Below are 50,515 nucleotides of genomic sequence, written 5' to 3' on the forward strand. Positions count from 1 at the left end.
CGCGCGAAATTCTTTAGAAAATGATTTCTTAATTTTGCTCGTCTCATGGAAGCGATAGAGAATGTCTTCGCCCATTTGAAGCATTGGTTCTCAAAGAGTTAAACACACCAAACCTTTCCTTAAAATATGAAATTGACTGACAGCAATCAAACTTTCAAAGCTTGTAGAGAGAACAAATTTTGTTTATGAAAGCAGCTAAGCCACGTTACAAAGTGATGTTATATTCTGTTCTAATGATTGTGGAATTTTGATCTTTGGTGAGAAAATCATCAGTTCTTGAGCTTGTCTCTTATTTTGTAGAGAATACCGTATATTAAATTCTATTTTAGGATATTGATTGTACAAGAATTTAATTTCTTCTACGTTGTCATAAGTAATTAACCAAAGCGCATTCACATGTTTAGAAATGATACTTTCTAAATCGCAATGATCTTTAGCTTTATAAAATGAAGTATACAGCTCTTTTCCTTTTTTAAAATAAGGAGGGTCCATATAAAAAAAGGTGTTTTCATCAGTTCCATAACGCAGCAAAAATTCCTGTGCATTTAAACGAGTTAAATATATCCTATCTTTTTGTACACTTATATTTCTAATCCGGCTAATTAAGTCCCTTTTGTTGAATCTACAGTTTATTTTGTAACTCCCAACTTGTTGTTTTCCTCCAATAGGACCAGCATTTTTAATGATTCCAGATCTGTTTGTGCGATTCAAAAAAAATGCAGCAAACCCAACGCTAAGCACGTCTGCGTTTTCAGGAGAAATTTCTTTTTGTTTATACCACTCTTCTAAGTTAATGGTCGTTGTATTGATTTTTTCTATTAATTCTTCTGTCTTGTGCAAAACACAATACCAAAAACTCCAAATAAACGGATCAATATCATTAATGTAGATATCTTTAACATCGTTATTTAAAAGAAAATTTAGAGCCAATCCGCCCCCACCAGCAAAAGGCTCACGATAAGAACATCCATTTAATCCATTTTTCTCAAAAATTTCTTTGATTCTTCCATAGAGTGCAGCCTTGCCACCAGGATACCTTAATGGAGAATAGTTATAAGCCATCTCTGTAAACCTTACAGTATTAAAACAAAGCCATGTTATCATATTTTGTTCATATTGGACAGCAATGGCTAAAGCATTTGACGAGCATTCTGCAATTTTTTGTCATACACTTCATTGATTAATTGCATTAACACTGGCTTTAATACTTGTATATCACTGAGAACCTCTAGATAACTCAAGGGTGCTGAACAGAAGGCATGTTTAGCTGTATTGGCTTGCATTCTAACCTTTGCTAGAGTGTCTAAAATAGCTTTCTCATTTTCATTTATATACTGTGTATCGTCAAATTCGGTTTTTAATAATCGACAATACTTTGAAAGCTTATCCTTTAAAAAATTATCAAAAGATTTGTTTTCTCGGCCTAAAAAGCCTGTCAGCCCTTCGAATAAACAACTAAACGCTATATACACAAGAGGTGTATCAGCGTCAGTACCTAATTTTTTTACTGAAGAATATATACTGATGGGTTTTATAATACCTAATTTCTGCAACTGATCTGCAATTTCTTCATCATAAATGCGGCGAAATAATTTTTGTTTTGGATAATTTCCATATTTATTCGCATCGCTTGTAGGTAGATTATCTTTTCTTTTAGAATACTCCGTTTCTTTTTTATCCTTGCCTTTTCTAGCAAGCTTTTTAGAATAACTAAATAAATTAGTTAGATTAGAAGAATCAAATGATTTAGTTAGACCAAATTTGCGAGATAAGATTTCAAAATATTTTTCTATATCTTTTCTATTATTGCAAGAACGAGAATCTATCTTTTTTTCAAGTATATCTTGTACAAATTGTTTCAAAAAATTATCAAGTGCAGAATTTTCTTCATATGAACATGAAAAGACGAGCTTGTCCTCCAACTGATTATAATAAATTCCAGTATACTCAAAAAAAGTCGTTTTGGAAATCAAACGTGTGACAGTCGTAATATCATAATCTAATGAAGGATCCTCCAACAGATGATTCAATAATAGGTATGCAAATCTATTCGGATTGTCTGGCGAATAACGTGACTTTTGTATAGCATTCCATGGCTTCACACCTTTTCCATTATTTTGACCTAAATGCTTTATCTCCATCCAGTGATTTGCTTCTTTTATGTCAGAAGCAATAGCACATTCTACAGAAGTTATGTGAATTTTACGGTCAGCACTATATTTAGCGATCTTTTTACCTAGATGCTCTGGAGCTAGACTTGGATTATCAAGAAGTTTGAGCGCAGCAAGCCGCCGATTACCTTCTTTAACAACGTACTTCTCTCCATCTTGTATTACCATAAGCTTTTCAAATGGAGACAACCCGTTTTCAGCAATATCTTCGGCTAATTCCAAAATCTTTTCTGTAATACAAAGAAAATTTATAGCATCCTTTTCACTTGTGAATCTGGGAATTCTAGGATTTTCTAGATCAAGTTTAAGTATTTTTAAAGAAAATTCTTTAGTGTTTATCATTACTCTTAACCAACAATACAAAATATCGAATCATAATATTAACATGGTAAACTGACAAATATTCTATATTAAAGTCTACTTTATATATGAATCACACTTTGGAATCTCTCTTTAATCTTCTCTAGCTAAAAGGCGAGTAATGTTTTAAACATCGTCCAACTTTTTCCTGTTATTTCAAAGTGAAGTAAACGTAAATGCTGCAAAAGAATCCAGTTCAGACACTTACATCATTTGAGAAAAATTTCTGAGAAAAGACTCTCTATTTTTAATTTTGTCAAGCCTTTCCTGATATAAAAGACGCCCATTGTTCCAAGAGAACATGTCGCTGTTCTAAAAAATCCGTTCGCATATAAGCTTTTGTCACTGAACTCCCAACTGAATGGGCAAGAACAGTTTCGGCAATTTCAAACGGTGTTGACGTTGTCTCTGCTATCCAATCCCGTAAGCTTGAACGAAAACCATGGGGACGATAAGTCAAACCACAAACTGTCATATACTTTGCCATGGTGGCATCAGAAATGGGGTTGCCTCTAAGACCAGAAAAGAGAAAACCATTCTTTTCAAAGGGGAGAGTTTTTTCAATAACTCTCAAAGCTTCATCACTTAGTGGCACGCGAAAGTCTGAAACTTTCCCTACAATACCTTTCATGTTCTCTTTTGGTATCGTCCATATATTTTTGTCAATTTGTTCAAGGCGCAAATAGCGCAATGGATATGACCGTGCTCCAGTCAAAATGAATAACTTCAGTGCTAAATTTGAAAGGATCTTATCATCCAATCTTTGATAAAATGCCGGAACCTCTTGCCATGGCATAGCAGGAATATTTGTTGATGTCGCACGTGGTTTTCCTAAAAGAGCGCGTGCCTTCATACAAGCCTGTAGATCAACATCTAAACCAAGAGCCGCTGCATATTTCAAACAAATATTGATACGGTTAAGTGCTTTTCGCGCTGTGTCTGCTTTTTCATGCCAAAGGGGTGAGAGAACATTGCGAATGATATTGGCTGTTAATTTTTCTATAGGTAAATTACCTATGTGTGGAATCACGTGCAACTCTAGTGGAGAAAACCAGCGGCCGTTTTTACCTTCATTTTTCAACTCTGCTTTTTTGCTTTCAAAAGCCGCTTTTGCAATTTCTTGAAAAATATTGCTTTGCTGTTTTAAAATAGTCTGTTCTCGAAAGACAATAGGATCATTACCTTCTTTAAGAATATCACTATAATATCTTGTAAGCTCACGCGCTTCTTTTAAAGAGAGTTTCGTAACAGGACCAAGTCCCATTTCACGGCGCTTATTGTGGTGCGTATAGCGGAAAAACCAAGAGCGTGTATTGTCTTTTCGAACATTCAACCATAGCCCTGCCCCGTCACAATATTTACCCTGCGAGGACGTCTTTACGAATGATGCTGATAACCGATGAATCGCCCTCACTTAACGTCCCCTCTCGTCCACCTTTTCAAGCATTGCTCGTCCACCTTTTAGACCACCTTTAATTTCTGATTTGAGATTTTTCCTTTAATACTTACTTTTTTTATTGAATCATAAAAAGCTATGACATCAATATGCTCTTGCGCACCTTGATACAACTTGATTCTTGCTGCTAAAGCCTGATTCGCTCTCTGGGGGCACCATATGATTTTTTAATTACGTGTAGCTTATTCATTTTCCGATCCTTTTTAAATTCAGGAGAAGATAGAGCTGGGCGTGAATTTAAAAAACGTGTTATTTTTATCAAATTTCTTTTTTAATGCTTTAAATTCAGCCAATTCCTACCAAGGAAAATATTAGAGTTTAAGTTTCTAATGAATATACTAACAACTCCATAACATTGGCAAAATTATCCAGTGAGCCGTTATTAAAAGAATCAGAAAGTTTTTTGTAAAGTTTCTTTACACAAATATTTTCTTCAATAAAGCCACCTAATGCATCAGCCTTAACTTTACCAAAGATATAACCAAAGTCTTTTAAAGCTTTAACACGGTAAAGAGTGTGATTATAAAATACATGTGTTTCATTTATTAAAACAAATTCTTTTCTTTTAAAAGATTATAGCCTTCTATCTAACAGCGTTTTTTACTGTAAAATTCAAGTTATCTATCTGCTCAACTAAAAGAACTTTTATTGTTTAGCTTTTGTGCTTTTTTCAAAGAGATGTGGGCTTTCAAGAATAAGCTTTTCTCGTGCTTTCTGTAACTGTTTAATGACTTCATCAATCTTTGATGGAGAACAAAAAGATTCTTGGCTATTCAACAAATGCAGCCTCTCCTTTCCCTCATATAAACATTGCATCTGAGATTGAAGTATTCTAACTTCTTGAAAAAAAAGACGTCCTGTTTCCTTAAAACCATTGTTAAGTGCAAAAAGTTGATCGGAAATGGATAGCAGAATTTGTTTTAAAAAACGCTCATTTTCTTGGCGTTTACGATATTCTAAAATAAGAGCATGGCTTATCTCATCTAACTGTTTTTTTGTAGAATCAATTTGACGCAATAAATTTGGTTTTTCCCCCATATCACCTTTTCTCACCTTCACAAGCATAGCATGAATATCTAACAACTTAATTGCGGAATGAGATAAATAATCAACAACTGTAGGCGTATTAACATAGCGTTTCCGTGCAATCATCACAAACTCACCTAATGACTGTTTTTTACATTCATCCCGCTATTTATTTTTCATTTTACAAAGCCATTCTAAAGAAAGTGCTAAAAAATATTACCTCCAATGCATTATTCGATGTCCCCTTCTCTCTTTTCACTATCAACGTGGAATCCGTGGAGAGAGAAAACGTACAGGTGTATAAAGGATAAGATGTGTTGTTTTCTCCAACACACTACTACCGTCAGCAAGAAGGGCTTGACTAGGTGACAATTCTGTACCTTGCATAATTGTGGAAGCCAAAGAACCTTCCCGAGAAAGAGCCATCAACGTTGGCGAAGATGCAAAGACATTGTGTGCTCCCCCATCCACATGAGAGAAATCAAGAACAGCTATTCCATTTTTACGCAACATTTCAATATCTGAGCCATCGCCCACACGATGATGTCCACCCGTAAGACGTCCTGAAACCGCGAGAGCTTTATCCGCTCTGGATACTAAAATAGCTGTTGGCTGCGGAAGTTTTTTTATATCATTAAGTTGGCGCTCAAATACATCAACATCAATGTCTGGTGCCGCCATTAATAAACTTGTAATACGACGAATAGGCTTATATTTTTTCTGTAAAGCTAAAGTTCTAAATGCTTCCATTATAACAAAATTGCCCATAGAATGCGCAATAACCGAAATCTGATCAGCATTGGTTTCACTAATAAGTGTTAAAAGCTCTATCAATCCGTCACGGGCAAAATTAGCACTGTCACGATCATAAATATAAAGAGGAACAGATCCGGCAGAAGGCCAAGAATAATGCACAGCGACAACATTTAAAGAATAATCGTGTGTAAACTGTGCTGTACGAAATGTACCATCTGCAAAATTATTATTATACCCATGGATAAAAAGAAAAATTTCTCTTTTTCCTTTTGGCTTTTTTTCTAAAGCAGCATTTAATTGCTGTTTAAACTGTTCTTTATTATCGTATTTTTGCAATGCTACTGCTGCAAAATACTTATCATGCGTAGGTTTATACGCATTTATTTCAACAACTCCCTTTATATGTTGCTGAGGAATTCCTACATCAACGCGATTGTAATGTACTTTATTTGATCGCTCTGCACCATAAGGTTGAGCGTAATTATTTTGCATCATACGACTTGTTGCAACATACACTGGAATGATGGCTTTTGGAGAAATCGGGTTCCCTTCAACTTCCCGTTCTACTGCAGTCATAGAAGGAGTTGCATGCACTCCATGCCAAAGCACAGCGCGTGAATCACTACATGCTGACAATAAAGAAATACAAATAAGAAGTGTTAAATATCTCAAAATCATTATACTTCTCACTGCAACTTCACCCCCACCCTATAAAAATATAACATTTCAAATGCACAGATAAAGTAATAAAAAATGAAACATTATTAGCAACACATCAACAAATAACATACAAAAAAGATTTTTCTATAATGCCCGTAAATCCCCTCTCTCTACATAACTTCATCTCATTACAGAGAGACTCACTGCTAACTGGTGCGGTCGAGAAGACTCGAACTTCCACGGGTTGCCCCACAGCGACCTCAACGCTGCGCGTCTACCAATTCCGCCACGACCGCACGTGGGAAGAAAAACATTTTGGTTTTTAGCCTTTAACAAATCATAAAGAAAGGTACAAGCCAATTTTCTCTTTCTCATAATTTATTTTTATCCGGACAATTTATAACTTAATAGAGATTACTAAAAATATGGACTTTACTACGATCTTTGAATCATCATCATAAAATGTGCTTGTGCAGCTTGATCTTTTTCATAATAACCATGAAAGTTTTTTGTAATTGTTGTAGAGCCCTGTTTTTGGATTCCTCTCATAGCCATACACATGTGCTCAGCCTCAATCAATACTGCTACACCATGAGGCTTCAGATACGTTTTTAACGCGTGAGCCACTTGCGCTGTCATAGCTTCTTGTGTTTGTAAACGACGAGAAAAAATATCTACAACACGTACAATTTTTGAAAGGCCAACAATTTTGTCATTAGGAAGATATGCTATATGTGCTTTCCCAATAATTGGGATCATATGATGCTCACAGTGTGAATAAAAAGGTATATTTTTTACGATTACGGCTTCATTGTATCCTGAAACCTCTTCAAAAACTGTACCTAAGATTTCTTTAACCGATTGACTATAACCACTAAAAAGCTCGCGATATGCCTTGGCTATACGTCTTGGAGTATCTAAAAGCCCTTCTCTATTTGGATTTTCCCCTATCCATAAGAGTAATGTACGAATCGCTTCTTCCACCTCTTCAATACTCGGACGCTTTTCTTCAGATAAAAAAGAATCCTTCGCGTCTTCTTTAACAACATTACGCATTCAAAAACTCCAAGCTTACTCTATACAAAGCATTTGCTCCATACCTATTTCATTTTGTATAATCTCTATATAAGCGAATTAAAAGTTTAAACAATCACGACTCTCAAAATTTCAGGTAATAGCGCATGATTGATAATATCTATAATGATAAAATACTTGAATATGCTGCACATATAGACAAAATTGGGCGTCTTAATAATCCTGATGCAACATCAAGAAAACATGCACACCTTTGTGGTTCGACAATCACTGTAGATTTAAAAGTGGAAAATGGTATTGTTACGGATTTTGCCCATGAAATACACGCATGTGTGCTAGGGCAAGCATCGGCTTCACTTTTAGCATCTCATATCATCGGACAAACAACACAAGATCTTAAAATATTGCGTGAAGTTATTTATCAAATGCTAACGCAAAATGGTCCTTCTCCTCAAGCTCCATTTGAGGATTTTTCTTGCTTACAGCCCATTAAAGACTATAAAATGCGCCATGCAGCAACACTACTACCCTTTGATGCAACGATAGACTGCATTCAAAAAATTGAAGAAAAATAAATGTTCAAATCACAATCTCGACAAAAAAAAATAACTCGAAATTACACAGGCACTTGGCAAAAAACACCTGGACGATTATTGGGTATTTTCTTAATACGTTTCTATCAAATAACACTTTCAAGTCTTATAGGCAATCAATGTCGCCATGCTCCGACTTGTTCAGAATATACATATGAAGCGATTGCACGCCATGGGCTTTGGGCTGGTGCATGGATGGGACTCTTTCGTATCATACGTTGTGGGCCCTTTGGAACAGATGGCTTTGATCCAGTACCTATTTCTCTTGGAAATTCTTGCTGTTTTTATAAACCTTGGCGTTACTGGAAAATTTCTGACAAACACAACAAATAATCCTTTTCTTTTTTCGTATGTATTGATAAAAAATTATTCTATAAGCTTTTTACTCGATTTTCACGAAACCATCCGCAATCGTTAGCGGAATTGGATTAAAAGGGTGTTTTTATGTCTTGCTCTGTTTCTCTTTCTTTTCCTGATGGTTCAAAACGTAATTACCCCCCCGAAATGACTGGTTTGGAATTAGCAGAATCCATTTCTAAATCACTCGCAAAAAAAGCAGTCGCCTATAGTCTTGATGGTATCACGCGAGACTTATCGGATCCATTGGAACAATCTGGTCAAGTAGAGATTATTACCCGAGAAGATTCACGTGCTCTTGAACTCATAAGACATGATTGCGCCCATGTCCTTGCTGAAGCAGTGCAAGAACTCTTTCCTGAAACGCAAGTAACAATAGGTCCTGTCATTGAAAATGGATTCTATTATGATTTTGCACGCCAACAACCTTTTACATTAGATGATCTCACCGTCATTGAAAAGAAAATGCGTGAAATTATCCAACGCAATAAGCCTTTTAGAAAAGAAATTTGGTCTCGTGAAAAAGCCAGAAAAATTTTTTCTGAGAAAAAGGAATTTTATAAAGTTGAACTTATTGATAGCATTCCTGAAAATCAAGATTTAAAAATTTATTATCAAGGAAAATGGTTTGATCTTTGCCGCGGACCGCACATGCAATCTACAGGGCAAATTGGGAATGCTTTCAAATTAATGAAAGTCGCAGGAGCTTATTGGCGTGGCGATGCCAATAATCCAATGCTCACAAGAATTTATGGAACAGCATTTGCAAATGAAAATGACTTAAAAGCCTACCTCCATATGCTAGAAGAAGCTGAAAAACGTGATCATCGCCGCTTGGGACGTGAAATGGACTTATTTCATTTTCAAGAAGAAGGGCCAGGAATGATTTTTTGGCACAAAAAAGGTTGGAAAATGTTCCAAAATTTGATCAACTATATGCGTAGACGCCTTGATGATCATCAATACGCTGAAGTTAATGCACCACAAGTTCTCGATAGGTCACTCTGGGAAATATCTGGCCATTGGGGCTGGTATAAGGAGAATATGTTCAAAGTAATTCCAGCAGCAGAAGATTCAGATCATGGGAATGTTTATGCCCTTAAACCAATGAATTGCCCTGGTCATGTGCAAATTTTTAAACATGGTTTAAAATCTTATCGTGATTTGCCTATTAGACTTGCTGAGTTTGGACTTGTTCATCGTTATGAGCCTTCGGGCTCTTTACATGGTCTTATGCGTGTGCGTGGTTTTACGCAAGATGATGCGCATATTTTTTGTACTGATGAACAATTAGCCGATGAATGTCTCAGTATTAATGATCTTATTTTATCAACTTATGCTGATTTTGGTTTTAAAGAAATCAGTCTTAAGCTTTCAACACGTCCAGAAAAACGAGTTGGGTCTGATGCATTATGGGATCATGCAGAAAGTATCATGGAATCTGTTCTTAAAACGATTGAAACAAAATTTGCAGGACAAATCAAAACAAGCATCCTTCCAGGTGAAGGAGCATTTTATGGTCCAAAATTTGAATATACATTAAAGGATGCTATCGGTCGTGAATGGCAATGTGGAACAACACAAATAGACTTTAATCTCCCTGAACGTTTTGGTGCATTCTATATTGATAAAGATTCAGAAAAACGTCAACCTGTTATGATCCACCGCGCTATTTTTGGATCAATGGAGCGTTTTCTTGGTATATTAATCGAAAATTTTGCTGGACATATGCCACTCTGGCTTGCTCCTGAACAAGTTGTTGTTGCAACAATTACGTCCGAAGCAAATGAATATGCCCAAAAAATAACGGCAAAACTTAGAGCTATTGGGCTTTCCGCAACAATAGATCTCCGCAATGAAAAAATTAACTATAAAATACGAGAACATTCGTTACAAAAAGTCCCCGTAATTTTGGTATGTGGTAAACGTGAAGCTGAAACAAACAGCGTAAATATGCGCCGCTTAGGAAGTACAAATAAAACCCTTTTATCTGTAGAAGATGTGATTAAGCAACTCTCAAATGAAGCAACACCTCCAGATTTGCAGCGTGTAATAAATGCATAACATCACAGAAGATGGTAATACGTTAATTTTTTACTATAAATCTTCAATTTTTGTACAAAACGAAATGATTTGATATTGTAGTGCATTTTTGTTTCATGCACAATTATCTATTACCAGAAAGAATCACGTGATCACTCTCTACAGAGTGGATTGGTGAAAAAGTTGAATGTAAGCTATAAGCTGTTTAAATGAAAAAATCATAGACAATTGAATATTAATAATAACATTAATCTTTTACCTTTGTAATGAAAAGATGGCGCTATTATCATGGATAGATCATTACGATAATTATAGCAACATCAAGCAAGAAGACGGAAAACAAGATCATATTTATTAATAAAAAATATGTAAAATTAGCTGAACAATGATATGTCTTGTTCGTAAAATAAGACCTTATAAAAAATACAACATATTGATTTATAATAATAATATATCGTTATTCATATTAAATAAGGTTTCGAATATCATAGGACTCTCTCATTTTAAATATGTTTATGTTGAATCTATCAAAATCATTCGCTTGCACGAAATAAGTGAAATGAGTGTGTGGATAAAAATTATTGAGAAAGGACTTTAAAATGCTCACAATAAACCGCCTCAAGTGCTAAAATTGTTGCAATCATTGAGGGCAAGCTAAACTATAATGATGATGCCGACTTGCTCTTTCATAAGTGTAAAAATAGCGGTACTCAACGGGTTTAGCATTATATGATTCACGAGGAATCATGATAAAATAAGCTTAAGGAGCCTTAAGAAACATCTCTTTAAAACAAGCATATAAATTGGTAAACCAATAGCATTCTATATCCTGCAATCTACACTGATGAGATATTGCCTTAACTTTTATAAAGTCAAATCAGAGAAAAATGGTAAAACTCAGCGTTTATTCTTTCCCCTCTTTATATTTTACCAAATTAAAAATTCTTATAAAAAACTCGTTAAATATACACATACGATACATTACTACTCGTTGAACGTATAAAACTCTGGGCACACCCATAAAACGTCTATATCTACGAAACACATTGCTACGCTAGACGCAAGATATTGATTTGTAAAACAATTTCAAAACACATGTTTTGCTAAAAAAGCAACACGTATAAAACAAAAAATATTATTGCTATCGTGCTCTATCAAGAACACGCTTACATTCAATGAGTTCAAATAGGATTTCTTGCAACAATGCTTTATCAGTTTTATCTTTGTAAAGATTCACAGAACCGACAGATGTTTCTCCCTCATTTCTCATGAAACTCAAAAGCCCAAAAGAAGATTTCTTAGGCTTATTGCTAGCATTTTCAGAAATTTGTCCTGCATGTTTCTTCTCTATGACCACATTCATAGCATCAAGATCACCATTACCCAATGCAATCACAAAAGCAACACCATTTTCTTTCAAAAGGCGTTGCACACCTTTTATCGTATAACCCTGATCATATAATAACTGCTTAATACCATTGAGCAAATCAACATCGACCGGACGATAATAGCGCCTTCCTCCCCCACGTTTCATTGGTTTAATCTGCCTAAAACGTGTTTCCCAGAATCTTAAGACATGCTGCGGAAGCTCCAACAACTCGGCTACTTCGCTAATTGTGCGAAAAGCATCAGAGCTTTTATCCATTTTGCAACACCTTATTTAAAACAAAATAAATTACTTTACAATGACTCATTCTGTCTCAATTTCTCAACAAGATTAGTCAAAAATAAGACCATCATTGACGACTTACTCAACTGTCTTTTTCTAAAAAACAAAGACCTTTATTTTATCATTTTTTTAACAAATACCAAACATATCATGGCATTCATTTATGAGATATCATTTTTTCTGTCTTGCACGATGCGAATCTAAAATTCTCTGTTTAAGGACATTAGCAGCCTTAAACGTCACAACACGTCGCGGCGGAATAGGCGCTTCAACACCCGTTTTTGGATTGCGTCCAACTCGTTCATTTTTACTGCGAACCTGAAAAGTTGCAAAAGAGGATAATTTAACCGCTTCACCTCTTACAAGTGAGTTGCAAATCTCATCCAAAACCAATTCGACTAAAGCTGCTGATTCAGTATGTGACAAGCCCACTCTTTTACAAACTACGCTCGCTAAATCTGCACGCGTTACTGTCTTACTTGTCATTATAACCACCTATTAAAATATTAAAAATTACAAAATGACTTATACGTTTTCTTGAAATATGGTCAAGTAGCCATAATTTACCAACGAATAAGAATTGCTCCCCATGTAAATCCACCTCCCATGGCCTCTAACATGATAAGATCTCCTTCTTTTATTTTTCCATCGCAAACAGCTGTTGTTAAAGCCAACGGAACTGATGCCGCAGACGTATTACCATGTTGATCAACGGTAATCACAACCTTATCTAGTGAAATTCCCAATTTTTTAGCAGATGCTTCAATAATGCGCTTATTAGCCTGATGAGGTACAAACCAATCTAGTTGTGAAGAATCCATACCTGCAGCTGCAAAACAATCATCAACCACATCCGTTATCATACCAACAGCATATTTAAAAACTTCTCGTCCTTCCATACGCAAATAGCCTGTCGTTTGTGTTGTTGAAGGTCCACCATCAACATATAGCTTATCTATATAAGCACCATTAGAGCGCAATTTCGCAGACAATATACCACGCTCAAAAGCAATACCCCCCTCAATTTCTTGTGCTTCCAAAATAGCAGCACCCGCACCATCACCAAACAAAACACATGTCGTACGATCTTCCCAATCTAAAATTCGAGAAAATGTATCGGATCCAATAACTAAAATTCTTTTAGCCGCTCCACACCGTAAATAAGAATCTCCTGTTGTTAAAGCAAAAATAAAACCAGAGCAAACAGCTTGAATATCAAAAGCAAATCCATGGCTCATTCCCAAAGCACACTGAATTTCAACAGCAGAAGCAGGAAAAGTACGATTCGGGGTGGACGTTGCTAAAATAATACAATCAATGTCTTTTATTGTTAAATCAGCATTTGTAAGTGCTGCTTGCGCAGCCTCAACTCCTAAAGAAACAGTTGTTTCATTTTCACTGGCAATATAACGTTGGCGTATTCCTGTACGCTGAACAATCCATGAATCTGACGTTTCAACAAACTTTGCAATCTCATCATTTGATAAACTTCTCTTCGGCAAAGCACTTCCTACACCACGTATAATTGACCGAATCATTCAGCTCTTACCTTTTCTTCAATTTTTTCATTTCTATTATAAGAGCTTATCATAAGGACTCTCCATTCACTGTCTCTTCACCTTCTTGATCAAAAAGTGTTTCTTTATTCTCATGAAACCGTCGCAAATCAGCTGTTATTTTTTTCAAAAGTCCATTATTAACCATCTCATAACCAACGCGGATAGCAGAAGCAAAACCGTTAGCATTAGCACTCCCATGGCTTTTGATCACAACACCATTCAACCCCAAAAGCACTCCTCCATTCACCCTCTCGGGATCCATTTTGTGTTTCAGCGTACGAAAAGCACCCCGCGATAAAAAATAACCAAGAGATGTTAAAAAAGAACTGCGCAGTGCAGAGTTTAAAATCTCTCCTATCTGTCGCGCGGTTCCTTCTGCGGTTTTTAAAGCAATATTACCAGAAAACCCCTCTGTTACAACAACATCGACTGTTCCTTTTCCAATGTCATTGCCCTCAACAAATCCTTTATATTCCAATCCTTCTAATTGCACTTCACGCAATATCATTCCTGCTTTTTTTATTTCATAAAGTCCTTTAACCTCTTCCACCCCCACATTTAAAAGCCCAACACTTGGTCTTTCAGTGTGATATAAAGCGCGAAACATACCCGCTCCCATAACCGCCAAATCAACCAACTGACTAGCAGAGGCACCAATTGTTGCTCCAATATCTAAAACGATACTCTCACTGCGAAGTGTTGGCCAGATACCCGCAATACCAGGACGTTCAGCCTCTGCTAGCATTTTCAAACAAAAATAAGACATGGCCATAAGTGCACCCGTATTACCAGCAGAAATGCAAGCATCAGCTTCACCATTTTTTACCGCTTCAATGGCGTACCACATTGATGATTTACCACGTCCATTACGAAGTGCTTGGCTTGGCTTTTCATCCATGCGTGTATAACTTTCTGTAGGGCAAAAGCGCGATACAGAATCCAAACAAGGGTATTTTTTTAAAACCGGACGAACGTCCTCCTCTATTCCATAAAACAGAAAATAAATATTTGATAAATATTTTTGTACAATTGCTGCTCCTGCAATAGCTGCTTCTGGACCGTAATCACCGCCCATGACATCCACAGAAATTCTAATCACGCTTGCATATCCCACATCTTTTCATTTACATCTTTAAACATATATTATGATTTTTTGGCTCCTGAACACTCACAAAGCAAATCTTGCAAAAATCGCTCCGCAGAAAATACCGTTTAGCATACAATAGATATTTTTTTTATGTTTTTACAATCACTTCCAATTTTTCAAAACAGAAAATGGCGAGAATTTTTGCTCTGCTTCTTCTAAATTTTCAACCATATCCATCTTTATCCCCTCTTTACGTGGATAATGATTAATAGACAACTCAAAAAACTCTTCCATGATTGCACCAATATCAATTTTATCATCATAAAACACTTCAGGAGTATCAAGCCCCTCCACATCTAAAAACAATTCCCCTGTATCCTCTGATGTTTTCGGCTTCATCAAATTTGAATCTTCAGGAACAAAAACAACCTCAATATTTTCACAAAGGATATTTTCTAATGGTTCTAATGTAACAACACATAACTGTAGTATGCGCGCTTGCAACAGACCTTTTATACGCACTCCGCGTTTTTTCCACGGGAAAATATGGAAATTTCCCTCACAAGATTTTACTTCAATTAAATCATGGTTCTGAGCTAAATGTGTACATTCTTTTTTGTTTGCACAAAAATGAACCCTTATACCTTTAGCAGGTAGAGAACGTACGGATATTGGATAAGCCAAAGCAAATGTCATTTGAGGAACATTTTGAACATTCATTGACAACTCCCAAACATAAAAACGCATAAAATACTGTGTTTTTATTTATCTCAAGTATTCATGCATTTTTTTCTTTTCTAAAGAAATTCTATATGGCATAATTTGCTTTATAACAGGGAAACTCAGTGTAAGCTACGGTAGATTAAGCTAAAAAGAAAAAACTTGAGGTTGCCTTCTTGTCCTACACCTCAGTATAAAAAGGAGATATCATTGTTTCAAATGCCTCACATAATAGCCTTAATCAAACGTAAATTATTGATTGGTCTATCAATAGCAAGCATAGGAATGCTTGCGGGATGTAGTCTTCTCGATTCTTCAGGTTCGAGCCAAATTTATAGAGAGGGCTATGTTCTTGATAAAAATGCTCTAAGTTCTATTGCTATTGGCTCAAGTCAAGAGCAAGTTCTTTTAACTTTAGGGACCCCTTCATTAAAAACAAAATATGATAATGAAGTTTTTTATTACATCTCACAGACACGCTATCGTGGGATGCAGTTTATGAAAACAAAGATTATTGATCGCAAAGTTTTAGCCATTTACTTCAATAAAAATAATCAGGTTGCAAAAGTTGCTAATTACGGATTACAAGACGGTCAAGTATTTGATTTTATTACACAAACAACGCCAACTGTAACAAAAGAACATCCTTTCTTAATTCAAATTATAAAAGGCCCTGCGAATTTGCCACCCCATAACTAAATCATATAGTCTACATACCGTCTCAATATTATTAGGTCTGATACTATCAGACCTAATAATAGGGGGGATTTTTAGCTCTTATAGGCGGACTTTTTTTGCCATACTGTCGAGAACTGCATTAACAAGTTTTGGCTCATCACCTTCAAAAAACGCCTTCGCTATGTCAACATATTCATTCATGACAACCGCAACAGGAACATCTTTACGGTTGATCAACTCCCATAAACCTGCTCGTAAAATTGCTCGCAATATAGAATCAAGACGTGAAAGAGACCACTCAGCAGAAAGCTGTTGATGAAGCAGAGGATCAAGCTGCTTTTGATCTTTTACAACACCCGTTATAATAGCCAAAAACCATTGAAAATCAGCTTCAAGATACTGGTCTCCATCGATATCTTTTCCCAAACGATAAGCTTCATACTCAGCTGCTGTTTCCATAACCCCCGAACCCACAATATCCATTTGATAGAGGGCTTGAACTGCAGCGAGTCTTGCTGCTCCACGTTTATTGGCTGAACGCGGAAAATGTCTGCTTTTTATATCAGCCATATTTAACGATTATCTCCAAATCTCTTTTTTAGAGCGATCATACATAAAGCAGCTTCAGCCGCAAAACCACCTTTATTTTTGTCATCTAGTTTTGCACGCACCCATGCTTGTTCTTCGTTTTCAACAGTCAAAATACCATTTCCAATAGCCAAATGCTGATGAACAGTTAAATCCATCAATGCACGACAAGAATCATTAGCAACAATTTCAAAGTGATATGTTTCGCCCCGAATAACACAACCAAGAGCAACATAACCATCATAAGATATGTTATTTTGTTCAGCAAAAGCTATTGCACTTGGTATTTCTAATGCTCCAGGAACCGTTACAACATCATAACTTGCTTCAGCTTTTTGCAAAGTATTCACTGCACCTCTCAAAAGCGCATCAGAAATCCCCTCATAAAAACGTGCTTCAACAATCAATACGTGAGGCTTTTTACGTATCTCTTTCTTCATAATGGAATTCCACAAAAACGAATCAAAAAAAATCAAGGTTATAAAGCATAAAATTCTGAAAACGATCAATAGAGTTTTGGCTTATTCATCTTCTCTTTTTAAAGCAAAAAGTTTCGCAGCATAACGAGCAAGTTGATCAATTTCCAAATTGACCCGATCTCCAATTCTAGCTTGTCCCCACGTTGTCATTTCGAGTGTATGGCGAATAATAAGAACATCAAAAACACAATCCTCAACACCATTAACAGTCAAAGATGTCCCATTAAGTGCAATAGATCCCTTATTGACAATGAAAGGCATAAATTGTCTTGCAACTTTTAAATAAAAACGAATTGCATCCCCTTCATTTTTTTGATCAATAATTTCAGCCAAACCATCAATATGACCAGAAACCAAATGTCCTCCCATTTCATCACCTAATCGAAGCGAACGTTCCAAATTAACAAAAGTTCCTTTTGTCCATTGTGCAAGATTACTCAAACGCAATGCTTCTTCCCATGCTTCTACAGCAAACCAACCAGCAGTCGCTTGTTGTACCCCCCGCTCTACAATTGTCAGACAAATCCCTGAACACGCAATCGATGCACCAATTTCCAAACTCTGTATGTCATAGCGTGTAGAAATATCTAAACGCACCCCTTGCTTTAAAGGTTGTACATCTTCAACACAACCGATGTCTGTTATAATCCCTGTGAACATAATGTCTTACGTCTCCATTTATAAAAACGGTCATTTCCAAACATTCTTGATTCAACCTTATGAAATTGCGAAAGATAATTTCCAAAATGAGGGGCTTCAACACGACCTTCGCCTAAAATAACGGGTGCATAAAAACATATCAAATGATCCACACAACCAGCATTTAAAAACGTTTCCCCTGTCTTTACGCCCCCTTCCAATAAAACACTATTAATCCCATGTTTATAAAGCATCTGTAAAAGAGCAAAGGGTTCTACACAACCATTGTTCATCTCTACCGAATAAACAGACACACCATATTGCTCCAATGCATTTTTTTTGCTTTTCTTTGAAAGATCCACATCACAAATAACCCATGTAGGAATTTTCATGGCTGTTTGGACAACTTTTGCATCAAGGGGGATAGATAAATCTGCATCCAAAATAATACGAATTGGTGAGCGCACCTCCATCCCTGGCAAGCGGCAATTGAGTTGTGGATCATCTGCTAATATAGTACCAATACCAACGAGGATAGCATTATTTTGAGCACGTAGAATATGCGTATGGGCATGAGAAAGTGTTCCACTAATTTTTACGCTGCCCTTTTCTCTTTTTCCAACACCATTATCAGCAGAAATTGCCATTTTAAAAGTGACCGCACAGCGTTGTATCTTCCTTATGCACCAATGTGTCCATAAAGATTCAAAAGCCTCTTCAGCTAAAATGCCCTCAACCACTTCAATACCCGCTGCTCGCAAAAGAGCAATACCATGACCATCAACACGCTTGTCACAATCAGTCAGCGCAACAACAACTCGAGAAACACCTGAATCAATGAGTGCATTCACACACGGCGAAGTTTTTCCATAATGCGCACAAGGTTCTAAAGTAACATAAGCAGTCGCTCCTTGAGCTAAAGAACCAGCCATATGTAAAGCTTGCACTTCCGCATGAGGACTCCCATGAATAGCTGTTACGCCATAGCCAACAATAAATGCCCCCGCACTATTATCGTTTCGCACAATTAACGTACCAACGGAAGGATTTTCACCTGTAAGACCGACATGACGTTCTGCTAAACGAATAGCTGCAGCCATAAACCGTTCATCTTGCACTTTTTTATTCATCAAAACGAGATTCTGTATCCGCGATACCCTTTGACAATTCATCTATAACATCGTGAAAATCGCTTGCATTACGAAAATCTCGATACACAGAAGCAAAACGAATATAAGCAATATCATCAATTCTTTTCAATGCTTCCATCACAAGATGTCCAATTTTTTCTGAAGCAATCTCTGGTTCTCCCAAACTTTCAAGCTGGCGCACAATGCCAGAAATTGCTCGTTCAATATGATCAGGATCAATATTGCGCTTACGTACAGCCACATCAACTGAACGCATTAACTTATCACGATCGAATGGTTCACATCGTCCACTTTTTTTAGCAACCAAGAGCTCACGCAACTGAACACGTTCAAAAGTTGTAAAACGACCACCACAAACGGAACACACACGGCGGCGGCGAATCACTGCCCCCTCTTCTGCTGGACGTGAATCTTTAACCTGTGTATCCTCATATTGGCAGTAAGGACAGCGCATCTTTTGTGTCCTTAACGAGTACTAAGATAAGAGTAAAGAGGAAATTGACTCGTTATATCTTTTACCTTTTTCTCAACAGCCATTTCAACGGCATAATTATCTTCATCACTTTTTGCGCTCCGAAGACCATCAAGAACTTCTGAAACCAGATGACCAACTTGAATAAACTCTTTTTCTAAAAAACCACGTGTTGTGGCAGCAGGTGATCCCAAGCGAATTCCCGATGTTATAGATGGCGTTTCAGGATCAAAAGGAATACCATTTTTATTGCAGGTAATATGAGCGCGCCCCAAAGCCAATTCAGCACGTTTACCTGTTAGATTTTTGGAACGTAAATCAACCAACAACAAATGATTATCTGTACCACCAGAAACAATATTAAAACCATTACTCTGTAATATTTTTGCTAAAGTTTTCGCATTAGCGACCACATTGGCACTGTAACTCTTGAAAGAGGGACGCAAAGCCTCCTCAAATGCAACAGCCTTTGCGGCAATTACATGCATTAAAGGACCACCTTGAAGACCAGGAAAAATTGCAGAATTAACTTTTCTGGATAAAGACTCATCATTTGTCAATATTAAACCACCACGAGGACCTCGAAGCGACTTATGTGTTGTTGTTGTTACAATATGCGCATGTGGAACGGGTGAAGGATGCACGCCACCAGCAACAAGACCGGCAATATGAGACATATCAACGAGTAGATGAGCACCAATCTCATCTGCAATTTCACGGAATCGTTTCCAATCCCATAGCCGTGGATAAGATGAGCCACCCGCTATAATAAGTTTGGGCTTACGTTCTTTTGCAAGCTGCTCAACCTCATCCATATCAATAATCTGATCTTCTTGACGCACACCATAGGAAACAACATCAAACCATTTTCCTGACATATTAACAGATGAACCATGCGTAAGGTGACCACCAGCATTTAAGTCTAATCCCATAAATGTGTCACCAGGCTGAAGTAAAGCTAAAAAGACAGCTTGATTCATTTGGCTACCAGAATTAGGCTGTACATTCGCAAAAGCAGCACCAAAAAGCTGTTTTGCCCTTTCAATGGCTAAATCTTCAACGACATCAACAAATTGACACCCGCCATAGTAGCGCTTTCTTGGATAACCTTCTGCATACTTATTAGTTAAAACAGACCCCTGCGCTTCAAGGACCGCCCTTGAAACAATATTCTCTGAAGCAATCAGCTCAATTTCATGTTGTTGACGCTCAAACTCCCCTCTAATTGCATCAAAGATTGCACCATCAACAGTTTGTAAATTATCATTAAAAAAGCGCTTTTCTGCGTCACTTGCTTGCTGAGTCATAAAACACGTTCCTAACATAAAAAAAATAAAGTCACTGAACGATAACACAGCAAACCATGCAAACCAAACATTTTAAACCACTTACACTCAAAAATAATGATGCAAATATTTATCTTACTCTTTGTTATAAAAACAGTGAAAAACTTCCCTCTCAAGAATGATGAAAAATGAGATTACATTTCTTTTTTTACACTCTTATTTGTTTACACCTTTTACAAAAGGTATCTATAATCTAAAGAAATTCAATAATTTAATGATTAAAAATAATTTATAATGTGAAAAGCTGAATATAATAGGCAAAGTTAATACAAGGCAAATAAGAATGCTAACCAAAGTTTTTATTGATGGTGAACATGGCACAACCGGACTACAAATACAAAAACGCTTAGAGAAACGTACAGATTTAGAACTACTCTCTCTTGCTCATAAAGATCGCCATAATGTTCATCTGCGACAAGACTATCTTAATCAAGCCGATATTGCTATTTTGTGTCTTCCAGATGATACTGCACGCGAAACAGTTCATTGGCTTAAAAAAAATAAAAACATTAGGATTATTGATAGCTCGACAGCCCACCGTGTTGCACCAGACTGGATTTACGGTTTTCCTGAAATGACAGCAGGACAAAGAAAGCGCATCCAAGCAGCACATTATGTAACCAATCCTGGGTGCTATCCTACCGGTGCCATTAGTTTGATTCGCCCACTCCGTGAAGCAGGACTGCTAGACGCCTATTATCCCATATCGATTAACGCAATCTCCGGCTATACTGGTGGTGGAAAACAGTTGATTTTACAAATGGAAAATCAATCTCAACAAAACATTCAGGACAATTATTTTATCTATGGTCTTAATCTTGAACACAAACATGTGCCAGAAATTAAAATTTATGGACAAATCAACAAAACCCCAATTTTTATACCAAGTGTTGGTCGTTTTCCCCAAGGAATGATTGTGAATCTTCCTCTGCATCGCCATTTATTCACAAAATCAGCAAACTGTTCTGATTTGCGCGAAATTCTCGCAAACCATTACGATGGACAAAATACCATTTTAGTTGCATCACAAGAAGAAACTGCTTCACTTCAAAGACTTAATCCAGAGTGTTTAGCCAATAAAGATAATATGAAACTGTTCGTATTTGGAAATGATCGTGAAGGTATTTTTAATCTCAGCGCCATATTCGATAATTTAGGAAAAGGCGCATCAGCTGCGGCTATCCAGAACCTCGACTTAATGCTTTCAAGCGACTAAAACTCCCTAAATACAAACTTTTATTCAACAACGCGATATGCCCCTTTCGTTGCTCGCCAGTGCGCAACCGCAAAACACAACACTGCTAGTGCCATACTTTGGTGAATGAGCCCTAAACTTATCGGAACCTCATGTAACAGCGTTAAAATACCCAAGAGTGCTTGAATAATAATCATAACACAGATAAGAAATGCACGACGAGAATGGGTTGAATGTGGAATGTTTTTTTGTACATAGAAAGCATGAATAACTGAGATAATAAATAAAAAATAAGCAAAAAACCGATGAATAAATTGAACCATTAAGGAATTTTCGAATAAATTGAGCCAAACAGGACGAAGCTGCAACAATCCATCAGGAATAATCTGCCCATCCATAAGAGGCCATGTATTATAGACTTTTCCAGCATGAAGCCCCGCAACCAAAGCTCCAAAATAAATCTCTATCAAGACGAGAACAACAAGCCAAGCCGCAAAATATTGCACCTTTTGATTTGCTGGCTTTTCTGAGTATTCTGCAAGTCCTCGAGATAAATAAGTAACAAAAACAATAACAAAACATGCCGTTATAAGATGAAATGCCAAACGATATTGGCTCACACTTGTTAAATTGCTTTGCCCAATCCCTGAAGCAACCATCCACCAACCAATAAAGCCTTGAAAGGCGATAAGAATAGGCACGATAATAAGCGGGAGTAAGATATTTTTTTCAACACGCTTAGTCGCCCAAAACCAAATGAGCCCCAATAAAGCAACAAGACCAACAAGACGCCCAAGAACACGATGCGCCCATTCCCACCAAAAAATGACCTTAAAAGCACTTAAGGTCATATCAGGATTAAGCAGCTTATATTGTGCTATCTGTTGATATTTTAAAAATTCCTCTTGCCATTGATCCACACCAATCGGTGGAATAACGCCGTGTATTGGCTTCCATTCCGTTATAGATAATCCTGATCCCGTCAAACGAGTAGCGCCACCTACTAAGACAATTGCTAAACAAAGCAATAAAATAGAGTAAAGCCACACCTGTATTTGTTTTCTATTTTTCTTTTGCACGGGCGTTAAAATGCTATTGTTTAATCTCTTTACTGCCATCTCTGATTGCCCCACGCTTCTCTCCAACTACAATGCATTTTAAAATTTAAACATCAAATCTTTGTGTATTTTAGTATGTACTATAACTTTAGCAAAAAACAAGCGTACTACTATAACATGTGATACATATTTCTTTTTTACGAAGTTTATGATGCAACAACGCGATAAACAGTCTTTGGAAAGCTGCTTACCATCCGCATCATCCATTCTTGTTCATTAAGAACAGTATTACAAATATAATAGTCTGTTAGCTCTGCAAATTGCTCAAATCCATATTTTGGTTCGCTTGCCATCTCTAGGATGATAAAGTCATATTCTTTTTTAAATTCTTGTAATATATGAGAAATGTCATTTGAAAAATCTTGTGCCGAAATAGCACTTGTTAACCCCTGAGGGAGAATATCAACCCCCGTATCATAATCACGATAAATAACATCATGCAACTGGGCATTGCCCGTTAAAATATCACTCAGTCCGCGATGTGGGCCAATGACTTTCTCTATTTGTTGACCAGAAATATCGACCAACAAAATTGTTTTTTTCTCTTTTGTGAGATGAAGTGAAAGCTTTGCCGCTGTCCGTGCAGCCTCTGGTCCAATGATTGAAATAATGGTTGAAGCACGCCATTTCAAAACATCAGATAATCCCTCTATCGTAATAAAAGCTTCAAGATTTTTCATTTCTTGAGAGACTAAAATACTCTCGTTCTTCTTAAGAGTATTTTCTTTTGATCTCAAATCCTCTTCTGAGAGTTGGTCTTTTTTGCTTTTAAAGCACGGATAAAATAACAATATTCCTAGCAAAAGAGTAAGGAAGCTGGCCAATGCACTCACAAGAATATTTTTTCCATAAAGAGCCATAAAAGAAATTGGTGCTAACGTTGTTGGCATAACCACGTGGATATTTGTATTTTGTAAGAGAAGAGGATCATCATTCAATCTCCGATATGAACCAATAATTTTTTCTCTTCGTTGAGCAGACTTGTTCATCGCTTTATTTTGTGCATCGACTGCTGCTTTTATTTTATTTTCAAACTCGTTAAATATTTCATTCAAAGATTGGGATTGATCTTTTACAAAAAAGTTCATTCTTTTTTTGAGTTGTTTTTCTAATTCCGTTGCAATAACCTCATCTGAATGAACTTGATAAACAATTTGTAAAATTTTATTTTTTAATTGATGAGAAACTGTCTCTAATTCTGCAGTCATTGCTTTAATTTGAGGATGTGTCCACCCCAATTGCGCCGCCATATGTGCTCTTTGCGTTTCCAAAAGATCGCGTTTAGATTCCAGAGCAACAATTGCTGAATTACCTGCAATAAATGATAAAGACAATAAAGACTGTCCCTTTTCACGCATCATGTTAATCATTGAATTCAAACTTGTTAAATGAATACGCTTTAAAGTTGCTTCCGTTAATTGCATAGAAAGATCATGAAGCTCTGTTTGTTTTACACCATGCTGAATAAAAGACTCAACAGATATACGAAATCCCTGCACGATATTAACGATTGCAGTATTATCATATTGTTTGTCTTCTAATTTATCATTTAACAAGAATTGTTTCTGTTTTATGATTGCTTGTGAAAATGCGGAAAACCAAGTTTCCAACCCACGTTGAGCTGCTTCAAGTGTCTCAGCTTCAAAAGTCAAATCGATAAAATCACCACGACGCGATAAACGGATATTTTCATGATTTTTTTTCTTATTAAAAGCACTTAAAGAAAATTGCGAATCATTGAAGAACATAGGCTGTGCAAACAAAAAGGCGATAACATTGTCTTGCTTTTTGATTGGTAACGGTTTTCCTACAGAATCAGATAATGAAAATATTAAAGTTGCTTGGTAACCACGGGGCTGGACAAAATAATACAACCAAATCAAAGATATACATAGCACTTGTAATAGCAAAACAATCAAAATGCTTCGCCATACGGTACGTACGAATAGTCTTTTATTACACTTAAGACTCATCTTTATTTTAACCAGCAAAATACTTCTTCATATTGTTTTATTAAGAGAAAGTAGTAACTATCCTCTTAACTTGCTGTCATATTATTTTCAGATAATAAAAACATAAAATTTAAGCACAAATGTTCAGCAATAGCTTTAAAGAACTTAATTCATATTTTTTTTGATGTTCTCTAATTGTTTTTTTGCTTCAGAAGTAATAACGGCTCTAATGGTAACAGACCCATCATCATGTCCTTCTTGCATTATTTCCGCAGAGTTTTCATAAAACCAATCGATAAGCGACATTTCATGAGGTTTTAAAAGATATTCAATGCTTTGCACCTCTCCAAAAATTCGCTTTTCAATGGCTCTTAATAATTGATCGAGTCCATCCCCCTTAAGCGCTGATACCATGAGAGCAGGATTTAATCGTGTTTTTGCGCTTGTTTGTAAAACATTCAATGCCTGCTCATCCAACATATCAATCTTATTCCAAACTTCTATGATATGCTCCATATCATCAATATCGATATCAAGACTTGAAAGCACTTCTAAAACATCTTGAGCATGTGCACGATGATCAAGATCTGACATATCTCTTACATGAAGAATGAGATCCGCTTCAACCACTTCTTCAAGGGTTGCTCTAAAAGCTGCAATCAAATTTGTTGGCAAGTTAGAAATAAACCCTACAGTATCAGACAAAAGAATAGTTTTTCCATGGGGAAGAACAACTTTGCGCAAAGTCGGATCAAGCGTTGCAAATAACATATTCTTTGCTAAAACATCTGCACCACTTAAACGGTTAAAGAGAGTTGATTTTCCTGTATTCGTATATCCTACCAGTGCCACAACAGGATAAGATGTTTTTTTCCTTTTTGCTCTATGAAGTGCACGTGTTTTAATAACCGTTTCCAATTCGCGTCGAATACGAATAATTTTCTCTTGTAAAAGACGCCTGTCTGCTTCAATTTGCGTTTCACCAGGTCCACCTAAGAAGCCACGCCCCCCCCGTTGCCTTTCCAAGTGCGTCCAACTACGCACAAGTCGCCCTTTTTGATAGGACAAATGCGCTAACTCTACTTGCAAAACTCCTTCTTTTGTTCGTGCACGATCCCCAAAAATTTCAAGAATCAAAGCCGTTCTATCGATAACTTTGCAATTCCATAATTTTTCTAAATTACGCTGCTGTACTGGTGTTAAAAAGTGATCTACAATCGCAAGCTCAATAGAATATTCATCTATGTAACAGGTTAACGCATCTACTTTACCTTTTCCAAAGAGAGTTGCAGAGCGAGGCGTTGCAATATTAATCGTTTCATAATTAACAACTTCTAACCTTATAGCACACGCTAAGCCTAATGACTCTTTAACACGAGAAGATATCGAACACTCTCTCAAAGAGCTTTCACTTCTATTTTCTTGAAAAATTGGTATCAAAACAAGTGCGCGCACCTGTCCTGTATTCTGCGAAAATATCCCTCCTAATCTCTCATTTTCATTTATCATAGCAATCTAAGTACTTTTAAAATGGGATAAGAGGTCTATCTTAAAATGACATGCTTACTCAGGACTTTCACCCTCAAACATCTGCACAGGCTGTCCAGGCATAATCGTAGAAATAGCATGCTTATAAACCAATTGCGCGTGTCCATCTCGGCGTAAAAGAACACAAAAATTATCAAATGAAGTTACAATACCTGTGAGTTTAACGCCATTGACAAGAAAAATTGTAAGGGAAATTTTTTGCTTACGCACCGTATTTAAAAACACATCTTGCAGGTGTTGTGATCGCTCTGCCATTATTCTTACACCTTCATCTCGATTGCATAAAATATTCGTGCATGCATATCGACTGAAAAATATCCAATTGTCAACGTAGAAGCTTCAAAATTTAGCAACAAACAACTGAAATTAGAGAAAAAACGGCTCTTTAAGGCAATAATAAAGCGCAACTTACGAAAAGCTATATTAAATTAAAAATTTTTCCACGTTTACTTTTTTATGAGCTTACAATTCAAAGGCATACTTTTATACATCCTAAGCTATTACAGACTATATGTGATGATGAAGCTGCTTCATTTAGAATCAATAAAAGTAAACGGACAACAATATTTATTAACGATCATCGGTATTAATAGAGAGGTATTCGCCACCCTACTGTATATATAACCGCCATTAAATTATCCTTATTTCAAAGACTAGCGGCTTATAAAGTTTTTTATAAACACAAGTTGTAAACAGTATTTTTGTTTTTGTTAGATTCAAATAATAAATTGTTTTTACTATATTTTATAACATTTTTAAACAGGGTATAAGAAACCGCGTTAACTTTATCTTGATAAGTTTTTAAAATTTTTTCCTAAGCATATTCCTTTCTAAATAATTAACAGCTAGTATGTAGAAATTATGTGGAAGAGGACGTATCCCTTTTCCGTCTGTAAGAGTACGAGGCGAGTATGGCACGCAGAACCAAATTGCAAACATTTGAAGTTGAAGTTGAAGAAGCCCTCACAAAAGCTATGAACTTTGATTTCAATGACACAGAATTTGAAACAATATCATCCAATAATTCTGAAAATATTGTTAATGTCGATGATCTGATTCAAAAAATTGCAATGGCAGAAGAAGAATTCTTTGCTGAAAACGGTACGTCAACTTTTGTTTCTAATATTCATGATGAAGCTGTTGTTGATAAATCCGTTGTTGAACAGCTTTTCGCTCCAAAACCTTCACCTGATATTTCAGGTGGAACTGTTCATAATACATTGTTGTCTACAAAACTTCTTCCTGCAAATGATGATATAACAACCCCTGTAAATTTTGGACTATTAAAGCAGCGTTCTTCCTCTCGAGTCTACTGGTATACAACAGCGCTTAGTGCTTTATGGGCAACGGGAGGAGCTTTTATTGCGCATAAGCTCGCACCTACCGGACTCAGCTCCTTATCCAATATCAGCACTTTTGTTACATCCCCAACAGGACTCGCTGTAGCAGCCGGAACAGCAATTCCTATCCTTATATCTTGGGGCGTTGCTCAATTAACAAAACGTTCAAACGACTTGCATAACATTGCTCTTCTTATGACAAATGCTGCACAACGCCTTAGTGAACCACAACATTTATCTGAAAAACAAGCTATTGCTATAGGGCAAACCATTCGTGAAGAAGTAGCGGCAATGAACGAAGGTATTGAACGTACCCTCGGACGTGCTGTTGAACTTGAAGCAATCATACAAGGTGAAGTTCACAACCTAGAACAAGCCTATGCTGAGAATGAATCACGTATTCACACATTAATCAAAGAATTGAGCAATGAACGCATCGCCATTTTGAATCACGCAGATCGCGTACAATCAACAATTAAAGGAACCCAAGAACAACTGAGTGATGAATTTGGTTTAGTTACCTCTAAAATTGTAACCAATGTTGAAAAGCTTGCACAAACTCTCTCTCAAACTTTACAAAAACAAGGTGAAGACCTTGTTGAAAAACTTTCCTATGCCGGTGATGGCGTAACAAATCAGCTTGTTGAAAAATTTAACGAAACAACAACACAAATTCAGCAGAAAAACACAGATTTTTTTCATGAATTAGGAAAAAACTTCGATGGTTTTGCAAAACGATTTGATCATAATGAAAAGCAAATAGAAAAAACCTTTAATGAAACAGCTGAAAAAGCGGAAGTACATGTTGCTAAAATTGCAACACATATACAGGCAGTAACAGATCAAACTTTGCACGCTGTCGATGAAAAGTTTAAAGCCTTGGATAAAGCTCTTATTGATCGTAATAATCAATCTCTACAGAATTTTGATGAGAAGATCTTAAAGCTCGACGACCAAGCACATAAACTCTCTTCTAAATTTGATAACGTAACCTCGCAAGCAATTGGAGCCTTTGAACAACGTTTAGCAACTGTTGATCTTTCTCTTAAAGAACATAGTGATTCGATCATTGATTCCTTTATAGAACGCAGTCAAGCTTTAGAAGATAATGCTGAAAAACTTGGTAACTTCTTGGAATCTCATGTCTTGAAAATAAATGAAAACCTCCAGGAAAAAACAGCAGACATTACCCATGCATTTACAAATGGACGTGAAGCTATTCTTTCTGCAATTGATAAAAGTAAAGAAAGTCTGAGAGAAGAAATTCAGTATGTCGACAATGCCATTGTTGATATCATACAAGAACGTTCACAAGATTTTAAAGTACAACTTTCTGATCAACGAGCTCTTATGGCAGACATGCTCGATAACGAGAAGAATAAAATTGCGGATACATTAAGAAATCAAATTGATGTCTTGTCCCAAAATACTTCTCATATTGAAAAAGTTTTGGCTGACAATATTCAAGTCGTTGATAAACAGGCTGAAAATCATATCACAAACATCATTCAATGCACTGAAAAACTACAAGATGTCATTGTACAAAGCTGCAATACAACCCAAGATGCTTTAGAAGCACAAGCGAGAAATATTGATATCCGTGCCGATGCTCTGCGTGACTCTTTAGCGATTAATAGTTTTTCTCTCAATGAAGTTCTTGCCGATCAAGCACGCACACTTGAGCAACGCATGGAAACAATCCATAACCTCATTGCAAAAAGTGATATACGTGTCGATGTTGCATTGAAACAACAAATAGATTTAGTTGAGAGTGCACTTGTTGCCAATAATAAGAACATTACTGAAACGGTTCAAGATCATATCAAAAACCTTGAAAGCCATGCCGAAATTTTAAAGAATACTCTCTCTCAATCGAGTGGTGTTTTCTTTGAAACCCTTGAAACACGTATGGAATCATTCGATACAGATCTAGAAGATCGTGCACACAAGATTTTTGAACGGACAACAACGCTAGAGGAAACATTATCTGAAAAATTTAGCCAAATCTGTGAAGCCATTGATATGCAAACATCTGTTATTGAGGAACGTTCTGACACGTTAAAAACGTCTCTCATGCTTAATAATGAGCAAAGTCAGATAATTCAACAAGCGCTGGAAAGCAGTGTTGACAATATGCGTGTAACCTTAGAAGACTCTGTTAATACAGTTACAGATAATCTGCATAACAAGATTATAAAAGCTTCTGATATTCTTTCTTCTACGAGTGAACAAATTCTTTCATCTGTTACAAATGTTACTGCACAAGCAGAAAATATTCTCTCAGAATCAGGCAATCGCATTGTATCAAATGTCAAAAAAACTGTTTATGATACCAGTGAAAAAGTTCTGTCCGTTCTGTCTGAACAAACAGCGCATACTGTCGAAGCTTTTGCAACAGCCAGTCATAATGCACAAGCATTATTGAATGAAACCATTCACACATCAACAACAGCAATAGAGCAAGTTCTTAATGAACGCTGTGATGTTCTTCATCACTCTATGCAAAATTTTAAAAATGATTTAGGGTATCAGCTCTCTGATGTAACGAGCCGTCTGGAAAATGCAGAAAATCAAACAGCAACACAAATTTCAAAACATGTTGGAAAAATAACAGAGCTGACAAATCACTTAAATCAAGCAGCGCAAAATACGACAGAATCAATAGATTCTTTAACACAGCATATCGGTGAACAACTCTCTCTCTCCACACAAGAAGCTGAACAAAGAATTTATGCACATAATGAATTTTTAGTGAATAGCTTAACCAAAGCTAACTCTGAAACAATTCAAACAATAACGGTTATGAAGGAAGAACTTGTTAATAATGTCTCATCCGTCTTAACACAGTTGAATCAATCAATTTACAATTTTCACGAAAATAGTAATGTTTTATTATCAGCTGTTCAAAATATTGATGGTCAGTTTAATGAGAGTGCGAATAATTTTTTCCGCAACACGGACCAAGTAGCAGAGCGTTTGTCAGCCTCAAATCAAGCGCTCAATAATAATGTTGAAATTCTGCAAGGACTTTCAAAGAATACCTTTGAACAAATTAATCATATAACGAGCAGTTTTGGTGAACATGCAAAAACACTTTCCCAAACTATTCATGTTCTTGAACAGTCTGAAAATTCACTTAGTGCAACACTTGAAGAAAAACATAATATGCTTTCTGTATTAAGCGATGCTCTTGTTTCAAAGTCTCATGAAATTAATCAATTGATTGGACATTATGAAAAAATCTTCAACTCAGCACTTGAACGCTCTGATAAAAATGCACGTAACTCCACAAATTCATTCCAACAATCACTTAATAGGCTTGTTAGTGAAGCATCGACGCGTTTTTCAGAAGCAGCAGAAGACATACGTCGCTCCGCTGATGAAGTTCGTTTAGAGCTTTCAAAGATTAATAATGATATCAATGAAAATGTTAAAAAACTTCCAGAAAAGACAAAAGAAACAACGCAAACAATTCGCACAGCTTTGAATGAACAGATTACAGCGTTACAAGATCTAGTCAGTGTTATACAAAATGATCAAAAGAGCGCAAAAAAACAGCTGATATCAGAATTTCCTGCATCATCAATGTTTAATCAAAGAAATGACAATTCCACTGAGTCCGTTAAAAAGATCGTACCACCTAAGCCTATTTTGCAACAAGATCAAAGCAAAAAAAGACCAAATAAATGGGTGTCAAATCTCTTAGAAAGAGCTTCACGTGAAGAAACGTTTTATGATGCTCCCCCTAGTGATGATGTTTTAACATCAGTGCAAACAAAACCATCTCCTGCAAACAGCTCTCTTAATTCATTAGCTTCTGGTATAGTGAAAGCTATTAATCACAATGCCATTGTTGAGCTATGGGATCATTATCAACGTGGACAAAAAAACATCGTAACAGAACGCCTTTATACCTTAAATGGACAAAAAATATTTGAAATGATTAAGAGAAAATATATGAGCGATTTTGAGTTTAAACGTTCAGTGAATCAATATGTTACAGATTTCGAAAAGCTCTTACGTGATATATCGCGTAGTTCTGGTTCTTCCAGCTCAGTTCGCAAATACCTGATATCAGATACCGGAAAAGTTTATACTATGCTTGCTCATGCAAGTGGTCGAATCCAATAAAAAATAAGAAAAGTGGAAAAAGATATTTTTTCCACTTTTTTCCTCTCCAGTTGTTTTAATGGCTCATCGTAGAGTACTTTGCTTTCAACTACGGCTTTGTACTTCAAAGGCTGGAATAATTGGCATGCGGTTTTCTTTGATATCCTAAGCAATAACCCTAAAGAAGCGTAATGACTTATCAAACAACATATCACTTTAAGAATGATAAGCATATTTTCTATTTTCTTATCTTTTTCTTAACTCCTTTATTTTTCATAGTTTCATAAAGGTACAAAATAGGTAATAATTATTTTTGCTAATTGTGAAAAAATCCCATGCTCTTATATTAAAATAGCTCATAGAAACATTTCTATTTATTTTTCAAACGTTTTTTATCCACACATTACTCTCGTTTGAATTATGTAATTGAATATTTTTTATTATATTAGGTGAATTTTAAATAAAAGAATCTTATTGTATTCAAATTTCTCATTCAACATACGAAATGATGCATTATAAATTATAAAGAAAAGCGTTATGCTAAACATATGATTTTCATGTATCAAATCCGCAATTACAGCCATTTCAGCCACATCTTTGTTTATTAAAACACATAATTGTCAGTATATAAAAGATACAGCTTTCACTATTAAGAATCCAATTGAACAATGAACAACACAACTTCCATTCTCAACGTTCCAGTTTCCTTTAAAATAGCTGAATAAACAATTTATAAATTACAAATTGTTATTTAAAATTTCTTCTACCTCCGTATAAAACTTTAAATAAAATATATATTTTATAAAAAATGGATGAAATTGATAGGAACCGTTCTTCTGTTCTTTCCTTATTTTGTAAACATTGCAAAAAAATAATGGCTTGATAATGTAATCGTTAGAAAATATTTTATTTTTTTGTAAAATAATCAACTTTTACGAGTTTTATTAAGGAAAGAAAAACAAATGTGCTGCTATCAATGAAATTATTCATGCACACAAACAAAAAGAATCATCAAACTGGTTTTACGATCCAGAAGAATTTGCTCATGCTCATGCATTTTGATATTCAGAGAAATGAGGATCTATTAGTGGACAAAACCTTATCGTAGATGGAACATCTCATATACACATACGCTAACTTGGATATCATAAAAATGTCTAGAGAACGAAATAGTGATTTCAGTTCACCAAAAGCTGAACTTGACAGTGCCGCACTTTTTTATCACCAACACCCAAAACCTGGAAAATTGGAAATACAAGCAACAAAACCTCTTGATAATCAACGTGATTTAGCTCTTGCTTATTCTCCAGGCGTTGCAGCACCATGTCTTGCGATTCATGAAGATCCCAATCTTGCTGCTCAATATACCTCCCGTGCTAATTTAGTCGCTGTTATATCCAATGGAACTGCTGTTCTTGGTTTAGGAAACATTGGTCCACTCGCTTCAAAGCCAGTTATGGAAGGCAAAGCCGTTTTATTTAAAAAATTTGCGAATATTGATGTTTTTGATATTGAAATTGATGCATTCGATATAGAACAAATGGTACAAACGATATCAACCTTAGAACCTACATTCGGTGGTATTAATCTTGAAGACATTAAGGCTCCTGAATGTTTTGATATCGAAGAAAAGCTTCGTGCTAAAATGAATATTCCAGTTTTTCATGATGACCAACATGGAACTGCCATTATTGTTTCTGCAGCTGTATTAAATGCCTTAACTCTTTCAGGAAAAAAAATTGAAAATGCAAAAATAGTTACCTCAGGTGCAGGTGCTGCTGCCCTAGCTTGTCTTAATCTTTTGGTTCGTCTTGGGGCGAAAGTTGAAAATATTTGGCTTAGTGACTTAGAGGGGGTTGTTTATGAAGGTCGCAAGACCCTTATGGATCGTTGGAAAATCAATTACGCACAAAAAACGGACGCACGAACTTTATCTGATATTATTGATGATGCGGATATTTTTCTAGGCCTATCTGCGGGTGGTGTTTTAAAGCCTGAATATCTTAAAAGAATGGCTCAAAATCCACTCATTTTAGCGCTGGCTAATCCAGTACCAGAAATTATGCCTGAAGAAGCACGCTCTATACGACCAGATGCAATGATCTGTACAGGACGCTCTGATTATCCCAATCAAGTTAATAATGTCCTTTGTTTTCCCTATATCTTCCGTGGTGCATTAGACGTAGGTGCTTGTGCAATTAATGAAGAAATGAAAATGGCCGCTGTTCATGCGATTGCTGCCCTTGCACGTGAAGAAACTTCAGATGTTGTAGCACGTGCATACTCAAAAGAACCACCCAATTTTGGACCAGACTATCTGATCCCCTCTCCTTTTGATCCGCGTTTAATACTGCGTATTGCTCCCGCTGTTGCTAAAGCAGCAATGGCAACTGGTGTCGCCATTCGTCCCATTGAAGATATGGAAGCCTACTATGATATCCTCAATCGATTTGTCTTTCTTTCTGGTTTAACAATGAAACCTGTTTTTGCTGCAGCAAAAACAGCAAAACGTAAACGCGTCATCTATGCTAATGGTGAAGATGAACGCGTCCTTCGTGCAGCACAAGTTGTCATTGAAGAACAAACCGCAACGCCTCTCCTTATCGGCCGTCCACATGTCGTAGAAGCGAGATTAAAACGCTTTGGTTTAAGAATTCGTCCTGGTATAGATTTTGAATTAACCAACCCTGAAGATGATCCACGTTTTCGTGATTATGTTAATTTATTTTTTCATTATACAGGAAGGCGTGGTGTTACGCCTGAAATGGCAAAAACAGTAGTAAGAACATCAACAACGGCTATTGCTGCCCTTGCCGTCATGCGTGAAGAAGCAGATGCAATGATTTGCGGCTTAGAAGGACGTTTTGAACGTCAACTTGAATTAATTGAACAAATTATCGGTCTTGATCCTAATGTTCATCGTTTTTCTGCTATGAGTTTGCTTATCTCTCAACAACGTACTCTTTTCCTCACAGATACTTACGTCAACGAAAATCCTTCTGCAGAAGAAATCGCTGAAATGACTGTATTGGCAGCTCAAGAAGTTGAAGCATTTGGAATAACACCAAAAGCAGCCTTATTATCACACTCAAACTTTGGTTCTAAAAACACAGAAAGTGCGCGTAAAATGCGACGTGCAACAGAAATTCTTGCCAAATTACACCCTGATTTAGAAGCAGACGGTGAAATGCATGGTGATTCTGCCCTTTCCAAAGTTTTTCGTGATCGTGTTTTTCCTGATTCTCGTCTTAAAAGTGAAGCTAATTTGCTTGTCTTTCCAACACTTGATGCAGCCAATATCACGCTCAACACTGTTAAAAGCCTCACAAATGCACTCCATGTTGGTCCTATTCTAATCGGGGCAGCACGTCCCGCCCATATCTTAACGCCCTCAGTAACTTCACGGGGAGTTGTTAATATAACAGCCCTTGCTGTCCTTGCAGCCAATAGAAAAAATATACTCGTAAAATAAATGCGCAATAAAATTTCAAAGTTTTTTAAATATTGAGATATAGCGTTTCATGTACTGTAAACCTCTTTTCTCTATAGAGAAAGATAGCTATATTCTGGATTAAGTCTTTTTTTTTAAGAGAAAAAAGGCTAGAAGAACGATATTAAATGTATTTTGAATTTACTAACTCTATAATAAGGAATCCGTACATTGCCTTCCACGTTTGATAAAGTTGCTGATATCATAGCAGAAATCAGTGAAATTGATCGCAATACAATTACACCTGAAAGTCATACAATTGACGATCTAGGAATCGACAGTCTTGATTTTCTTGATATTGTTTTCGCTATTGATAAAGCTTTCGGAATAAAAGTCCCTCTAGAACAATGGACACAAGAAGTCAACGAAGGTACTGTTGCAACAGAAGAATACTTTGTTCTTAAAAACCTTTGTGCAAAAATTGATGATCTCGTTGCCTTAAAACAGGCGGAGTAGTTTTTTCACCATGCATGATCAATCTGTATTCATCACTGGTATAGGCCTCATAAGCTCTCTGGGGGAAGGAGTTGATCAACATTGGAATCTCTTAAATGATCCAATCCGTACACCAAACCTAGATTGTACAACTTTTTCACCCTACACGGTTCATAAATTGCCCGAAATTGATTGGAGTTTACAAATTCCTAAAAAAAGTGATCAACGGCAAATGGGAACATGGCAGCGTCTTGGTACCTATGCGGCTGGTCTTGCTCTTGATGATGCTGGCATGAAAAATGATGAACACCTCACTTCAACAATGGACATGATTGTAGCAGCAAGTGGAGGAGAGCGTGATATTACTGTTGATACACAGATTCTTTCTAAAGCGCGCGCAGTTGCCGATCATGCCTCTATGTTAAATGTTGCTCTTTCAACCGAACTTCGTCCAACATTATTTTTGGCACAACTTTCAAACCTTTTGGCAGGAAACATTTCAATTGTTCATAAAGTCACTGGATCATCTCGTACATTTATGGGAGAAGAAGGCAGTGGGCTTTCTGCTCTTCAAATTGCTGTAGCTCGCATTAAATCAGGTCAAAGTACCCATGCTCTTGTAGGAGGTTCCTATAATGCACAAAGTTATGATATGTTGTTGGCGCATGAACTTGGTGGTCTTTTAACCCATAATGGATGGAGCCCAGTGTGGGATCGTGAAATCCACCCCGGCGGCGGTATCATAGCCGGTTCTGGTGGTATCTTCCTAGTTCTTGAAAGTGGAGAACATGCAAAAAAGCGCAACGCACGTGCTTATGCTGAAATTAGCCAAATTATTACAAACCAAACAGATAGAACCAAAATTCCACTTAGAGAATCAATTGCAACAATGTTAAAAACTGCGGGCGCTAAATCTGCCCTAGCCATTTCAGCAGCCTCAGGAGCTCACGAAGCAACAAAAGCAGAACAAAATGCTCTTGATAATGCTGATCTATCTTACCGTGGCATTACAACATTATTTGGTTATATGCGGGAAGCACAATTTCCTCTAGCTCTAGCTCTTGCAGCACTTTCAATTGAAAAAAAACACAGTTTTCCAGCGTTAAGTCCTCATGAAAAACCTTTTTCTAAAGAAGTACGTGAAATATTTGTTACAACTATTGGTATAAAAAGAGCTGAAGGTATTGTGCGTCTTACAGCTGTTTGAAGGGAATTTCTATAGTGAAATATCATGATCATTTTGGACGTCCACTTGTAGCAATAACTGGGGCAGGCATCGTCACATCACTGGGACAAGGAAAACATGAAAATTGGCAAAAATTAACAAGCGGTGTAAGCGGTATCCACAAAATAACACGTTTTCCCGTTGAGGGATTAAATACATATATTGCTGGAACAATTGATTTTCTCAAAGAAAGTACACTTGGTGCTTCAGCTCTTTCTGAGAAGCTTGCACATCTTTCCGCTGAAGAAGCTTTGGAACAAGCTGCTGTTGATAAAAAAAATTTTAATGGACCACTCTTTCTAGCTGCTCCTCCTGTTGAACTTGAATGGACCGCACGTTTTAGTCTTGATCAAGAGGACGAATTCAATGGTGAACCTTCTTATGCACACCTTCTTAAAGTCTGTAAGAATAAACTCCATGAAACGCTTTTTGAAGCCACACAATTTGGTGCAATTGCAGAAAAACTTCAAAAAACATTTGGCACAAAAGGACTTCCTGTTACACTTTCCACTGCTTGTGCATCTGGTGCAACAGCAATTCAATTAGGAGTTGAATCTATTAGACGGGGAGAGACAAATCGAGCTCTCATAATTGCGACAGATGGATCAGTTTCAGCTGAATCTCTCATCCGTTTTTCGTTACTATCTGCTCTTTCAACCCAAAATGAGCCTGCTGAAAAAGCAGCAAAACCCTTTAGCCGTGATCGGGATGGATTTGTTATGGCAGAAGGCTCAGGTGCTTTTGTTCTTGAATCTCTTCAAAGCGCATTAAACCGTAATGCTACAGTTTTAGGAATTTTAGCTGGCTGTGGAGAAACAGCCGATGATTTTCACCGTACTCGTTCAAAACCCGATGCATCACCAGCAATTGAATCCATCCGCAAAGCTTTAGATGATGCAAAAATAACCATCAATGAAATTGATTATATTAATGCACATGGAACTTCCACACCTGAAAATGAGAAAATGGAATATCTTGCATTATCAACAGTATTCGGTGATCTTTTAGAGCATATTCCAGTCTCTTCTAATAAATCAATGATTGGGCATACATTAACTGCTGCTGGTGCAATAGAAGCGGTTTTTTCGCTTTTAACCATTCAATCGGGGATACTTCCACCTACAATAAATTATGATAATCCTGACCCTGATATCCCTTTAGATGTTGTTCCTCATCATAGCCGTAAAGCCTGTGTCAATGCAGTTTTGTCCAACTCATTTGGATTTGGTGGTCAAAATATGAGTCTTGTCATCACTGCATATAAAGGATAATCCTTTAATAATAAAATTTTATAACGCTAACCTAATAACATATTTAAAGGGAATGGTAATGCGTGCACTGCAACTCTTCGATGATCGTCGGCTTGAAATCACTAATATTTCCCCGCCATCTTCACCTAGTCTAGGTGAAGTAACTGTGCGGATAAAAGCCGTTGCTCTTAATCATATTGATGTATGGGGATGGCGTGGCATGGCTTTTGCGAAAAGAAAAATGCCCCTCATCATTGGTGCAGAAGCCTCTGGTGAAGTTATACAAATAGGAGATGGCGTTGAACATCTCCAACTTGGACAGATTGTCTCAATTTATGGTGCACAAACCTGCGGAGTATGCCAAGCTTGTCATGAAGGACGAGATAATCTTTGCAGTCATGTAAAGGGAGTCTACGGTTTTCACCTTGATGGATTTGCGTGTGAGCTTGTCAATTTGCCAGCACGTTTATTAGTTCCATCACCTCCCCAATGTGATGAATTGCAGGCAGCGGTTGCTCCAATTACTTTTGGTACCGTAGAACATATGCTTTTCGATAACGCAAAACTACAAGCAGGAGAAACAATCCTGATACAGGCTGGTGGTTCAGGTATTGGCTCTGCAGCCATTCAACTTGCAAAACACATGGGCTGTACAGTTATCACAACTGTAGGTTCAGATGAAAAAATTGCAAAAGCACACTCTCTTGGAGCAGATCATGTGATTAATTATCGTAAAGATCGTTTTGAAGGTGTGGTGCGTAAATTAACCCAAAAAAAAGGTGTTGACGTTGTTTTTGAGCATGTTGGTGTAGATACATGGAACGGTTCTTTGTTATGTATGAAAAAAGGAGCACGCTTAGTGACTTGCGGCTCTACCTCTGGTGTTTCAGCACCAATAAATCTCATGCAATTATTCCAACAACAACTTAAGATATTCGGTTCATTTGGCTGCCGTATGGAAAATATGAAAAATGCCATGCAAAAAATGGCAGAAAAAACTGTACACCCTGTCATTGATACAATTGTTGAGCTTGATGAAATTGATACAGCTTTAAAACGAATGGAGAGCCGTGATGTTTTTGGTAAAATTATCCTTAAAATCGATTAAATCATGATGAAGCTTTCTCTTAAAAATCTCATATATCTTATTAAAATTATAGCTAAAAAAATATCCTACTTGTTATGGGCATATCTGCTCTTTGGTTCTTTATTTATTCTAAAATGCTTTCCTGCCAAAATGGGAGTCTCTTTTTTTTCTTGGTTAGTAAAAAAAATTGGTCCCCTTTTACATCGTCATCAAATCACACTTAAAAATCTTAGAGGTGCATATCCAGAAAAAACAGAGCAAGAACTCCATGCAATTGCAATAGAAATGTGGGAAAATATAGGACGTTTCCTAGCCGAATATATTTTTCTTGATAAAATTTTTGATTTTGATCCTCATGCAGACGAGCCAGGTTTCATTGAGGTTAAAGGCGTTGAAATATTTGAGCGATTAAAAAATGAAAAAAAACCACATATTTTTTTCACCGCACATACTGGAAATTTTGAACTTCTGCCTATTTGTGCACAAAGTTTTGATCTTAATGTTACAGTATTATTTAGACCACCCAATAATCCCTATGTTGCCAAACGAGTCCTTAAAGCACGACAAACTTCTATGGGGCATCTTATTCCCTCCAAGGCCGGTGCAGCATGGGCATTAGCAGCCAAATTAGAAAAAGGTGAAAATGTTGGTATGCTCGTTGATCAAAAATTTCGCCGCGGTATCATGGGAACATTTTTTAACAGACCTCTTAAAACAAATCCCTTAATTATAAAACTCGCTCGACAATATGACTGTGATATTTATCCAGCACGTTGTATTCGTTTGCCTAATGGACGTCATCGTTTAGAGTTATATGAACATATAGAACTTCCACGTGATGAAAAAAATGATATCGATATAGCTGCTTCTACGCAAAAATTAAATGATATTGTTGAATCTTGGGTCCGTGAATATCCTGGACAATGGATGTGGTTACATAGACGTTGGGACACCTAACATAAGGCTCTATTGCTTACAAAGGAAGTGCAAATGTTAGCTTCAAAAGACATCAAAGATCTCATTGCAATTATCACTGCATTACGAAATTCTGATAGCGGTTGTATCTGGCATAAAAAACAAACTTTTGAATCCCTCATACCCTATATGCTCGAAGAAGTTTACGAAGTAATCGATGCCATTGAACGAAAAAACCGAAAGGATCTCTGTGAAGAACTTGGAGATCTTCTTTTACAAGTTATCTATCATGCTACCATTGCACAAGAAGAAGGCAGCTTTACTTTTGAAGATGTTGTTTATGCAATCACGGCAAAAATGATTCGACGCCATCCTCACGTTTTTGGAAATGCCGAGCAAAAAAAACGAGGATTTATAAAAGAAGAGTGGGAATATATAAAAAAAAGAGAACAGGTTGAACAAAAAAAATTGCGCGAAGAAAAAAACAACAATTCCTCCACAAGCATACTCGCACAAGTAAAACAAATCCAGCCAGCAAACCAAGAGGCACTTGCTTTACAAGAAGCAGCAGCTAAAGTAGGTTTTGATTGGAAAAAAAGTGATAAAGTTTTTGAAAAAATAGAAGAAGAACTCGAAGAGCTCAAAGAAGCCATCAAAAATAAACAAAATTCAGAGATAGAAGCAGAGTTTGGAGATCTCTACTTTATTCTCCTTAATCTCGCACGCCACTTAGCGATTGATCCACAAAAAGCATTAAAAAAAACGAATATAAAATTTCGAAACCGTTTTGCCTATATTGAAGAAAAGCTATCCACTCAATCTAAAACACTCACTGACGCATCCTTGAATGAAATGGAAGCACTTTGGAAACAAGCTAAAAATGAACAATAAAAATATTAGATTTTTTCTACCTCAAAGAACAAGTCCCTCTAAAATTACTGAATTATAATTCAGCTCAGCTCAATTTGTTTTATATTGATCCTGCGTAGCAGGACGAAGTTCCACCGATTCGCCACACCCACATGCTGAAACTTGATTAGGATTTTTAAAGACAAAACCAGAACGAAGCGTTGTCACTTCATAATCCATCTGCGTCCCTAATAAAAATAATACCGCATCATGTGCTACGAAAACACGGGCACCATTCACTTCAACAACATCCGCATCTATCCCCTTTTCTTTGACAAGAGTAATTGTATACTCCATCCCTGCACAACCACCTTTTTTGATACCAACAAGAATACCCTGTGCATCTTTTGCATCCATAATCGCTTTAACACGATCCACTGCTGCTTCCGTCAAATTTATTACCGAAAAACGGCTCATGGTTTACTCTTTTCTTAGTTCAATAAACACTTTGAAAGTTTTTCCTCTATAATATTGTATCTAGTATTTTAGAAAAAAAACAACAAAACCTAAATTAAAGTATTCTGACCTTGTTTATTTGGATAAAAATGCGTACCCATAAAATGAGATTTATGATTATACAATCCAGAACTTACAATTTTTTGTCCACATAAAACACAAAATACTTCGTCTATAAAAACTCTAAACAAAGGAAAACGTTTCAATACCATACATTCACTCCTCTCCTTTTGAAAATCTTTATCTTTTTAGAAAAGTAACGGCTAGATAAGGAAAAAATATACCCCCCGTACTCATTTTCTCCCCTCCTTCTCCAATTCATACCCCTAAAGCCACCAATCTTACCCCTTCACAAAATGATTACAAAGAATTTTACAGATTTGTTACGTATCTTGAATTGATAACAAGATATTGATGTCCAAAATTTTTACTTTCAAAAGCTCTAAGTGCAAAAGCATTTTAGATTTTATTCTGTTTATTTTTTCTCTTGCCTTTAAAGAAACAGTCATTTAATCGTTTTACACAAACTCGGAGCGTAGCGCAGCTTGGTAGCGCACTTGACTGGGGGTCAAGGGGTCGTGGGTTCAAATCCCGCCGCTCCGACCATTTTTAAAATGCTATAAAATAAAAAATAATCTTACTTAAAAAGTGAATTATTATGCATTTCAATTAGCACATACATGAATTTTTTCTTCAACGTAGAATAATGTGCAATAACATTTTATCACAAACTCGAAATAAGCTGTTTTATTAAAATAAGCTTCGTTCTTAGGAAAACACACACGAAACGCGAGACCTTTTGCCTCGCGTTTTTTATTCTTCAGAAAAATTTATAATTATTCGGTCTTATATTTTCTAAATTTTCCTACACGACAATATCGCTATTATCATTTTTTGTAATGGATGGTGACATCTGTACGGTTATCTTTTTGGGTTTTAATTCAGCTGGCATTTCCCTTTTAAGCTGAATATGAAGAAGCCCATCTCCAAGTTCTGCTCCAATAACCTTAACATGATCAGCCAAATGAAAACGCCGTTCAAAAGCACGCGAAGCAATGCCTCGATAAAGGAATTCTCGCTCTTCATCATCATTTTCAGACTTTCTGTTTCCCTTAACGATCAGCTGGTTACAATGCGTTTCAATATCAATTTCATCTTGAGAAAAACCAGCAACAGCCATAGAAATTCTATAAGAATCTTCAGTTAAACGCTCGATATTATAAGGGGGATAAGAAGAAACTTCATCTGGTTGTCTTCTAGAATCAAACCAGTTAAAAAGATGATCAAAACCTACTGTGGAACGATAAAATGGTGAAAAATCTACTTGACGCATAATATTGCCCTCCTCTAGAGCGACTATAATTTATAATTAATTCACAAAGTTCCCAAATGGCAAACTTACTTGTGAACCTGCGGCCCCATCATGGCAACCACACTATATTATCTGGTAATTGTTTTTCTTTATTTCAACTCTTTGGAACCTAAATTGATAAAAACTATCTAAAAAGCAATATACCCCTTTTTAAATCCTTTTTCTTCATTACATAAATGTCAAAGTCCTCTCATTATCTCACGTTGCACTAAGCGGCAAATACACTGTAAAGGATTTCAATTGGAAACACCTATTTATCCCATAGACTGGGCTTCCACTCCTCCTAATATCCATCATGGTACTCTTAAAATAGCAATAGATCACGAAATTCGTTTTGCGATAACATATCCTGAGGTGGAAAAATCTAAGGGAACAATTGTTATTCTCAAAAGCTACGCAAGTACTTTAGAAAAATATTTTTTATTAATAAATGAAATTTCTAAACGCGGTTTTCATACAGCAATATTTGACTGGTTTGATCAAGAAAAAAAATCCTTCAAGATAAGAAAACAAAGCCGACATCATTGTTTTGATATAAATAATGATATTAATGACTTATATAAATTTCTTAAAAATATTGTTTATCCTAATTGTCCGCCTCCTTACTCTATGCTCGCCTATGGTATAGGTGGATTGATAGCACTTAGCGGATTAGATCTCATTAATTATCAGTTTAATAAATTGCTCTGTGTTTCTCCCCTTTTTGCTCCATTCGGTAATAAAACGAATGGTTTTCAACATAAATTAACACAATTTCTTTCTGATATAGGTCTTGGCTTTATACCAGCGAAAGATGGGAAAAAATTAAACAAAAAAAAACAAAACAATATAAAATCGGAACACATGCATAAAGTGCCGTTCCATTCCATTAAGCCCCCAACATCCCAATGGATGGCATCGGTATTTAATGCGATCGATTCTATGAAGAGAAATGTACTCCACGGAGATTTACGAATTCCAACACTCTTTATTCTAGCCAATCAAAACAATATTGCAAACAACACTGAAGTGCGGCAATTATGCCAACACACACGCCTGACAGAAAGTATTACTATTACAGGCGCTAAACTGGATACAATTATGGTTAACGAAAATTATAAAAAGCAATTTTGGGCTGCATTTGATGCATTTATTCCCGATAATGTATTTGTAAAATAACACTAAATCTTAATTTCCGCTCCACCCCATAAAAAAGAAAATTTCTACGAGCGTTGGATCTACAAACACTTTTTAATATAATGGATTTTACTTTCCAACCACTCATATGATTCGTTTTCTAGCCTCTACAGGCAAGCCATGACCTAAATATTTACCACGCATTCTAATAAAAAACTAATATACAAAGTATATCGTTACATTAAACAAAATTATTTTACATCATAAAAAATAACTTAATAAAAAAATATTTTGTATAATTAATAAAATGAAGATAATAAATCTACATTAATATAACATGATACATATTTATAAATAAAACATCAAAATACTATTTTTGATCTATTATTAAGTGTTAATTTAATATTATATCTAGAAAAATAATAGTTTTCATCTATTTAAGGAAAAAACTGAAAATAAAGCGCACTTATAATATTTATTACAAATCTCTATAAAAACAAATAACTATGAAATTTCTATTTCTTAAGAGAATTTTTAAAAAACAATAAATTAACATAATATTCTTCTAATTTCTCTATATAGCAAGTCCCTACAGTAACGGTTTTCATAAGTTTTTTAATGAAATTCTGATAATAATCAGCGAATTTAAAAGAAAAGATAGCAATGAATCATCTTAAAAGTTTTAGAGAACCCCTTCTTTTTTCAAAATCACATATATTTTGAATTTAACCAACTCACAACGAATATGCTGTATTCTGAATAAGAATGTAAGAATTAACCATTTTGCCATTCATTTCAATTATGAGCATTTTACCGTCTTTTTTATAAATACTCTATATTGTATAATTGATGCGGCAAAACTCTGACAAATGGAGCCATTGGAACATAATCATGAAACGAATCCTGCTCGCAGAAGATGATAACGATATGCGTCGCTTTCTCGTAAAAGCCTTAGAACGTGCAGGCTACGAAGTCGCCGATTTCGATAATGGTATTAGCGCGTATGAACGTTTACAAGAAGAGCCATTTTCCCTTCTCTTGACTGATATTGTGATGCCAGAGATGGATGGAATCGAACTCGCACGACGTGCTACTGAGATTGACCCTGATTTACGAGTAATGTTCATTACAGGTTTTGCAGCGGTAGCACTCAATTCAAATAGTGATGCCCCTCCTGATGCAAAGGTTCTCTCTAAGCCATTTCACTTACGTGAACTCGTCAATGAGGTTGAAAAGATCCTTATCGCTGCTTAAAAAGTATTTTTTTAAGTTATTTGCATCTCTTGAAAGAGAAAACGAAATTAGGCATTGACGTTTATCATTCTATATGGTGTATGCAACATCAATGAATGGGCGTGTAGCTCAGCGGGAGAGCACTACGTTGACATCGTAGGGGTCACAGGTTCAATCCCTGTCACGCCCACCAGATTCTTTTTATTATTCTATAATTTGCTGTATTTATACATCTTTTTTACTGTGAGGGATGTCTGAATAAAGTTAAGGGAATAGGATTTTTTAACATTCTTCTACAAAGGTAGCATTTTTCTCTCTTTTTGATTCGCGAATTACTTCTGGTATTTGTTTGAATTTTTCTAAATCCTCTTGTGTAAAAATATCTATAAATCTAGAAAACATGCCAACAATTTCACGCCTCAACGGATCAGAAGTCTTGATTGTAAAACTTGTGCGACAAGCATCCGATTCTCTTCTCAAAATTTCTGCTACCCCTTGATCTAAAGCATAGAGTTCAATTATCTTTTCCTCCAGTCCTACAGGAACAGATTTTTTTCTGATCTATACAAAAGATAAAAATGCTACAGATATGTCTAATTTCTTAGCCATATCTAAGAGGCGTTCTGAGTGATCAAGACAAAGTTTCCGTAAAATTTTACCAAAGGATGTAAGCATCAAAAACGTCCTGTTAGAGAAAAAATATTTCTTCTGATTCTAACAAATCTTTTTATGATTTCCTCAGTTATTACGAATCAAGAGTTCTTTTCGAAGAGTTTTTTTTAGCAAAACCAGATGTCCAAAGGGTCTCTAATTCTAAAAAGTCAAAATCCCTAAAGATCTCTCGAACCTCATCACTATCATTCAGACTCAAGACAAATTTTCCTTGGATGCTTTTGAGAACTTTTGCCATCCTCACAAAATCATCTTCAACAAAATTCCCAGAGCTGTAATACCTCCTCTCTACAAGATAAGGCAAGTCTAGGTAAAATAAACTGTCGGGGGCATCAAAAAATTCGACAACTCGCTCCCACGATAAATTTAAGATCGTCGTATCAAGAAGCTTCTGTCTAACACGCCGCATCCTTGCTAAAAGCTTATCGGGATTAAATAATGTAAGCTTTTTTCTTCCAAAACTAAAAGAGACATAATCTTTTTTCCCATACATCACACAACGTTGGAGAAACAAACCATTCTAGTCGTTTGGCTAAATCATCAAAGTCATTTTGAACACATTGAAACAGATTCGTGATCTCTCCATTCAGATCATTAATAACGGAATATTTTGCTGGTCTTTTGTTTAGAAAAATAAAACCTGAACCTAAAAATAGTTCAACATAGGTTTCATGGCCAATATTATTTAAAATCGGTATAATTTTCTTACGCAGATAGTGTTTACCCCCCATCCACGCAAACAATATTTGTGTAAATTCTTGTTTCATCATATTTTTTAAGGAGAGATTTGGATATCTAACTTTTTTGTTATCCACTTTTTGAGGTGTGAGAAGCTATTCTCTACGGCGTCCACAAAACGGGAAAAATCTATTACAAACATAAAGAGGATGAAGGCAATCAATTTCATGATACGTGACATCATCTTTAAGCCTTGATAGGTCTCTATCATCTCATGAAGGAGCTGTTGTTCTTTTTCTGTAAGACCTTTATCTTTGCTGCTTCGTTTCTTGACCATCTTTCCAACCACATAAATGGGCTCCCTGCTTGTTATGCTTCAAAATATCTCTTGCAAGGTTGGAACTGATGACCGCAACATCCTTGTTATCCAAATAAATGGGCAACCAGCCACCACAAGAAACAGACCTATTTGCCGCGCACCCAACGAGAAAGTTCAGAGCGCACACCAGCATCACTTTTTTGATTAACTTCATTTTCCACCTCAAGCCGCGTTGTTGCTGTCTTTAAAGCATTCTCTGTTTGCTTTTTCCGTTCGCTTTGCTTGCCAAGGTGAAACGCCTTGGCTAAAGCCGCTATAAAACAAAACTTCTCAAGACAGATATCATTGGTTCTGGAACACCGATACCTCTTAATTTTTTCAAGCAAAAAAAAACAAAACGCGGCGTAACTTACACAATGTTTGGAAAAAAGAAATCTTGCCTCATGGTTTTATTAAGGGTGGAAATTTTCCAAAGCGTGTTGATTTAAAAAAGATGAAGAGTAATGTTTTTCAAAGAGTAGACGGAGGTAAATTCCCCATTGCAAAACAAGAAGGACCATCAATTGCTGGAGTGATGTCCAAGCCAGAAATTGTAAATTCTATCGCACAATATACCAGTGAAAGATTAACTAAAAACATACAGAGACAACTTGAACGTCAAGAATACGCTGCTAATAAGAAAGCTAAATAATGTTCTCAAGCTTTATCTACCTATCCCGTATCCTTATGAGTTTATGCATTACACACTTTGATTGCAATTTTAAAAACAGATTATCACTTATGCTTTGTTTTTTTATAAAAAAGTCAATAAAATAAATATAAAAGATACTTCCCAGCGAGTTAGCTTCGTTACGGGGCAGGCTGCGCAAACTATCGCTAGCGACAGAATTTTCAAATTAACTGTACATTGTACACTTAACTCATTGATAAATAATGATTTCAATATGTACACTGTACAGTATATAATTATTTTGAGATGGAATTTATTTTTATTCTCGACATTATTGCGTCAATGTATATTTTCGAATTAAGTGCCTAAGAAACACCTTAAATCGATAGCGGATAGATTACTGACACAATCTCTTCTCCGCACATTAGAGACTTTGACTCATTATATGCTACATGCATATAATGGATTTGTCGGGTGTAGTTACGCTATACAATACTCTTTATGGGGAAAGCGTAACGACGGACTATCGACCGTGTTTCTTAGCGCTCGGCATTCTTCTGGAATGTCAATAAGAAACCTCTAATCGATAGGAGTTCACTATGAACACTCTTATAGAAATTAAATAACGGGTTATTGATAGAGAGGCTGTTCAAACCGTCAATGCTCGTGATTTGCATGCGTTTTTGGAAATTACATCAAAATTTGCAGACTGGATTAAAAATCGTATTAAAGAATGCAAATTTCGAGAAAATATAGACTTATAGCTTTTTCTAAAAATTTAGAAAAAGGTGGGCGTCCAAGCATGGAATATCACCTCACCTTAGACATGGCAAAACACCTTTCAATGATCGAGCGTAATGATAAAGGTCATCAAGTAAAAGAGTATTTTATCGAATGTGAAAAGCTTGCAAAACAAGTAGCGACACCGCAAATCGATTACTCCAAGCCCGAAGCATTACTTGGCGTCTTGAATCACCTACAAAATCAAATCGAACAGAAAGTAGCATCATCGCAGAATAGCACCCAAAGCAGACGTGCTTGAGGATTTAAAGCCTTCTGATGGTTTGTTCGGTCTTATTGAAGCGGAAAAAATTTTTGAAGTACGGCCAAAGGACTCAACAGATTACTTACATAAACATGATTGGGTGTATCGCCGTATTCCAAGTGGTCCATTATTACCCTATCAGGATAAAATCAAGAAAGGATTTATGGATTATCCTGCTATCACTATTCAAGGACCTGATGCTACAGAAAAGATACTGCCTTCAACAAAAATTACACCAAAAGGATTGGCATGTTTGAGAGAACAAATATCTTTGGGGGTATGCAATGAAGGTAGATACCAACTTTTTATGTAATGTGTGAATGGCTTTGTTTCAGTTTGTCAATTGTGAATATGTAGATAAAAAAAATTGTAGTACTCTGGTTAACATTATGGGTGTGATAGAAAAAGCTTTGATTTTAAAACTTCAAGATGAGGTACCGAATATTACAAAGATTCTAGCAGTTCTTAAAGGCTTTGGAACTTCAGAACTCCCGCATAGCATGAATTCGTTATTGCAAGCTTATGCTCCTACTTTGGAGAGCCCTGTTGTGGAAGCTGCTTAGCTAAAAACATAACTCCCCTCTCCATTCTCAAAAATGGGGAGGTAGTTTAAAGATCAAGTTTTGAATGAGAGCCTAGACATACTAAAACCTATCGATCTTGACCAATCAAGCGATAAATCAACACTAAGTCAGGTCGAATATGGCAATCTCGATAATTGCTCCAATTCCCAGTCAATGCATAGTCATGATATCGAGGTTCTAAAGGCTGGTCAATTGCTAATGCTGCAATGATTTGGCGCAAATCAATATCTAAAAGATGCCGATACCGTCCTTTCATTTCACGCTTGAAATCACGTTTGGAGATAGTGGTGCGTTCAATCGTCCACATAGATCATCAAATAATTCGTCTACGGAATGAAACTTTTTTAAGTTGCCTTCATCTAATTCCGTAAAAGCCGCTATGGTTTCCGCATCGGGTTGAAACAAGAAGGACGGAATAGCTTTATCTTGTGCAATACGCGTCATCAACACTCTCACAACATCACTTACTGATAAATCTGAAGCTTGAATAACTTGATTAGCGATATTTTGAATTTCTTCTGGTACACGCGCCTGAACCATACGACTAGCAGCCATAATGATCTCTCCTCTTGTAACTGTATTTCAGTGCAATACAATTGGAGTTTAATTTCAACCGCAAAATGTTTGGCTTATCTGATACGCCGAAAACCCCATTCCTCAAGCATCAGAAAAATACATCCCCCTTAATCCAGCAGTATCCGATGGCAGTCAAACACCGGCAGGGATTTCTTTTGCCACTGTTGACGCAACAGGCGCAGATCAACGCGCCGTGATTACAGCACGCTTATGCACTGTAAAAGCTTCTGAATTGCTATGGCCAGATGACATCACAGATGAGCAAAAGAACGCGGCCATTCAGTCTTTAGAAGACCATAACAACATTCTATTGCGATAGGAGAATGCAAACATGGATATGAATTTTTTTAAACATGATGCTTTCTCAAGCATCAC

Annotated in this window: 46 protein-coding genes, 3 tRNA genes and 3 pseudogenes; 21 read left to right on the forward strand and 31 right to left on the reverse strand. The window is 36.3% G+C overall.

Features of this window, described 5'->3' with window-relative positions; genetic code table 11:
- Positions 1-195 precede the first annotated feature (195 nt).
- The 7 genes from ACFIKD_RS07015 to folE form a co-directional block, all read right to left on the reverse strand.
- Entirely contained in the window at positions 196-1,062 is an 867-nt protein-coding gene (locus ACFIKD_RS07015) for a DNA adenine methylase (RefSeq protein WP_375620555.1), read from the reverse strand.
- Between the two features lie 68 nt (positions 1,063-1,130).
- Entirely contained in the window at positions 1,131-2,513 is a 1,383-nt protein-coding gene (locus ACFIKD_RS07020; RefSeq protein ID WP_375647586.1) for a ParB/Srx family N-terminal domain-containing protein, read from the reverse strand.
- 274 nt (positions 2,514-2,787) lie between these two features.
- Positions 2,788-3,945 (reverse strand): tyrosine-type recombinase/integrase, encoded by a 1,158-nt coding sequence (locus ACFIKD_RS07025; RefSeq protein ID WP_375647587.1) that lies wholly within the window; start codon positions 3,943-3,945, stop codon positions 2,788-2,790.
- 687 nt (positions 3,946-4,632) lie between these two features.
- Complete coding sequence (locus ACFIKD_RS07030; protein ID WP_015856440.1) at positions 4,633-5,139, reverse strand: hypothetical protein; 507 nt, start codon at positions 5,137-5,139, stop codon at positions 4,633-4,635.
- Between the two features lie 135 nt (positions 5,140-5,274).
- Positions 5,275-6,447, reverse strand: coding sequence for an alpha/beta hydrolase (locus tag ACFIKD_RS07035; RefSeq protein ID WP_015856441.1), 1,173 nt, complete (start codon positions 6,445-6,447; stop codon positions 5,275-5,277).
- Between the two features lie 193 nt (positions 6,448-6,640).
- A tRNA-Leu gene (locus ACFIKD_RS07040) sits at positions 6,641-6,725 on the reverse strand.
- Between the two features lie 139 nt (positions 6,726-6,864).
- Positions 6,865-7,485 carry a GTP cyclohydrolase I FolE gene (folE, locus tag ACFIKD_RS07045; protein ID WP_375636064.1) on the reverse strand — a complete coding sequence of 207 codons (621 nt, stop codon included), beginning with the start codon at positions 7,483-7,485 and terminating at the stop codon, positions 6,865-6,867.
- A gap of 125 nt (positions 7,486-7,610) precedes the next feature.
- On the opposite strand from folE, the gene ACFIKD_RS07050 reads away from it, so the two are divergent.
- The 3 genes from ACFIKD_RS07050 (at position 7,611) to thrS (ending at position 10,478) form a co-directional block, all read left to right on the forward strand.
- Entirely contained in the window at positions 7,611-8,039 is a 429-nt protein-coding gene (locus tag ACFIKD_RS07050; RefSeq protein ID WP_375636063.1) for an iron-sulfur cluster assembly scaffold protein, read from the forward strand.
- A complete protein-coding gene (gene yidD, locus ACFIKD_RS07055; RefSeq protein WP_375636062.1) occupies positions 8,040-8,390 on the forward strand; it encodes a membrane protein insertion efficiency factor YidD in 351 nt (116 codons plus the stop codon).
- A 111-nt stretch (positions 8,391-8,501) separates the two neighbouring features.
- Positions 8,502-10,478, forward strand: a complete 1,977-nt coding sequence (thrS, locus tag ACFIKD_RS07060; protein WP_375644959.1) for a threonine--tRNA ligase — start codon at positions 8,502-8,504, stop codon at positions 10,476-10,478.
- Positions 10,479-11,598: 1,120 nt separating this feature from the next.
- Here thrS and ACFIKD_RS07065 read toward each other — a convergent pair.
- From ACFIKD_RS07065 to ACFIKD_RS07085, 5 genes are all read right to left on the reverse strand, one after another.
- On the reverse strand, positions 11,599-12,102 hold the full coding sequence (locus ACFIKD_RS07065) for a MerR family transcriptional regulator (RefSeq protein WP_375647589.1): 504 nt from the start codon (positions 12,100-12,102) through the stop codon (positions 11,599-11,601).
- Positions 12,103-12,297: 195 nt separating this feature from the next.
- Complete coding sequence (locus tag ACFIKD_RS07070) at positions 12,298-12,612, reverse strand: integration host factor subunit alpha (RefSeq protein WP_015856447.1); 315 nt, start codon at positions 12,610-12,612, stop codon at positions 12,298-12,300.
- Positions 12,613-12,689: 77 nt separating this feature from the next.
- Positions 12,690-13,664, reverse strand: a complete 975-nt coding sequence (locus ACFIKD_RS07075) for a beta-ketoacyl-ACP synthase III (protein WP_375647590.1) — start codon at positions 13,662-13,664, stop codon at positions 12,690-12,692.
- A 49-nt stretch (positions 13,665-13,713) separates the two neighbouring features.
- Positions 13,714-14,784 (reverse strand): phosphate acyltransferase PlsX, encoded by a 1,071-nt coding sequence (gene plsX, locus ACFIKD_RS07080; protein ID WP_375636058.1) that lies wholly within the window; start codon positions 14,782-14,784, stop codon positions 13,714-13,716.
- A gap of 150 nt (positions 14,785-14,934) precedes the next feature.
- Positions 14,935-15,492, reverse strand: a complete 558-nt coding sequence (locus tag ACFIKD_RS07085) for a DUF177 domain-containing protein (protein WP_375636057.1) — start codon at positions 15,490-15,492, stop codon at positions 14,935-14,937.
- A 219-nt stretch (positions 15,493-15,711) separates the two neighbouring features.
- Between ACFIKD_RS07085 and ACFIKD_RS07090 the strand changes: the two genes are divergently transcribed.
- Positions 15,712-16,191, forward strand: a complete 480-nt coding sequence (locus ACFIKD_RS07090) for an outer membrane protein assembly factor BamE (protein WP_375636126.1) — start codon at positions 15,712-15,714, stop codon at positions 16,189-16,191.
- 78 nt (positions 16,192-16,269) lie between these two features.
- Here ACFIKD_RS07090 and nusB read toward each other — a convergent pair whose 3' ends face one another.
- The 6 genes from nusB to glyA form a co-directional block, all read right to left on the reverse strand.
- Positions 16,270-16,740 (reverse strand): transcription antitermination factor NusB, encoded by a 471-nt coding sequence (gene nusB, locus ACFIKD_RS07095; protein ID WP_015856452.1) that lies wholly within the window; start codon positions 16,738-16,740, stop codon positions 16,270-16,272.
- A 2-nt stretch (positions 16,741-16,742) separates the two neighbouring features.
- Positions 16,743-17,198 carry a 6,7-dimethyl-8-ribityllumazine synthase gene (locus ACFIKD_RS07100; RefSeq protein WP_375636056.1) on the reverse strand — a complete coding sequence of 152 codons (456 nt, stop codon included), beginning with the start codon at positions 17,196-17,198 and terminating at the stop codon, positions 16,743-16,745.
- Between the two features lie 81 nt (positions 17,199-17,279).
- Positions 17,280-17,897 carry a riboflavin synthase gene (locus ACFIKD_RS07105; RefSeq protein ID WP_375644957.1) on the reverse strand — a complete coding sequence of 206 codons (618 nt, stop codon included), beginning with the start codon at positions 17,895-17,897 and terminating at the stop codon, positions 17,280-17,282.
- Entirely contained in the window at positions 17,879-19,006 is a 1,128-nt protein-coding gene (ribD, locus tag ACFIKD_RS07110; protein WP_375636054.1) for a bifunctional diaminohydroxyphosphoribosylaminopyrimidine deaminase/5-amino-6-(5-phosphoribosylamino)uracil reductase RibD, read from the reverse strand. The genes ACFIKD_RS07105 and ribD overlap by 19 nt, the downstream gene beginning before the upstream one ends.
- Positions 18,999-19,481 carry a transcriptional regulator NrdR gene (nrdR, locus tag ACFIKD_RS07115; protein WP_015856456.1) on the reverse strand — a complete coding sequence of 161 codons (483 nt, stop codon included), beginning with the start codon at positions 19,479-19,481 and terminating at the stop codon, positions 18,999-19,001. The genes ribD and nrdR overlap by 8 nt, the downstream gene beginning before the upstream one ends.
- Before the next feature lie 11 nt (positions 19,482-19,492).
- Positions 19,493-20,806, reverse strand: coding sequence for a serine hydroxymethyltransferase (gene glyA / locus ACFIKD_RS07120; protein ID WP_375636053.1), 1,314 nt, complete (start codon positions 20,804-20,806; stop codon positions 19,493-19,495).
- A 322-nt stretch (positions 20,807-21,128) separates the two neighbouring features.
- On the opposite strand from glyA, the gene argC reads away from it, so the two are divergent.
- On the forward strand, positions 21,129-22,061 hold the full coding sequence (argC, locus tag ACFIKD_RS07125; RefSeq protein ID WP_375647591.1) for an N-acetyl-gamma-glutamyl-phosphate reductase: 933 nt from the start codon (positions 21,129-21,131) through the stop codon (positions 22,059-22,061).
- A 20-nt stretch (positions 22,062-22,081) separates the two neighbouring features.
- Here argC and ACFIKD_RS07130 read toward each other — a convergent pair whose 3' ends face one another.
- The 4 genes from ACFIKD_RS07130 to hfq form a co-directional block, all read right to left on the reverse strand.
- Positions 22,082-23,158 carry a COX15/CtaA family protein gene (locus tag ACFIKD_RS07130; protein WP_375636051.1) on the reverse strand — a complete coding sequence of 359 codons (1,077 nt, stop codon included), beginning with the start codon at positions 23,156-23,158 and terminating at the stop codon, positions 22,082-22,084.
- Between the two features lie 146 nt (positions 23,159-23,304).
- The gene (locus ACFIKD_RS07135) at positions 23,305-25,131 is read right to left on the reverse strand and encodes a hypothetical protein (RefSeq protein ID WP_375647593.1); all 1,827 of its coding nucleotides are present in this window, start codon (positions 25,129-25,131) and stop codon (positions 23,305-23,307) included.
- 144 nt (positions 25,132-25,275) lie between these two features.
- The gene (gene hflX, locus ACFIKD_RS07140) at positions 25,276-26,619 is read right to left on the reverse strand and encodes a GTPase HflX (RefSeq protein ID WP_375636049.1); all 1,344 of its coding nucleotides are present in this window, start codon (positions 26,617-26,619) and stop codon (positions 25,276-25,278) included.
- Positions 26,620-26,673: 54 nt separating this feature from the next.
- Positions 26,674-26,913 (reverse strand): RNA chaperone Hfq, encoded by a 240-nt coding sequence (gene hfq / locus ACFIKD_RS07145; protein ID WP_005773461.1) that lies wholly within the window; start codon positions 26,911-26,913, stop codon positions 26,674-26,676.
- Positions 26,914-27,569: 656 nt separating this feature from the next.
- Between hfq and ACFIKD_RS07150 the strand changes: the two genes are divergently transcribed.
- From ACFIKD_RS07150 to mazG, 8 genes are all read left to right on the forward strand, one after another.
- Positions 27,570-32,129: a hypothetical protein gene (locus tag ACFIKD_RS07150; RefSeq protein WP_375647594.1), complete on the forward strand. Its 4,560-nt coding sequence runs from the start codon at positions 27,570-27,572 to the stop codon at positions 32,127-32,129.
- Positions 32,130-33,261: 1,132 nt separating this feature from the next.
- A complete protein-coding gene (locus ACFIKD_RS07155) occupies positions 33,262-35,580 on the forward strand; it encodes an NADP-dependent malic enzyme (protein WP_375647595.1) in 2,319 nt (772 codons plus the stop codon).
- A gap of 189 nt (positions 35,581-35,769) precedes the next feature.
- Complete coding sequence (locus ACFIKD_RS07160; RefSeq protein ID WP_005773457.1) at positions 35,770-36,054, forward strand: acyl carrier protein; 285 nt, start codon at positions 35,770-35,772, stop codon at positions 36,052-36,054.
- 10 nt (positions 36,055-36,064) lie between these two features.
- Positions 36,065-37,240 (forward strand): beta-ketoacyl-ACP synthase, encoded by a 1,176-nt coding sequence (locus ACFIKD_RS07165; protein ID WP_375647597.1) that lies wholly within the window; start codon positions 36,065-36,067, stop codon positions 37,238-37,240.
- A gap of 14 nt (positions 37,241-37,254) precedes the next feature.
- Positions 37,255-38,529, forward strand: a complete 1,275-nt coding sequence (locus ACFIKD_RS07170) for a beta-ketoacyl-ACP synthase (RefSeq protein WP_375636045.1) — start codon at positions 37,255-37,257, stop codon at positions 38,527-38,529.
- Between the two features lie 58 nt (positions 38,530-38,587).
- On the forward strand, positions 38,588-39,616 hold the full coding sequence (locus ACFIKD_RS07175) for a zinc-binding dehydrogenase (RefSeq protein ID WP_375636044.1): 1,029 nt from the start codon (positions 38,588-38,590) through the stop codon (positions 39,614-39,616).
- A 6-nt stretch (positions 39,617-39,622) separates the two neighbouring features.
- Positions 39,623-40,552, forward strand: a complete 930-nt coding sequence (locus ACFIKD_RS07180; protein WP_375636125.1) for a lipid A biosynthesis lauroyl acyltransferase — start codon at positions 39,623-39,625, stop codon at positions 40,550-40,552.
- Positions 40,553-40,585: 33 nt separating this feature from the next.
- Positions 40,586-41,401 (forward strand): nucleoside triphosphate pyrophosphohydrolase, encoded by an 816-nt coding sequence (mazG, locus tag ACFIKD_RS07185; RefSeq protein WP_375647598.1) that lies wholly within the window; start codon positions 40,586-40,588, stop codon positions 41,399-41,401.
- A gap of 69 nt (positions 41,402-41,470) precedes the next feature.
- On the opposite strand, the gene ACFIKD_RS07190 is transcribed toward mazG, so the two are convergent.
- On the reverse strand, positions 41,471-41,836 hold the full coding sequence (locus tag ACFIKD_RS07190; protein ID WP_015856470.1) for an iron-sulfur cluster assembly accessory protein: 366 nt from the start codon (positions 41,834-41,836) through the stop codon (positions 41,471-41,473).
- Positions 41,837-42,404: 568 nt separating this feature from the next.
- Between ACFIKD_RS07190 and ACFIKD_RS07195 the strand changes: the two genes are divergently transcribed.
- Positions 42,405-42,481, forward strand: a tRNA-Pro gene (locus tag ACFIKD_RS07195).
- Between the two features lie 259 nt (positions 42,482-42,740).
- Here ACFIKD_RS07195 and ACFIKD_RS07200 read toward each other — a convergent pair.
- Positions 42,741-43,208, reverse strand: coding sequence for an Hsp20 family protein (locus tag ACFIKD_RS07200; protein ID WP_273788169.1), 468 nt, complete (start codon positions 43,206-43,208; stop codon positions 42,741-42,743).
- A 279-nt stretch (positions 43,209-43,487) separates the two neighbouring features.
- Here ACFIKD_RS07200 and ACFIKD_RS07205 point away from each other — a divergent pair, with 279 nt between their 5' ends.
- The 3 genes from ACFIKD_RS07205 (at position 43,488) to ACFIKD_RS07215 (ending at position 45,789) form a co-directional block, all read left to right on the forward strand.
- Positions 43,488-44,405 carry an alpha/beta hydrolase gene (locus ACFIKD_RS07205; protein ID WP_375647599.1) on the forward strand — a complete coding sequence of 306 codons (918 nt, stop codon included), beginning with the start codon at positions 43,488-43,490 and terminating at the stop codon, positions 44,403-44,405.
- A gap of 849 nt (positions 44,406-45,254) precedes the next feature.
- Positions 45,255-45,617 (forward strand): cell cycle two-component system response regulator CpdR, encoded by a 363-nt coding sequence (gene cpdR / locus ACFIKD_RS07210; protein ID WP_005773448.1) that lies wholly within the window; start codon positions 45,255-45,257, stop codon positions 45,615-45,617.
- 97 nt (positions 45,618-45,714) lie between these two features.
- Positions 45,715-45,789, forward strand: a tRNA-Val gene (locus tag ACFIKD_RS07215).
- A gap of 89 nt (positions 45,790-45,878) precedes the next feature.
- On the opposite strand, the gene ACFIKD_RS07220 is transcribed toward ACFIKD_RS07215, so the two are convergent.
- The 5 genes from ACFIKD_RS07220 to ACFIKD_RS07240 form a co-directional block, all read right to left on the reverse strand.
- The gene (locus ACFIKD_RS07220; protein WP_375647603.1) at positions 45,879-46,157 is read right to left on the reverse strand and encodes an XRE family transcriptional regulator; all 279 of its coding nucleotides are present in this window, start codon (positions 46,155-46,157) and stop codon (positions 45,879-45,881) included.
- 184 nt (positions 46,158-46,341) lie between these two features.
- A complete protein-coding gene (locus ACFIKD_RS07225) occupies positions 46,342-46,761 on the reverse strand; it encodes a DNA adenine methylase (protein ID WP_375647601.1) in 420 nt (139 codons plus the stop codon).
- The gene (locus ACFIKD_RS07230; RefSeq protein WP_375635924.1) at positions 46,730-47,038 is read right to left on the reverse strand and encodes a DNA adenine methylase; all 309 of its coding nucleotides are present in this window, start codon (positions 47,036-47,038) and stop codon (positions 46,730-46,732) included. The genes ACFIKD_RS07225 and ACFIKD_RS07230 overlap by 32 nt, the downstream gene beginning before the upstream one ends.
- 5 nt (positions 47,039-47,043) lie before the next feature.
- The gene (locus tag ACFIKD_RS07235; protein WP_375647602.1) at positions 47,044-47,295 is read right to left on the reverse strand and encodes a hypothetical protein; all 252 of its coding nucleotides are present in this window, start codon (positions 47,293-47,295) and stop codon (positions 47,044-47,046) included.
- A gap of 116 nt (positions 47,296-47,411) precedes the next feature.
- The gene (locus tag ACFIKD_RS07240; protein ID WP_375647604.1) at positions 47,412-47,639 is read right to left on the reverse strand and encodes a hypothetical protein; all 228 of its coding nucleotides are present in this window, start codon (positions 47,637-47,639) and stop codon (positions 47,412-47,414) included.
- Between ACFIKD_RS07240 and ACFIKD_RS07245 the strand changes: the two are divergent.
- From ACFIKD_RS07245 to ACFIKD_RS07255, 3 genes and pseudogenes are all read left to right on the forward strand, one after another.
- A pseudogene (locus ACFIKD_RS07245) lies at positions 47,589-47,956 on the forward strand (hypothetical protein); the annotation flags it as partial. The gene ACFIKD_RS07240 and the pseudogene ACFIKD_RS07245 overlap by 51 nt on opposite strands.
- 611 nt (positions 47,957-48,567) lie before the next feature.
- Positions 48,568-49,293 (forward strand): annotated as a pseudogene (locus ACFIKD_RS07250) (antA/AntB antirepressor family protein).
- 7 nt (positions 49,294-49,300) lie between these two features.
- Positions 49,301-49,543 (forward strand): hypothetical protein, encoded by a 243-nt coding sequence (locus ACFIKD_RS07255; RefSeq protein ID WP_375635922.1) that lies wholly within the window; start codon positions 49,301-49,303, stop codon positions 49,541-49,543.
- An 88-nt stretch (positions 49,544-49,631) separates the two neighbouring features.
- Here ACFIKD_RS07255 and ACFIKD_RS07260 read toward each other — a convergent pair whose 3' ends face one another.
- Positions 49,632-49,871, reverse strand: coding sequence for a type II toxin-antitoxin system YafQ family toxin (locus tag ACFIKD_RS07260; protein ID WP_375645096.1), 240 nt, complete (start codon positions 49,869-49,871; stop codon positions 49,632-49,634).
- Positions 49,817-50,119 carry a type II toxin-antitoxin system RelB/DinJ family antitoxin gene (locus ACFIKD_RS07265; RefSeq protein ID WP_375645097.1) on the reverse strand — a complete coding sequence of 101 codons (303 nt, stop codon included), beginning with the start codon at positions 50,117-50,119 and terminating at the stop codon, positions 49,817-49,819. The genes ACFIKD_RS07260 and ACFIKD_RS07265 overlap by 55 nt, the downstream gene beginning before the upstream one ends.
- 106 nt (positions 50,120-50,225) lie before the next feature.
- Between ACFIKD_RS07265 and ACFIKD_RS07270 the strand changes: the two are divergent.
- A pseudogene (locus ACFIKD_RS07270) lies at positions 50,226-50,459 on the forward strand (head decoration protein); the annotation flags it as partial.
- Positions 50,460-50,515 lie beyond the last annotated feature (56 nt).

The organism is Bartonella sp. CR84HXZ (assembly GCF_042194535.1).
GTDB classification, from domain to species: Bacteria; Pseudomonadota; Alphaproteobacteria; order Rhizobiales; family Rhizobiaceae; genus Bartonella; species Bartonella grahamii.

Coding starts and splice junctions, on each gene's coding strand:
- cpdR (WP_005773448.1), top strand. CDS start 45,255: ATGAAACGAATCCTGCTCGCAGAAGATGATAACGATATGCGTCGCTTT.
- ACFIKD_RS07065 (WP_375647589.1), bottom strand. CDS start 12,102: ATGGATAAAAGCTCTGATGCTTTTCGCACAATTAGCGAAGTAGCCGAG.
- ACFIKD_RS07020 (WP_375647586.1), bottom strand. CDS start 2,513: ATGATAAACACTAAAGAATTTTCTTTAAAAATACTTAAACTTGATCTA.
- ACFIKD_RS07035 (WP_015856441.1), bottom strand. CDS start 6,447: ATGATTTTGAGATATTTAACACTTCTTATTTGTATTTCTTTATTGTCA.
- argC (WP_375647591.1), top strand. CDS start 21,129: ATGCTAACCAAAGTTTTTATTGATGGTGAACATGGCACAACCGGACTA.
- ACFIKD_RS07255 (WP_375635922.1), top strand. CDS start 49,301: ATGGCTTTGTTTCAGTTTGTCAATTGTGAATATGTAGATAAAAAAAAT.
- ribD (WP_375636054.1), bottom strand. CDS start 19,006: ATGAATAAAAAAGTGCAAGATGAACGGTTTATGGCTGCAGCTATTCGT.
- ACFIKD_RS07085 (WP_375636057.1), bottom strand. CDS start 15,492: ATGAATGTTCAAAATGTTCCTCAAATGACATTTGCTTTGGCTTATCCA.
- glyA (WP_375636053.1), bottom strand. CDS start 20,806: ATGACTCAGCAAGCAAGTGACGCAGAAAAGCGCTTTTTTAATGATAAT.
- ACFIKD_RS07165 (WP_375647597.1), top strand. CDS start 36,065: ATGCATGATCAATCTGTATTCATCACTGGTATAGGCCTCATAAGCTCT.
- ACFIKD_RS07200 (WP_273788169.1), bottom strand. CDS start 43,208: ATGCGTCAAGTAGATTTTTCACCATTTTATCGTTCCACAGTAGGTTTT.
- ACFIKD_RS07230 (WP_375635924.1), bottom strand. CDS start 47,038: ATGATGAAACAAGAATTTACACAAATATTGTTTGCGTGGATGGGGGGT.
- hfq (WP_005773461.1), bottom strand. CDS start 26,913: ATGGCAGAGCGATCACAACACCTGCAAGATGTGTTTTTAAATACGGTG.
- ACFIKD_RS07070 (WP_015856447.1), bottom strand. CDS start 12,612: ATGACAAGTAAGACAGTAACGCGTGCAGATTTAGCGAGCGTAGTTTGT.
- ACFIKD_RS07090 (WP_375636126.1), top strand. CDS start 15,712: ATGCCTCACATAATAGCCTTAATCAAACGTAAATTATTGATTGGTCTA.
- ACFIKD_RS07130 (WP_375636051.1), bottom strand. CDS start 23,158: ATGGCAGTAAAGAGATTAAACAATAGCATTTTAACGCCCGTGCAAAAG.
- mazG (WP_375647598.1), top strand. CDS start 40,586: ATGTTAGCTTCAAAAGACATCAAAGATCTCATTGCAATTATCACTGCA.
- ACFIKD_RS07135 (WP_375647593.1), bottom strand. CDS start 25,131: ATGAGTCTTAAGTGTAATAAAAGACTATTCGTACGTACCGTATGGCGA.
- hflX (WP_375636049.1), bottom strand. CDS start 26,619: ATGATAAATGAAAATGAGAGATTAGGAGGGATATTTTCGCAGAATACA.
- ACFIKD_RS07180 (WP_375636125.1), top strand. CDS start 39,623: ATGAAGCTTTCTCTTAAAAATCTCATATATCTTATTAAAATTATAGCT.
- ACFIKD_RS07190 (WP_015856470.1), bottom strand. CDS start 41,836: ATGAGCCGTTTTTCGGTAATAAATTTGACGGAAGCAGCAGTGGATCGT.
- ACFIKD_RS07175 (WP_375636044.1), top strand. CDS start 38,588: ATGCGTGCACTGCAACTCTTCGATGATCGTCGGCTTGAAATCACTAAT.
- ACFIKD_RS07150 (WP_375647594.1), top strand. CDS start 27,570: ATGGCACGCAGAACCAAATTGCAAACATTTGAAGTTGAAGTTGAAGAA.
- folE (WP_375636064.1), bottom strand. CDS start 7,485: ATGCGTAATGTTGTTAAAGAAGACGCGAAGGATTCTTTTTTATCTGAA.
- thrS (WP_375644959.1), top strand. CDS start 8,502: ATGTCTTGCTCTGTTTCTCTTTCTTTTCCTGATGGTTCAAAACGTAAT.
- ACFIKD_RS07100 (WP_375636056.1), bottom strand. CDS start 17,198: ATGAAGAAAGAGATACGTAAAAAGCCTCACGTATTGATTGTTGAAGCA.
- ACFIKD_RS07265 (WP_375645097.1), bottom strand. CDS start 50,119: ATGGCTGCTAGTCGTATGGTTCAGGCGCGTGTACCAGAAGAAATTCAA.
- nusB (WP_015856452.1), bottom strand. CDS start 16,740: ATGGCTGATATAAAAAGCAGACATTTTCCGCGTTCAGCCAATAAACGT.
- ACFIKD_RS07155 (WP_375647595.1), top strand. CDS start 33,262: ATGTCTAGAGAACGAAATAGTGATTTCAGTTCACCAAAAGCTGAACTT.
- ACFIKD_RS07050 (WP_375636063.1), top strand. CDS start 7,611: ATGATTGATAATATCTATAATGATAAAATACTTGAATATGCTGCACAT.
- ACFIKD_RS07225 (WP_375647601.1), bottom strand. CDS start 46,761: ATGTATGGGAAAAAAGATTATGTCTCTTTTAGTTTTGGAAGAAAAAAG.
- ACFIKD_RS07105 (WP_375644957.1), bottom strand. CDS start 17,897: ATGTTCACAGGGATTATAACAGACATCGGTTGTGTTGAAGATGTACAA.
- ACFIKD_RS07030 (WP_015856440.1), bottom strand. CDS start 5,139: ATGATTGCACGGAAACGCTATGTTAATACGCCTACAGTTGTTGATTAT.
- ACFIKD_RS07075 (WP_375647590.1), bottom strand. CDS start 13,664: ATGATTCGGTCAATTATACGTGGTGTAGGAAGTGCTTTGCCGAAGAGA.
- ACFIKD_RS07015 (WP_375620555.1), bottom strand. CDS start 1,062: ATGGCTTATAACTATTCTCCATTAAGGTATCCTGGTGGCAAGGCTGCA.
- ACFIKD_RS07260 (WP_375645096.1), bottom strand. CDS start 49,871: ATGTGGACGATTGAACGCACCACTATCTCCAAACGTGATTTCAAGCGT.
- nrdR (WP_015856456.1), bottom strand. CDS start 19,481: ATGCGCTGTCCTTACTGCCAATATGAGGATACACAGGTTAAAGATTCA.
- yidD (WP_375636062.1), top strand. CDS start 8,040: ATGTTCAAATCACAATCTCGACAAAAAAAAATAACTCGAAATTACACA.